At 68.3% G+C, this 40,608-nt stretch carries 39 protein-coding genes, 3 pseudogenes and 1 riboswitch (1 of these 43 running past the window's edge); of the genes and pseudogenes, 36 read left to right on the forward strand and 6 right to left on the reverse strand.

Features of this window, described 5'->3' with window-relative positions; all coding sequences use genetic code 11:
* The 3 genes from ffh to ABZ833_RS35800 all read left to right on the forward strand — a co-directional run.
* A protein-coding gene (gene ffh, locus ABZ833_RS35790) for a signal recognition particle protein (protein WP_361055902.1) crosses the window boundary here: on the forward strand, positions 1 to 1,360 show its 3' portion. The gene continues 197 nt to the left of window position 1, outside the view; the window shows 1,360 of its 1,557 coding nt (coding positions 198-1,557); its start codon lies beyond the left edge, outside the window; it ends in the stop codon at positions 1,358 to 1,360.
* A 106-nt stretch (positions 1,361 to 1,466) separates the two neighbouring features.
* Positions 1,467 to 3,407 (forward strand): ATP-dependent zinc metalloprotease FtsH, encoded by a 1,941-nt coding sequence (gene ftsH, locus ABZ833_RS35795; RefSeq protein ID WP_361055905.1) that lies wholly within the window; start codon positions 1,467 to 1,469, stop codon positions 3,405 to 3,407.
* 118 nt (positions 3,408 to 3,525) lie between these two features.
* Entirely contained in the window at positions 3,526 to 4,071 is a 546-nt protein-coding gene (locus ABZ833_RS35800) for a LysR substrate-binding domain-containing protein (RefSeq protein ID WP_361055908.1), read from the forward strand.
* 10 nt (positions 4,072 to 4,081) lie between these two features.
* Here ABZ833_RS35800 and ABZ833_RS35805 read toward each other — a convergent pair whose 3' ends face one another.
* Positions 4,082 to 4,945 (reverse strand): SAM-dependent methyltransferase, encoded by an 864-nt coding sequence (locus tag ABZ833_RS35805; RefSeq protein WP_361055911.1) that lies wholly within the window; start codon positions 4,943 to 4,945, stop codon positions 4,082 to 4,084.
* 216 nt (positions 4,946 to 5,161) lie between these two features.
* Between ABZ833_RS35805 and proS the strand changes: the two genes are divergently transcribed.
* From proS to ABZ833_RS35895, 18 genes are all read left to right on the forward strand, one after another.
* Positions 5,162 to 6,577 carry a proline--tRNA ligase gene (gene proS / locus ABZ833_RS35810; protein WP_361055914.1) on the forward strand — a complete coding sequence of 472 codons (1,416 nt, stop codon included), beginning with the start codon at positions 5,162 to 5,164 and terminating at the stop codon, positions 6,575 to 6,577.
* Between the two features lie 261 nt (positions 6,578 to 6,838).
* Entirely contained in the window at positions 6,839 to 7,435 is a 597-nt protein-coding gene (locus ABZ833_RS35815) for a hypothetical protein (RefSeq protein WP_344525344.1), read from the forward strand.
* A gap of 211 nt (positions 7,436 to 7,646) precedes the next feature.
* Positions 7,647 to 8,084 carry a 30S ribosomal protein S16 gene (rpsP, locus tag ABZ833_RS35820; RefSeq protein ID WP_344525346.1) on the forward strand — a complete coding sequence of 146 codons (438 nt, stop codon included), beginning with the start codon at positions 7,647 to 7,649 and terminating at the stop codon, positions 8,082 to 8,084.
* Between the two features lie 2 nt (positions 8,085 to 8,086).
* Complete coding sequence (locus tag ABZ833_RS35825; RefSeq protein WP_030361979.1) at positions 8,087 to 8,326, forward strand: RNA-binding protein; 240 nt, start codon at positions 8,087 to 8,089, stop codon at positions 8,324 to 8,326.
* A 124-nt stretch (positions 8,327 to 8,450) separates the two neighbouring features.
* Positions 8,451 to 9,014 (forward strand): ribosome maturation factor RimM, encoded by a 564-nt coding sequence (rimM, locus tag ABZ833_RS35830; protein WP_361055920.1) that lies wholly within the window; start codon positions 8,451 to 8,453, stop codon positions 9,012 to 9,014.
* The gene (trmD, locus tag ABZ833_RS35835) at positions 9,014 to 9,835 is read left to right on the forward strand and encodes a tRNA (guanosine(37)-N1)-methyltransferase TrmD (RefSeq protein ID WP_361055923.1); all 822 of its coding nucleotides are present in this window, start codon (positions 9,014 to 9,016) and stop codon (positions 9,833 to 9,835) included. Before rimM ends, trmD begins: the two co-directional genes overlap by 1 nt.
* A gap of 132 nt (positions 9,836 to 9,967) precedes the next feature.
* A complete protein-coding gene (gene rplS / locus ABZ833_RS35840; protein ID WP_160507458.1) occupies positions 9,968 to 10,318 on the forward strand; it encodes a 50S ribosomal protein L19 in 351 nt (116 codons plus the stop codon).
* A 45-nt stretch (positions 10,319 to 10,363) separates the two neighbouring features.
* The gene (lepB, locus tag ABZ833_RS35845; protein ID WP_249587490.1) at positions 10,364 to 11,083 is read left to right on the forward strand and encodes a signal peptidase I; all 720 of its coding nucleotides are present in this window, start codon (positions 10,364 to 10,366) and stop codon (positions 11,081 to 11,083) included.
* Entirely contained in the window at positions 11,076 to 12,161 is a 1,086-nt protein-coding gene (gene lepB / locus ABZ833_RS35850; protein ID WP_249587489.1) for a signal peptidase I, read from the forward strand. Before lepB (ABZ833_RS35845) ends, lepB (ABZ833_RS35850) begins: the two co-directional genes overlap by 8 nt.
* Positions 12,046 to 13,017 carry a signal peptidase I gene (lepB, locus tag ABZ833_RS35855; protein WP_361055928.1) on the forward strand — a complete coding sequence of 324 codons (972 nt, stop codon included), beginning with the start codon at positions 12,046 to 12,048 and terminating at the stop codon, positions 13,015 to 13,017. The genes lepB (ABZ833_RS35850) and lepB (ABZ833_RS35855) overlap by 116 nt, the downstream gene beginning before the upstream one ends.
* An 80-nt stretch (positions 13,018 to 13,097) precedes the next feature.
* A complete protein-coding gene (gene lepB / locus ABZ833_RS35860) occupies positions 13,098 to 13,865 on the forward strand; it encodes a signal peptidase I (protein WP_361055931.1) in 768 nt (255 codons plus the stop codon).
* Entirely contained in the window at positions 13,855 to 14,352 is a 498-nt protein-coding gene (locus tag ABZ833_RS35865) for an NUDIX hydrolase (RefSeq protein WP_249587486.1), read from the forward strand. Before lepB (ABZ833_RS35860) ends, ABZ833_RS35865 begins: the two co-directional genes overlap by 11 nt.
* 55 nt (positions 14,353 to 14,407) lie before the next feature.
* Entirely contained in the window at positions 14,408 to 14,716 is a 309-nt protein-coding gene (locus ABZ833_RS35870; protein WP_003965949.1) for a DUF2469 domain-containing protein, read from the forward strand.
* 160 nt (positions 14,717 to 14,876) lie between these two features.
* Complete coding sequence (locus ABZ833_RS35875; RefSeq protein ID WP_361055935.1) at positions 14,877 to 15,254, forward strand: YraN family protein; 378 nt, start codon at positions 14,877 to 14,879, stop codon at positions 15,252 to 15,254.
* On the forward strand, positions 15,254 to 16,873 hold the full coding sequence (locus tag ABZ833_RS35880) for a YifB family Mg chelatase-like AAA ATPase (RefSeq protein ID WP_361055938.1): 1,620 nt from the start codon (positions 15,254 to 15,256) through the stop codon (positions 16,871 to 16,873). Before ABZ833_RS35875 ends, ABZ833_RS35880 begins: the two co-directional genes overlap by 1 nt.
* Positions 16,870 to 18,054 (forward strand): DNA-processing protein DprA, encoded by a 1,185-nt coding sequence (gene dprA, locus ABZ833_RS35885; RefSeq protein ID WP_361055941.1) that lies wholly within the window; start codon positions 16,870 to 16,872, stop codon positions 18,052 to 18,054. The genes ABZ833_RS35880 and dprA overlap by 4 nt, the downstream gene beginning before the upstream one ends.
* Before the next feature lie 335 nt (positions 18,055 to 18,389).
* Complete coding sequence (gene whiG / locus ABZ833_RS35890; protein WP_361055944.1) at positions 18,390 to 19,232, forward strand: RNA polymerase sigma factor WhiG; 843 nt, start codon at positions 18,390 to 18,392, stop codon at positions 19,230 to 19,232.
* Positions 19,233 to 19,364: 132 nt separating this feature from the next.
* On the forward strand, positions 19,365 to 19,922 hold the full coding sequence (locus tag ABZ833_RS35895) for a TetR/AcrR family transcriptional regulator (RefSeq protein ID WP_249592809.1): 558 nt from the start codon (positions 19,365 to 19,367) through the stop codon (positions 19,920 to 19,922).
* A 181-nt stretch (positions 19,923 to 20,103) separates the two neighbouring features.
* Here ABZ833_RS35895 and ABZ833_RS35900 read toward each other — a convergent pair.
* Positions 20,104 to 20,751, reverse strand: a pseudogene (locus tag ABZ833_RS35900) (M23 family metallopeptidase); the annotation flags it as partial.
* A gap of 290 nt (positions 20,752 to 21,041) precedes the next feature.
* On the opposite strand from ABZ833_RS35900, the gene rpsB reads away from it, so the two are divergent.
* The 5 genes from rpsB (at position 21,042) to ABZ833_RS35925 (ending at position 25,687) form a co-directional block, all read left to right on the forward strand.
* Entirely contained in the window at positions 21,042 to 21,992 is a 951-nt protein-coding gene (gene rpsB / locus ABZ833_RS35905) for a 30S ribosomal protein S2 (protein WP_361055947.1), read from the forward strand.
* A gap of 94 nt (positions 21,993 to 22,086) precedes the next feature.
* A complete protein-coding gene (tsf, locus tag ABZ833_RS35910; RefSeq protein WP_361055950.1) occupies positions 22,087 to 22,923 on the forward strand; it encodes a translation elongation factor Ts in 837 nt (278 codons plus the stop codon).
* 186 nt (positions 22,924 to 23,109) lie between these two features.
* Positions 23,110 to 23,871: a UMP kinase gene (gene pyrH, locus ABZ833_RS35915; protein ID WP_249587479.1), complete on the forward strand. Its 762-nt coding sequence runs from the start codon at positions 23,110 to 23,112 to the stop codon at positions 23,869 to 23,871.
* Between the two features lie 150 nt (positions 23,872 to 24,021).
* Entirely contained in the window at positions 24,022 to 24,579 is a 558-nt protein-coding gene (gene frr / locus ABZ833_RS35920) for a ribosome recycling factor (RefSeq protein ID WP_127829926.1), read from the forward strand.
* A 34-nt stretch (positions 24,580 to 24,613) separates the two neighbouring features.
* Entirely contained in the window at positions 24,614 to 25,687 is a 1,074-nt protein-coding gene (locus tag ABZ833_RS35925; protein ID WP_361055955.1) for a phosphatidate cytidylyltransferase, read from the forward strand.
* An 84-nt stretch (positions 25,688 to 25,771) separates the two neighbouring features.
* On the opposite strand, the gene ABZ833_RS35930 is transcribed toward ABZ833_RS35925, so the two are convergent.
* The gene (locus ABZ833_RS35930) at positions 25,772 to 26,512 is read right to left on the reverse strand and encodes a hypothetical protein (protein ID WP_361055958.1); all 741 of its coding nucleotides are present in this window, start codon (positions 26,510 to 26,512) and stop codon (positions 25,772 to 25,774) included.
* Positions 26,509 to 27,027, reverse strand: coding sequence for a methanogen output domain 1-containing protein (locus tag ABZ833_RS35935; RefSeq protein ID WP_361055961.1), 519 nt, complete (start codon positions 27,025 to 27,027; stop codon positions 26,509 to 26,511). The genes ABZ833_RS35930 and ABZ833_RS35935 overlap by 4 nt, the downstream gene beginning before the upstream one ends.
* 307 nt (positions 27,028 to 27,334) lie before the next feature.
* On the opposite strand from ABZ833_RS35935, the gene ABZ833_RS35940 reads away from it, so the two are divergent.
* Together ABZ833_RS35940 and ABZ833_RS35945 are read left to right on the forward strand one after the other, a co-directional pair.
* Positions 27,335 to 28,081, forward strand: coding sequence for a methyltransferase domain-containing protein (locus ABZ833_RS35940; protein WP_361055964.1), 747 nt, complete (start codon positions 27,335 to 27,337; stop codon positions 28,079 to 28,081).
* A gap of 125 nt (positions 28,082 to 28,206) precedes the next feature.
* A pseudogene (locus ABZ833_RS35945) lies at positions 28,207 to 28,311 on the forward strand (IS5/IS1182 family transposase); the annotation flags it as partial.
* A gap of 136 nt (positions 28,312 to 28,447) precedes the next feature.
* Here the strand turns inward: ABZ833_RS35945 and ABZ833_RS35950 are convergent.
* Both ABZ833_RS35950 and ABZ833_RS35955 read right to left on the reverse strand, forming a co-directional pair.
* The gene (locus ABZ833_RS35950; RefSeq protein WP_361055967.1) at positions 28,448 to 28,891 is read right to left on the reverse strand and encodes a nuclear transport factor 2 family protein; all 444 of its coding nucleotides are present in this window, start codon (positions 28,889 to 28,891) and stop codon (positions 28,448 to 28,450) included.
* 766 nt (positions 28,892 to 29,657) lie between these two features.
* Positions 29,658 to 30,872: a helix-turn-helix transcriptional regulator gene (locus ABZ833_RS35955; protein ID WP_361055970.1), complete on the reverse strand. Its 1,215-nt coding sequence runs from the start codon at positions 30,870 to 30,872 to the stop codon at positions 29,658 to 29,660.
* A 16-nt stretch (positions 30,873 to 30,888) separates the two neighbouring features.
* On the opposite strand from ABZ833_RS35955, the pseudogene ABZ833_RS35960 reads away from it, so the two are divergent.
* The 8 genes and pseudogenes from ABZ833_RS35960 to ABZ833_RS35995 all read left to right on the forward strand — a co-directional run.
* Positions 30,889 to 31,050 (forward strand): annotated as a pseudogene (locus ABZ833_RS35960) (GntR family transcriptional regulator); the annotation flags it as partial.
* 3 nt (positions 31,051 to 31,053) lie between these two features.
* Positions 31,054 to 31,719 carry a YdcF family protein gene (locus ABZ833_RS35965; RefSeq protein WP_361055973.1) on the forward strand — a complete coding sequence of 222 codons (666 nt, stop codon included), beginning with the start codon at positions 31,054 to 31,056 and terminating at the stop codon, positions 31,717 to 31,719.
* A 257-nt stretch (positions 31,720 to 31,976) separates the two neighbouring features.
* Positions 31,977 to 33,962, forward strand: coding sequence for an AAA family ATPase (locus tag ABZ833_RS35970; protein ID WP_361055976.1), 1,986 nt, complete (start codon positions 31,977 to 31,979; stop codon positions 33,960 to 33,962).
* Between the two features lie 341 nt (positions 33,963 to 34,303).
* Positions 34,304 to 35,410, forward strand: coding sequence for a 23S rRNA (adenine(2503)-C(2))-methyltransferase RlmN (rlmN, locus tag ABZ833_RS35975; RefSeq protein WP_249587471.1), 1,107 nt, complete (start codon positions 34,304 to 34,306; stop codon positions 35,408 to 35,410).
* Positions 35,411 to 35,449: 39 nt separating this feature from the next.
* Positions 35,450 to 35,567, forward strand: a riboswitch (TPP riboswitch).
* Positions 35,568 to 35,640: 73 nt separating this feature from the next.
* Entirely contained in the window at positions 35,641 to 36,741 is a 1,101-nt protein-coding gene (locus ABZ833_RS35980; RefSeq protein ID WP_361055979.1) for a thiamine ABC transporter substrate-binding protein, read from the forward strand.
* A gap of 59 nt (positions 36,742 to 36,800) precedes the next feature.
* The gene (locus ABZ833_RS35985) at positions 36,801 to 38,411 is read left to right on the forward strand and encodes an iron ABC transporter permease (RefSeq protein WP_361055982.1); all 1,611 of its coding nucleotides are present in this window, start codon (positions 36,801 to 36,803) and stop codon (positions 38,409 to 38,411) included.
* Positions 38,411 to 39,496, forward strand: a complete 1,086-nt coding sequence (locus ABZ833_RS35990) for an ABC transporter ATP-binding protein (RefSeq protein ID WP_361055985.1) — start codon at positions 38,411 to 38,413, stop codon at positions 39,494 to 39,496. Before ABZ833_RS35985 ends, ABZ833_RS35990 begins: the two co-directional genes overlap by 1 nt.
* A 99-nt stretch (positions 39,497 to 39,595) precedes the next feature.
* Positions 39,596 to 40,384 (forward strand): maleylpyruvate isomerase family mycothiol-dependent enzyme, encoded by a 789-nt coding sequence (locus ABZ833_RS35995; RefSeq protein ID WP_361056211.1) that lies wholly within the window; start codon positions 39,596 to 39,598, stop codon positions 40,382 to 40,384.
* Positions 40,385 to 40,608: the final 224 nt, after the last annotated feature.

Below are 40,608 nucleotides of genomic sequence, written 5' to 3' on the forward strand. Positions count from 1 at the left end.
GGCCCTGAACCCCGCCCAGCAGGTCATCAAGATCGTCAACGAGGAGCTCGTAGGCATCCTCGGCGGCGAGACCCGACGCCTGCGGTTCGCCAAGAACCCGCCGACCGTCATCATGCTCGCCGGTCTGCAGGGTGCCGGTAAGACGACCCTCGCCGGAAAGCTCGGCCTCTGGCTGAAGGGGCAGGGCCACTCCCCGCTCCTGGTGGCCTGCGACCTGCAGCGGCCCAACGCCGTGAACCAGCTGTCCGTCGTCGCCGAGCGCGCCGGCGTCGGCGTCTACGCCCCGCAGCCGGGCAACGGCGTGGGCGACCCGGTCCAGGTCGCCAAGGACTCGATCGAGTTCGCCAAGACCAAGCAGTACGACGTCGTCATCGTCGACACCGCCGGTCGCCTCGGCATCGACCAGGAGCTGATGCAGCAGGCCGCGGACATCCGCGACGCCGTCAGCCCGGACGAGGTCCTCTTCGTCGTCGACGCCATGATCGGTCAGGACGCCGTCAACACGGCGGAGTCCTTCCGCGACGGCGTCGGCTTCGACGGCGTGGTGCTCTCGAAGCTCGACGGTGACGCCCGTGGTGGTGCCGCGCTCTCCATCGCGCAGGTCACCGGGCGCCAGATCATGTTCGCCTCGAACGGCGAGAAGCTGGACGACTTCGACGCGTTCCACCCGGACCGCATGGCGTCCCGCATCCTCGGCATGGGCGACATGCTCACGCTGATCGAGAAGGCCGAGCAGACCTTCTCCCAGCAAGAGGCCGAGAAGATGGCCGCCAAGCTGCAGAGCAGCAAGGGCGGCAAGGACTTCACGCTCGACGACTTCCTGGCCCAGATGGAGCAGGTCAGGAAGATGGGCAGCATCAGCAAGCTGCTCGGGATGATGCCCGGCATGGGGCAGATCAAGGACCAGATCAACAACCTGGACGAGCGGGACGTCGACCGCACCGCCGCCATCATCAAGTCGATGACGCCCGCCGAGCGCGCGGACGCGGCGATCATCAACGGCTCGCGCCGTGCCCGTATCGCCAAGGGCTCCGGCGTCGAGGTCAGCGCCGTCAAGAACCTGGTCGAGCGCTTCTTCGAGGCCCGCAAGATGATGTCGCGGATGGCCCAGGGCGGCGGAATGCCGGGCATGCCCGGGATGCCGGGCATGGGCGGCGGCGCCGGCAAGCAGAAGAAGAAGCAGAAGCAGGCCAAGGGCAAGCGGAAGTCGGGCAACCCGATGAAGCGCAAGCAGGAGGAGCAGGAGGCCGCCGCCCGCCGCGAGCAGGCCGGTCAGGAAGGCGGCGCCTTCGGCCTTCCCGCCGGACAGCAGGGGCAGAACTTCGAGCTGCCGGACGAGTTCAAGAAGTTCATGGGCTGACGCCTCACCTCTCGTACGCCGCCTGGGGCGCCCCTCTGCCGAGAGGGGCGCCCCAGGCGTTTTCGGAGCAGGTGCCCAGCCCCTGTTTGTGTCGTAACGTCCCCATATGAGCAACCCTGTGCCGCCGCGCCAGGCGCCCGACCAGCCATGGCGGTCCGAGGGCGCGCCCCCGCCCGAGCCCAAGCCGCCGCCCAAGAAGAAGATGCCGGGCGGGTGGGGCGGGCTCATCCTCACCGCGCTCATCGTCTATCTCATCGCCAACCTCGTGCTCTCCTTCTTCAACGACGGCGACGAGCCGACGATCTCGTACACGGAGTTCAGCAAGCAGGTCGACGCCGGCAACGTCACGAAGATCTACTCCAAGGGCGACGCGATCCAGGGCCAGCTCAAGAAGGAGCAGGAGAAGCCGGGGGACGAGAAGGGGAAGTACACCAAGTTCACCACCCAGCGGCCCGCCTTCGCCGACGACAAGCTCTGGGACGACCTCACCAAGCACGACGTCACCGTCACCGCCGAGCCCGTCGTCCAGGAACGCAGCTTCCTCTCCAACCTGCTCATCTCGCTCGCCCCGATGCTGCTCCTGGTCGTTCTGTGGATCTTCATCGCCCGGCGGATGAGCTCGGGCATGGGCGGCGGCGCCGGCGGCATGCTGGGCCGCAAGACACCGCCGAAGCCGGTGGAGCTCGAACCCGGTGACAAGCGCACCACCTTCGAGGACGTGGCGGGCATCGACGAGGTCGAGGGCGAGCTCAGCGATGTCGTCGACTTCCTGAAGAACCCCGCCGCCTACCGCGAGATGGGCGCCAAGATGCCGCGGGGCGTGCTGCTCGCGGGCCTGCCCGGCACCGGCAAGACGCTGCTCGCGCGGGCCGTCGCCGGTGAGGCGGGGGTGCCCTTCTTCTCGGCGTCCGCCTCCGAGTTCATCGAGATGATCGTGGGCGTCGGCGCGTCGCGCGTACGTGAACTCTTCGCCGAGGCAAGGAAAGTCGCGCCGTCCATCATCTTCATCGACGAGATCGACACCATCGGCCGGGCGCGCGGCGGCGGCAGCGGGATGGGCGGGCACGACGAGCGCGAGCAGACGCTGAACCAGATTCTCACCGAGATGGATGGTTTCTCGGGCTCCGAGGGCGTCATCGTCCTCGCGGCCACCAACCGCGCCGACATCCTCGACCCGGCCCTGACCCGCCCCGGACGCTTCGACCGGGTCGTCACCGTCAGCCCGCCCGACCGCGGCGGACGCGAGGCCATCCTCAAGATCCACACCCGTGAGATCCCGATGGCCGATGACGCCGACCTCGCACAAGTCGCTCGTACGACACCGGGGATGACCGGCGCCGAACTCGCCAACCTCGCCAACGAAGCCGCCCTGCTGGCCGTCAAGCGCAAGCAGAAGGAAGTGACGCAGTCCGACCTCTCCGAGGCCCTGGAGAAGGTCCAGCTCGGCGCCGAGCGGCCGCTGGTCATGCCCGACGAGGAGCGGCGGCGCACGGCCTATCACGAGAGCGGGCACGCCCTGCTCGGCATGCTGCAGCCCGGCGCCGACCCGGTCAGGAAGATCACCATCGTGCCCCGGGGCCGCGCCCTCGGCGTCACGCTGTCCACGCCGGACTCCGACAAGTACGCGTACACGGAGGAGTATCTGCGCGGCCGCATCGTCGGGGCCCTTGGCGGCATGGCGGCCGAACACGTCGTCTTCGACGCCATCACCACGGGCGCCGAGAGCGACCTCGAACAGGTCACCAACATCGCCCGCGGCATGGTCGGCCGCTGGGGCATGAGCGAGCGCGTGGGGCGCCTGTCCGCGCTGCCGAGCGACGCCCAGCAGGCCTACGGTCTCTCGGCCGCCCCGGTCACCCTCGACACGATCGACCACGAGATGCGACGGATCGTCGACGAGTGCTACGAGAGCGCCTGCCGGCAGCTGAGGGACCACCGGGACCAGTTGGACGCCCTGGCCGCCGCGCTCCTGGAGAACGAGACGCTGGAGGAGGAGGCGGCCTACCGCGTCGCCGGCATCACACGGCTCACCAAGGACGCCGACTAGACCACTCGACTAGACCACTTCGGCGGCGAAGTGGCCCTGCGGCTCCCCCCGGAGGCGGCCCACGCCTGCACCTGGCCCAGCCCCGCTGGCGCGGGCCGCGCTCGCCGCCGTCGAGGGCGTGCGGCACACCGCGGAGGAGTTCACCGGACTGCTCCGCGGCCAGATCGCGCTCGGTCTGGTGTCCGGCGCGGCCACCCATGAGTTCGACGTGGTCTCCGTCCTGGCCGACTTCCACGACGACCACCCCGACGTCGAGATCGCCCTCACCGAGGACAGCTCGGACCGGATGCTGGCCGCGGTGCGCGCCGGCGAACTCGACATCGCCCTCCTCGGCCTGACCGACGAGGAGCCCCCGCCGGGCATCTCCCTGCGGATGGTGATCGACGAACCCCTGGTGGCCGTCGTGCTCCCGGGCGACGCACTCCTCGCGCCCGAGGGGCGTACGACCGTTCCGCTGGCCGCGCTGCGCGACCGCCCGCTGATCAGCCTGCCGCGCGGCACAGGCGTGCGGCGTGCGGCGTGCTCGACCGTGCCTGCGCGCAGGCCGGCATCCGGCCCCGCATCGCCTTCGAGGCGGCCGCCCCGCAGGTCCTGGCGCACGGACGGGCCCACGAGCCCGGCGGCCAGGGTGCTGCTCGGCCGGCTTCGGACAGCTCTGGGCTGAAGCAGGCCCGCTACCGCGTGCGCGCGATCAAGTACCGGAAGACATTGGGCATCCACACGGTCCCGTCCCGCCGCTTGTGCGGATGCAGGGCCTCGGTCAGCTCCTTGTCGACCTGCACCTGATCCGTCGCGCCCACCGCCGCGTCGAACAGTCCCGTCGAGAGCAGACCGCGGACCGCGCTGTCCGTGTCCGCGTACCCGAAGGGGCACGCGACGCGTCCCGAGCCGTCCGGCTTGAGGCCCGCCCGCTGGGCGACCTCCTCCAGGTCGTCGCGGAGCGCGGGGCGCCAACTTCCCGTACTGCGGAGTGGATCGGCGAGCTTGGTCGCCACCCTCAGTACAGAAGAGGTCGTGCAGCGCTCCGGAGGACCCCATCCGGCGAGGACCACGGGGGTGCCGCTCCCGGTCAGCGGGACGGTGGCCTCCAGGAGGCCCGAGAGGCCTTCGGAGTCACCCGCCGTGCAGCCGATCGGCTGGAACGCGGTCACCATGTTGAAGGCGGGCACGTCCGGCCCCGACACGTCCTCGGGGCCGCCCTCCACGAGCCGGGTGTCGCCGTGCGGCTGTCCGTCCGGGCTCGCCTCGGGCACCAGGCGTGCGCGCGCCAGGGCGAGCCGTTCGGGTGCCGAGGGGTCGACGCCGGTGACCGAAGCGCCCCGTGACGCCGCCATCAGGAGGGCGAGTCCGGAACCGCAGCCCAGACCGAGAAGCCGGGTTCCGCTGCCTACGTCGAGCCGTTCGTACACCGCTTCATAGAGCGGAACCAGCATCCGTTCCTGGATCTCCGCCCAGTCACGCGCGCGTGCGCACCGGTCCACGCCACGGGGGGTCGTGCCCGCGCGCGGGAGGTGCGGCTGCGCGAGTGTAGGTGTCATCGAAAGCGCCCCAATCCGCCGAGAGTTGCTGGAGTGTCGTATTCAAACGTTTCGTCCGCCCCCGTGCAGTGCGCTCGCACTCCCCCCGTATGCCAGAGAACTCCGCATCCGTCGCGGCGTCCAGAGGTTGTGGGGCAATGCTTGCGTGCCACCGTTGTGCGCCCCCTGGAGGAATTCAATTCACGCCCTCCGGAGGCCCGCCGTACCATGCGCGCCATGGCTAAGGCACCCGTTCTCACGCCCCGGGCGGAAGACTTCCCGCGCTGGTACCAAGACCTGATCAACAAGGCGGAGCTGGCCGACAACGGCCCGGTGCGCGGCACCATGGTCATCCGACCGTACGGCTACGGCCTGTGGGAACGCATGCAGCAGGACATGGACGCCCGCATCAAGGAGACGGGTACCCAGAACGCGTACTTCCCTCTCCTCATCCCCCAGTCGTATCTGACCCGGGAGGCCGAGCACGTCGAAGGCTTCGCCCCCGAACTGGCGGTCGTCACGCACGGCGGCGGCAAGGAGCTCGAAGAGCCGGTCGTCATCCGCCCCACCTCCGAGACGATCATCAACGAGTACTTCTCCAAGTGGGTGCAGAGCTACCGCGACCTGCCGCTCCTGATCAACCAGTGGGCGAACGTGGTCCGTTGGGAGCTGCGGCCCCGGCTCTTCCTGCGGACGTCGGAGTTCCTCTGGCAGGAGGGCCACACCGCCCACGCGACGTACGAGGAAGCACGCGATTTCGCGGCCCGCATCCACCGGGACGTCTACGGAGCCTTCATGCGGGACGTCCTCGCGATGGACTTCGTCCTGGGCCGCAAGACCGCCCAGGAGCGCTTCGCGGGCGCCATCAACACCCTCACCCTCGAAGGCATGATGGGCGACGGCAAGGCCCTCCAGCTCGGCACGAGCCATGAGCTCGGCCAGAACTTCGCCAGGGCCTTCCACACCCAGTACCTCTCCAAGGAGGGCAAGCAGGAGCTCGTCTGGCAGACCTCCTGGGGCAGTACGACGCGGATGATCGGCGCCCTGGTGATGATGCACGGGGACGACAGCGGCCTGCGGATCCCGCCGCGCCTCGCACCGATCCAGGCGGTCGTCCTCGCCGTCAAGGGCGACGACGCGGTGCTCGCCAAGGTCCGCGAGATCGGCGAGCGCCTGAAGGCCGCGGGCGTGCGCGTCCAGGTCGACGACCGCACGGACACCCCCTTCGGGCGCCGCGCCGTCGACTGGGAGCTCAAGGGAGTGCCGGTCCGGGTCGAGGTCGGCCCGCGCGACCTCGAGAAAGGCACCGCGATGCTGGCCCGCCGCGTCAGGGGAGGCAAGGAGCCGGTCGCGATCGACTCCCTCGCGGCGCTGCTGCCCACCGTCCTCGAAGAGGACCAGAAGCTACTCCTGGACCAGGCCCGCGAGCGCAGGGAGTCGCGCACCTCGGACGTCACCACCGTCGACCAGGCGGTGGAGGCCACGGCCGCAGGCGGCTGGGCGCGGATCCCCTGGGCCACGCTCGGCCCGGAGGGCGAGGCGAAGCTGGCCGAGCACTCCGTGTCCGTACGGTGTCTGGTCGCGGAGGACGGGGCGGTGCCCGAGGCCGATGAGACCCCCGGTAACGTCGCTGTGGTGGCCCGCGCCTACTGACGGGCGTGCCTCCGGTACCAGCGCGCCCGTTCCCGGCTCGTACGCCTGCCCAGGCACCACAAGCCCCGGTGTGCGGACTTCTTCTACGCGCCGGGGCGTACGCGCTACTACGTACCGGCTTGCCATGACCTGCGAGGCTTCTGGGCAGATCAGCGCACCCGCCCTCGTCCGGACGCATCAATGGCAACTGACGGGTACGTGCAAATTATTTGGGATGCCCCGGAATGGAACCCCTGGGCATCCCGGCTCGTTGTTCACGACGTGAGCACGACACCACCTGTTCTCGCCGCAGAGCTGGCACAGGCGTGGGCCGATATTCAGCGGCACCACCCCGAGCTGCCCGATCTTGCCGCGCCCGAATCCCTGATCGGAGAGTCGTCGTCCGCCTGCGGCGCCGAGCTCTCCTTCGAGCGACTGCTCCATGAGGCAGTCCATGGCATCGCCGCGTCACGCGGCGTACGCGACACCTCACGAGCGGGTCGCTATCACAACCGCAGATTCCTCGCGATCGCCGAGGAGCTGGGCCTTGACCATCCCGAGGAGCCGCATCCCAGCAGCGGCTTCTCGCTGGTCACGCTCAACCCCGAAGCGAGGAAGCGCTACCGCCCGACGATCGAGCGGCTCCAGCGCGCCCTCAAGGCGCACACCGCGGCGACCGCCGCCGACACGGCACGCAGCTTCCGGGGCCCGGCCGCCCGGCACGGCTCCTCCGGGGGCGGCGTCCGCGTCAAGGCGGTCTGCGACTGCGGACGCAACGTCCGCGTGGTCCCGTCGGTGCTCGCCCAGGCGCCCATCGTCTGCGGCGGCTGCGGCAAGCCCTTCCGTATTCCGGAAGTCGTCGGCGCCGTCGCGGGCTGACGGGGCTGAGCTGGAGAGCTGTGCCGGTCGGGGCACCCGGACCCGTTTCGGGCGCCCCGCCGACGTATGGCACAATGGCTAGCTGTACTCGACAGCCGCATAGGAACCCTCTCGCCTCCGGCTGACGCGTCCATCGGGCACCCCGAGTACCGCAACCCCACGTGGCATCTCGTTGTGCCCAACCACGTCAAGACCAGGAGACACCACTCCAGTGGCAGTCAAGATCAAGCTGAAGCGTCTGGGAAAGATCCGCGCGCCTCACTACCGCATCGTCGTCGCCGACTCCCGTACCCGCCGTGATGGTCGGGCCATCGAGGAGATCGGTCTGTACCACCCGGTGCAGAACCCCTCGCGCATCGAGGTCAACTCGGAGCGCGCGCAGTACTGGCTCTCCGTCGGCGCTCAGCCGACCGAGCCGGTCATGGCGATCCTGAAGCTCACCGGTGACTGGCAGGCGCACAAGGGCCTTCCGGCCCCGGCGCCGCTGCTCGTCGCGGAGCCCAAGGACAAGCGCGCCGCGTTCGAGGCCTTCACCAAGGGCCTCGAGGGCGACGAGGTCAAGGGTGAGGCCATCACCCAGAAGGCCAAGAAGGCTGACAAGAAGGCGGACGCGGCCGAGGCTGCGCCCACCGAGTCGACCGAGGCCTGAGCATGCTCGAGGAGGCTCTCGAGCACCTCGTGAAGGGCATTGTCGACAACCCCGACGACGTGCAGGTCGCCTCGCGCAACCTGCGCCGGGGGCGTGTGCTCGAGGTCCGGGTCCACCCGGATGACCTCGGCAAGGTGATCGGCCGCAACGGCCGTACCGCACGCGCTCTGCGGACCGTCGTGGGCGCGATCGGCGGCCGTGGTGTCCGCGTCGACCTCGTCGACGTGGACCAGGTTCACTGAACCACAGGTAGCACCGGCACGGGCCGGGGAGGGCTTCTGGGCCTTCCCCGGCCCGTAGTCGTTTCCAGGCGTCTGCCGTCGTCAACGGTGACCCTTCCGTAGGCACACGACAGGAGAGAAAGCAGTGCAGCTGGTAGTCGCGCGGATCGGCCGCGCCCATGGCATCAAGGGTGAGGTCACCGTCGAGGTGCGCACCGACGAGCCGGAGCTGCGGCTCGGGCCCGGCGCCGTCCTCGCCACCGACCCCGCCTCCACGGGGCCGCTGACCATCGAGACCGGCCGGGTGCACAGCGGCCGCCTGCTGCTGCGCTTCGAGGGCGTGCGCGACCGCACGGGCGCCGAAGCGCTGCGCAACACGCTGCTGATCGCGGAGGTCGATCCGGAGGAGCTCCCGGAGGACGAGGACGAGTACTACGACCATCAGCTGATGGACCTCGACATCGTCACCAAGGACGGCATCGAGGTCGGCCGGATCACCGAGATCTCGCACCTGCCCTCGCAGGACCTGTTCATCGTGGAGCGGCCCGACGGCAGCGAGGTGATGATCCCCTTCGTGGAGGCGATCGTCACCGAGATCGACCTGGAGGAGCAGCGGGCGATCATCGACCCGCCGCCCGGCCTGATCGACGACCGCGCGGAGATCGTTTCCGCAAGGGACGACGAGGATCCTTCGGGAGACGAAGCCTGATGCGGCTCGACGTCGTCACGATCTTCCCCGAGTACCTGGAACCCCTGAACGTCTCCCTCGTCGGCAAGGCACGCGCGCGTGGACAGCTCGACGTGAACGTGCACGACCTCAGGGAGTGGACGTACGACCGGCACAACACGGTCGACGACACCCCGTACGGCGGCGGCCCCGGCATGGTCATGAAGACCGATCCCTGGGGCGCGGCCCTCGACGACGTGCTCGCCGAGGGGTACGAGGCCGGGGCCCACGGGCCCGTCCTGGTCGTCCCCACGCCCAGCGGGCGCCCCTTCACCCAGGAGCTCGCCGTCGAGCTCTCCGAGCGGCCCTGGCTGGTCTTCACGCCCGCGCGCTACGAAGGCATCGACCGCCGCGTCATCGACGAGTACGCGACCCGGATGCCCGTCTACGAAGTGTCGATCGGCGACTACGTCCTCGCGGGCGGCGAGGCGGCCGTCCTGGTCATCACCGAGGCCGTGGCCCGGCTCCTGCCCGGCGTCCTCGGCAACGCCGAGTCCCACCGCGACGACTCCTTCGCCCCCGGCGCCATGGCGAACCTCCTCGAAGGGCCCGTCTACACGAAGCCTCCCGAATGGCGTGGCCACGGCATTCCGGACGTGCTGGTCAGCGGCCACCACGGCAAGATCGCGCGCTGGCGCAGGGACGAGGCGCTGCGGCGCACGGTCCGCAACAGGCCTGATCTGATCGAGCGTTGCGACCCCGCCGCCTTCGACAAGAAGGACCGCGAGATGCTCTCGATCCTGGGGTGGCGGCCGGGTCCCGACGGCCGATTTGGGCGAGACCCCGAGGCCGTGGAACAATAGGTCGCTGCTGTACGTCCAGCGTGCGCCCCTGCCACAGGGGGACAGACGCCCGCCCGATGTGAACAGCTATCGAATCCTCATCACGAACTTACCGCTGATGACCTGTGGCATCAGTGAAGAAAGCAGACGATCATGGCTAACCTGCTCGACTCCGTCGACAGCGCTTCGCTGCGCACCGACATCCCGGCCTTCCGCCCGGGTGACACCGTCAACGTCCACGTGCGCGTCATCGAGGGCAACCGCTCCCGTGTGCAGCAGTTCAAGGGCGTAGTCATCCGCCGCCAGGGTGCCGGCGTGCGCGAGACCTTCACGGTCCGCAAGGTCTCCTTCTCCGTCGGCGTGGAGCGCACCTTCCCGGTGCACACCCCGATCGTCGAGAAGATCGAGCTCGTCAGCCGCGGCGCCGTGCGTCGCGCGAAGCTGTACTACCTCCGTGAGCTGCGCGGCAAGGCCGCGAAGATCAAGGAGAAGCGCGACAACTGAGCTCGCGCACGGGTCCACAACGGAGCCGGATAGCATCTGGCCCCGATGGACACCGAAGCACAGCACACGGAGCGCGACCGCTCCTCCCCACCCACCGATTCCCCGAGCGCCGAGAGCGACGGGGAGTCCGCAGGGGCGGAGGACCGGTCGCGCTCCTCTTTTATGTCGTTCGTCTCCTGGGTGCCCGGCGGCCGGATCACCCTGACGCTGCTGATCTGCATGGTGTCCTTGCTGCTCGTGAGCACCTTCGTGATGCAGCCGTTCCAGATCCCCAGCGGCTCCATGGAGCCCGCGTTCCGGGTCGGAGACCGGGTACTCGTCAACAAGTTGGCGTACCGTTTCGGTTCCGAGCCGCAGCGAGGTGACGCGGTCGTCTTCGACGGCAGCGGTTACTTCGGGGATGCCGACTACATCAAGCGGGTCGCAGGGGTGGGGGGAGACCGCGTGGTCTGCTGCGACGAGCGGGGGAGGATCAAGGTGAACGGCGAGCCGGTCGACGAGCCGTACCTGTACCCGGGGGATGCCCCCTCCAAGGTGCCCTTCGACGTCGTCGTACCGGAAGGCAGCCTGTTCCTCCTCGGCGACCACCGCAGCGACTCCCGTGACTCACGCGACCACTTGGGCCAGCCCGGCGGCGGCATGATCCCCGTCGACTCCGTGATCGGCAGGGCCGACTGGATCGCCTGGCCCGTCGGGCACTGGACGTCCCTGGACCGCCCCGACAGCTACGCGCGCGTGCCGGCACCAGGCGGCGCGCATGGGTAACCGCGGGCGGACGCGAGCCGCCAGCCACCGGTCCGACACCAGGCTGCCCACCGGTTCCCGGCCCACCACCGGTCCCGTACTGCCCGGAAGGGCCGAGCGGCGCAAGCTCGCGCGGAAGGTCAAGCGGCGCAGGCGCCGCTCGGCGATCAAGGAGATACCGCTGCTCATAGGCGTCGCGCTCCTCATAGCCCTGGTCCTGAAGACCTTCCTGGTGCAGGCCTTCGTGATCCCCTCGGGCTCGATGGAGCAGACGATCAAGATCGGCGACCGTGTCCTCGTCGACAAGCTCACCCCGTGGTTCGGTGCCAAGCCCGAGCGCGGCGACGTCGTCGTCTTCGAGGACCCCGGCAACTGGCTCGAGGACGAACAGACCAAGAAGAAGGACGACCCCGTAGGCGTCAAGCAGGTCAAGGAAGGCCTGTCCTTCATCGGGCTGCTGCCCTCCGACAACGAACGCGACCTGATCAAGCGCGTGGTCGGCGTCGGCGGCGACACCGTGAAGTGCTGTGACAAGAACAAGAAGCTCATGGTCAACGGAGTCCCGCTCACCGAGCCGTACATCAATCCGGGTGATGAGCCCTCGTCCTTCGAGTTCGAGGTGAAGGTCCCCGAAGGGCGCCTCTTCGTCATGGGAGACCACCGCTCCGACTCGGCCGACTCCCGCTTCCACCGCACCGAGAAGTTCAGCGGCACCGTCAGCGAGGACAGCGTCGTGGGGCGCGCGCTCGTCATCGCCTGGCCCTTCGACCACTGGCGCAAGCTTGAGGAGCCCGAAACGTACGCGTCGGTGCCCGACGCGGGTGCGGGGTCGGCCACTGCCCTCGGGCCGTCGCATAGGGTGGCACCCGGCGATCGATACGGATTGACCGGACTCCCGACCCCTGCGGAACTCCCGCTCGTTATGGGAGTGGTGGGCCTGCATCGCATCAGGAGCGGGCAGCGGCACGGACTGAGGAGTGGATGTGGGGGATGTGGCGGTCGGCGCACGGTCCGGACACGGTGGGCCCGAAGAGCAGCCAGGGCGATCGGACGAGCCGGAGGGCGGGGCCGCGGCGGACGGCGTGAACCCCGGGAGTGACACCGCGGGCGCCGGTCCCGCAACCGATGACCGAGACGGGAAGCAGGCCAAGGGGGCGAAGAAGCCCCGCTCCTTCTGGAAGGAGCTGCCGCTCCTCGTCGGCATCGCGCTGATCCTGGCACTGGTGATCAAGACCTTCCTGGTGCAGGCGTTCTCGATTCCCTCGGACTCGATGCAGAACACGCTCCAGAAGGGCGACCGCGTCCTGGTCGACAAACTGACCCCGTGGTTCGGCTCGGAGCCGGAGCGCGGCGAGGTCGTCGTCTTCAGGGACCCCGGCCACTGGCTGGACGGTGAGCCGACGCCCGACCCGAACGCGATTCAGCGGGTCCTCGGCTGGGTCGGCCTGATGCCGTCCGCCGACGAGAAGGACCTCATCAAGCGCGTCATCGCGGTCGGCGGCGACACGGTGGAGTGCAAGGGCACCGGTCCGGTGAAGGTCAACGGCAAGGCACTGAACGAGCCGTACGTCTTCGAGGGCAACACCCCGTGCAGCGTCGACGACCAGGGCGGCCAGTTCAAGGTCACCGTCCCCGCGGGCAAGATCTGGGTCATGGGTGACCACCGGCAGAACTCGCTGGACTCCCGGTACCACCAGAACCAGCCCGGCGGCGGCGCCGTCCCCGTGGACAACGTCGTGGGCCGCGCCATCGTGATCGCCTGGCCGCCCACCCGCTGGGCGACGCTGCCCAAGCCGGACACCTTCGACCAGCAGGGCATCAACGCCGCGATGAGCGCGGCACCGGCGGCCCTCGGGCTCGCGGGTGCGGTTCCGGTCGTGCTCTGGCGCAGGCGTCGGCTCACGGTCGCCGCTGCGCAGGGCACGAGGGTTTCTGGCGGAGGTACCGCCGGGTAGGGTGCCGTCCCAGATCACCGATCTTCCGCGCTCCTGTTCGTAGGGGCGCGGGGTCGTCTCCGATATGGGGGAGCACTGGGATGAGCAGGACACAACGTACGGACGAGGGCCATGGACGGCTCGGCAGCGTGCTGTCGGGCCTTGCCGTGGCCCTCGGCTGTGTGCTCTTCCTGGGAGGCTTCGTCTGGGGCGCCATCCTGTACCAGCCGTACACCGTGCCCACCGGCTCGATGACGCCGACGATCGGCGCGGGCGACCGGGTCCTGGCCGAGCGGATGGACGGCAGTGAGGTGCGCCGGGGCGATGTCATCGTCTTCCGGCAGGCGAGCTGGGGCGATCTGCCGATGGTCAAGCGCGTGGTCGGCGTCGGCGGGGACCGGATCTCCTGCTGCACGGACGGCAAGCTGATGGTCAACGGCAAGCAGGTCGCAGAACCGTATCTTCCCGAGGGCAAGGGCGCCGCGGCCACCGGAATCCCGGCCACCACGGTCCCCAAGGGCAACCTCTTCCTGCTCGGTGACGAGCGCAGCGGCTCCCTGGACTCCAGCGTCCACCTGGGCGACTCCAACCACGGCTCCGTGCCGCGCAGTGCGGTGGAGGGGCGGGTCGACGCGGTGGCCTGGCCGCTGGACAAGTTCGGGACGCTGGAGCGCCCCGAGGGCTTCGCGGACATGCCGGGCGGCATCTCCGATCCGGGACCCGTGCGGCTCGTGGTGTGGGCGGTGGTGGCCGGTGCGGTCCTCGTCCTGGGCGGTGCCGCCTACGGTCCGGTGGCCAAGCGCCTTGGCCGCAGGCGGGGGCGTCCGCGGAGCCGTGACCGGTCGGGGGCGACCGCCCGTGTCGGCTGAGGCACAGCCGCTGCGCAGGGTCGCGCGGGTCGTGCTGCTCGACCCGCAGGACCGGATTCTGCTGCTCCACGGCCATGAGCCGGAGGACACGGCGGACGACTGGTGGTTCACACCGGGCGGCGGTCTGGAGGGCGACGAGACGCATGAACAGGCCGCACTGCGTGAACTGATGGAAGAGACGGGCATCACCGAGGTCGAGCTCGGCCCCGCCCTGTGGCAGCGGATCTGCTCCTTCCCCTTCGCCGGACGGCGCTGGGACCAGGACGAGCGGTACTTCCTGGCGCGTACGTCACAGACGTCCACGCAGGCCACAGGGCTGACGGAGCTGGAACAGCGGAGTGTCGCCGGAGCGCGTTGGTGGACGTGCCAGGAACTGACCGAGGCACATGAGACGGTGTATCCGACCAGGCTCGCCGAGCTGCTTCGCAGGCTGCTCGACGAGGGTCCTCCGAGCCGGCCCGAGACCCTCGACACGGAAATCGTGTAGAGGCTCCAGGGGCTGACGCACAATAGGGGGACGCACGGCTGAAGGGGAACATGCCATGAGCGCCGAGGACCTCGAGAAGTACGAGACCGAGATGGAGCTGAAGCTCTACCGGGAGTACCGCGATGTCGTCGGTCTGTTCAAATACGTGATCGAGACCGAACGGCGCTTTTACCTCACGAATGACTACGAGATGCAGGTGCACTCGGTCCAGGGTGAGGTTTTCTTCGAGGTGTCCATGGCGGACGCCTGGGTGTGGGACATGTACAGGCCCGCACGGTTCGTGAAGCAGGTACGCGTCCTGACGTTCAAGGACGTGAATATCGAGGAGCTCAACAAGAGCGATCTCGAGCTGCCGGGAGGCTGAGTTCACCGGGTTCACCGGGTTCGCCTGGTGCGCCGAGTTTGTTTGGTGCACCGGCTTCACCGGGTCGGGTGGGCGAGTTATCCACAACGCGTGAGTCGTCCACCAAGATCCACAACGCTCGGGGCTGAGTCCCAGTGTGGATGTCGGAGGTGGTGCCGACATGAACGCACGGGGAGCACTCGGGCGGTACGGCGAAGATCTGGCAGCGCGGCGGCTCGGAGAAGCCGGAATGACGGTTCTGGAGCGCAACTGGCGCGGTGGCAGAACCGGTGAGATCGACATCGTGGCCATGGACGGCGAAGCGCTGGTCGTCTGCGAGGTCAAGACGCGCAGAGCAGGCCTGGTCGGCTCGGGGATCTATCAGCATCCGATGGCGGCCGTGGGCCGGACCAAGGCGGAGCGGCTGAGTCGCCTCGCCGAGCGCTGGATCGAGGAACGCGGCGGCCCACCGCCGGGCGGGGTGCGGATCGACCTCGTCGGCGTGCTGATCCCACGCCGCGGAGCCCCTGTCGTGGAGCACGCGCGGGGGGTGGCCTGATGGGATTCGCGCGTACGTGTTCCGTGGCGCTGGTGGGCGTCGAGGGCGTGGTCGTCGAGGTGCAGGCAGATCTGGAGCCCGGCGTCGCGGCGTTCACGCTGGTCGGGCTCCCGGACAAGAGCCTGACGGAGAGCAAGGACCGGGTCAGGGCCGCGGTGGTCAACTCGGGCGGGGAATGGCCCCAGAAGAAACTCACCGTCGGCCTCAGCCCGGCTTCGGTGCCCAAGGGCGGCAGCGGCTTCGACCTCGCGGTGGCCTGCGCGGTCCTCGGTGCGGCGGAGCGGATCGATCCGCGGACCCTCGCCGACATCGTGATGATCGGTGAGCTGGGGCTCGACGGGCGGGTGCGGCCGGTCAGGGGAGTGCTGCCCGCGGTCCTCGCGGCGGCGGACGCGGGCTATGAGCAGGTCGTCGTCCCGGAGTGCACGGCGGCCGAGGCCGCGCTGGTGCCGGGGATCTCGGTCCTCGGGGTGCGCAGCCTGGGCCAGCTGATCGCCGTGCTGACCGATGAGCCGGTGCCGGAGGAGGAGCCGGACGAACCAGGCCGTCCCGACTCGATGCTCGCGGGGCTCTGCGTGCCCGGCACCGGTGTGGGCACGGGGCTCAGCGGCGGTCTGGACGACGCCCTCGCCCTGGACCTCGCCGATGTCGTCGGACAGGCGTCGGCCCGCACCGCCGTGGAGGTGGCGGCGACGGGCGGGCACCACCTCTTTCTGCAGGGCCCGCCGGGCGCCGGGAAGACGATGCTCGCGGAGCGGCTGCCGGCGATCCTGCCCCGGCTGAGTCGGGAGGAGTCCCTGGAGGTGACGGCCGTCCACTCCGTGGCGGGCATGCTGCCGCCGGGCAAGCCCCTGGTGGACACCGCGCCGTACTGCGCGCCGCACCACTCCGCGACGATGCAGTCGCTCGTGGGAGGCGGCAAGGGAATCGCGCGGCCGGGGGCGGTCTCGCTGGCTCACCGTGGGGTGCTCTTTCTCGACGAGGCGCCGGAATTCAGCAGCCAGACCCTGGACTCCTTGCGCCAGCCCCTGGAATCGGGACATGTGGTGATCGCCCGCAGTGCGGGAGTGGTGCGGCTGCCCGCGAAGTTCCTGATGGTGCTCGCGGCCAACCCCTGTCCCTGCGGTCGGCACACCCTGCTGGGCGACGGCTGCGAGTGCCCGGCGTCCACCGTCCGCCGCTATCAGGCCCGGCTCTCGGGCCCGCTGCTCGACAGGGTCGACCTCAAGGTCGAGGTGGAGCCCGTCACACGATCCGAGCTGGCCGGGTACGGCACGCGGGGTGACTCCACGCAGACCGTCGCCGACCGGGTGCGCGCCGCCCGGGAGAGAGCGGCGGCCAGGCTGGCCGGCACCGGCTGGCGGACGAACAGTGAAGTGCCGGGGCACGCCCTGCGCACTCGGTGGCCCGCCGAGCCGGGCGCCCTGGACGCCGCCGAACTGGACCTGGAGCGTGGCTTCCTGACCGCCCGGGGGCTCGACCGCGTCCTGCGGGTTGCCTGGACCGTCGCGGACCTCGCGGGACGCGACCGGCCTGCCGCGCAGGACGTGGCCCTGGCGCTGCAGTTGCGTACGGGGGTGTCGCGGGGCGTGCCGATGGCGATCGGGGCGTTGACATGACCTCGGCTTCGGGAGCGGCCTCGGCCTCGGGCCCCGCCCCGGAGGAGGAGCGGCTGGCGAGGGTCGCCCTGACCCGGATTCTCGAACCGGGGGACGAGGTGGGCGGGCGGTGGTTGCGGGAGACCGGGGCTGTCGAAGTGGTGCGGCGGCTGGCCGAGGGGGAGGAGCGCCTCGGCGGGGTGACGCCGGTGCGGTGGGAAGGGCTGCGGGCGCGGGCAGGGAAGGCGCGGCCCGAGCGGGACCTGGCGGTGGCGCGGGACGCGGGGGTGCGGTTCGTGTGCCCGGGGGAGGCGGAGTGGCCCGTCCAGCTGGACGACCTGGGGGACGCGCGGCCGGTGGGGCTGTGGGTGCGGGGGCGGCCCAGCCTGCGGATATGGGCGCTGCGGTCGGTGGCCGTGGTCGGCGCGCGGGCCTGCACGGAGTACGGGGCGCACATGGCGGCAGGCCTCGGCGCGGGGCTCGCCGAGCGGGGCTGGGTAGTCGTGTCGGGTGGTGCCTACGGGGTGGACGGGGCCGCGCACCGGGGAGCTCTGGGGGCCGGTGGGGCCACGGTCGCGGTGCTCGCGTGCGGGGTCGACCGGGCCTATCCGCGAGGACACGCCGAGTTGATCAAGAGAATCGCGGAACAGGGCCTTGTGGTGGGGGAGTTGCCGCCCGGCGACCACCCCACGCCCAGCAGATTCATCCTCCGGAACCGCGTGATCGCCGCCCTCACCCGGGGCAGCGTCGTCGTCGAGGCGGCGTATCGCAGCGGAGCGCTCGCCACGGCGCGCAGTGCGCAGGAGCTCGGCCGGTTCACGATGGGGGTGCCGGGCCCCGCCACCAGCGGCCTTTCGGCGGGGGTGCATGAACTGCTGCGGGGTGACGGCGTTCTGGTCACCGACGCGGCGGAAGTCGTCGAGCTGGTCGGCGACATGGGCGAGCTGGCCCCGGAGCGGCGCGGTCCCGTCGTGCCGCGCGATCTGCTCGCCCCGGACGCGGCGCGTGTCCTGGCGGCGCTGCCCGCCCGGGGGAGCGCGTCGGTTCAGGAGGTCGCACTCGGTGCGGGCACGGTGGCGGACGAAGCGATCGGTCGGCTGTACGAGTTGCGCTCACTGGGGTTCGTCGAACGACACGGCGACGGCTGGCAGTTGACACGCCAGGCGATTGTGTCGGTCTTCCCGAAGGGAGGGGGTTCGTGACCGAGCGTGTTCGGCCGTCTGGATGAACCCCCGACGGCCTTGGAAAGACGCGCAGTTGGCCCTCCGGAGTCGTCACGGAAGGCGACGAGGGGAACTCGGTGGGGCGCCCAGCGGAACGTATCTGCGTACGCGGGATCCCCTACTGTTCGCACACTGCGACACTCCAGTCACGCTACGCTCACAAGGATTCCGACGCGGACAGGCAACCACAGGCAAGCAGACGGCAGACGGACAACCTCATTCACTTCACGCAATCCCACCACCTCGCGGGCGCGGGCGAATCCATCGGCTCGCACGACCTCACCAGTTCACGGCAGAACGGCTCAAGGCAACGAATGCCCCAGCACACCTCAGGGTCCGATCGGGCGGCAGCTCCCCCCGCCGCCCGTAGCGGCGAGCGGGAGCGGCCCCCCGCGCCCTCGTCGCTGGACGAGCTGTGGCGGTCGTACAAGGAGACGGGGGACGGGCGGCTGCGCGAGCAGTTGATCCTGCACTACTCGCCGCTGGTGAAGTACGTCGCGGGACGGGTCAGTGTGGGGCTGCCGCCCAATGTCGAGCAGGCGGACTTCGTCTCGTCCGGGGTGTTCGGGCTGATCGACGCGATCGAGAAGTTCGACATCGAACGGTCCATCAAGTTCGAGACGTACGCGATCACCCGCATCCGTGGCGCGATGATCGACGAACTCCGCGCGCTCGACTGGATTCCCCGGTCCGTGCGGCAGAAGGCGCGCAACGTCGAGCGGGCCTACGCCACGCTCGAGGCGCAGCTGCGGCGCACGCCGTCGGAGAGCGAGGTCGCCCATGAGATGGGGATCGCGCTGGAGGAACTGCACGCTGTTTTCAGCCAGTTGTCGCTGGCGAACGTCGTGGCTCTGGAGGAGCTCCTGCACGCCGGCGGCGAGGGCGGCAACCGGCTGAGCCTGATGGACACGCTCGAGGACACCGCGGCCGACAACCCCGTGGAGGTCGCCGAGGACCGCGAGCTGCGGCGGCTGCTCGCGCGCGCGATCAATACGTTGCCGGAGCGGGAGAAGACGGTCGTCACGCTCTACTACTACGAAGGTCTCACGCTCGCCGAGATCGGCAATGTGCTCGGGGTGACGGAGAGCCGGGTGAGCCAGATCCACACGAAATCAGTGCTCCAGCTGCGGGCGAAGCTGGCGAGTTTCGGCCGCTGAGCGCGCTGAATCGTCCCTGCCCCCGGCCTGTGCCGTGCGGTGAGGGTGTGGAGTTCTTCGAGGTGGATCGACTCCCGTCCTCGCGGTCACGTCCGTAGAGTGGAGGGCGTGCCAAGGATTCGAGCGGCCTCTGTGGCCGAGCACCGGTCGATGCAGCGGGGCGCCCTCCTGGACGCCGCGCGGTCCCTGCTGTCCGAGGGCGGTACGGAGGCGTTGACCTTCCCCGCTCTCGCTGAGCGCACGGGGCTCGCGCGGTCATCCGTGTATGAGTACTTCCGGTCGCGTGCCGCGGTCGTGGAGGAGCTCTGCGAGGTTGACTTCCCCGTCTGGGCCGCGGAGGTCTCGGCGGCGATGGAGGGTGCGGACTCCGCCGAGGGCAAGGTCGAGGCGTACGTCAGGCGGCAGCTCGATCTGGTGGGGGACCGGCGGCACCGCGCCGTCGTGGCGATCTCCGCCGCCGAGCTGGACGCGGGGGCGCGCGAGAAGATCCGTGCCGCGCACGGTGGGCTCGTCGCCATGATCGGCGAGGCGCTGCGCGACCTGGGGCATGCCGAGCCCCGGCTCGCGGCGATGCTCCTGCAGGGTGTCGTGGACGCGGCTGTGCGGCGGATCGAGCTGGGCGCCGCCGAGGACCCGTCCGCCATCACCGAAGCGGCCGTCGCCATGGCGCTGCGGGGTGTGCGGGGCTGAGGCCTCGCTCGCTGACCTCCGGCATCGGATCGCTGACCCCCGGCATCGGTACGTCGGCCTCCGGCATCGGATCGCTGACCCCCGGCATCGGTACGTCAACCTCCGGCATCGGATCGCTGACCCCCGGCATCGGTACGTCGGCCTCCGGCATCGGATCGCCGACCTCCGGCACCTCGGCTTCCGGCATCGGCACGCCCCTCACCGGCAGCAGGCGGGACGCCCCTCGCCGCAGGAGCCACGGGGGCATCAGTGACAGCGGGTCCAGATACGCGTCGGCCCTCAGCAGGCCCCAGTGCAGGCAGCTGCCCGGGCAGTGGGCCGTGGGGAGTTCCAGCACCCCCAGTGCCTCGCCCGCCGTCACCTCGGCGCCCTTCTTGACCGTGGCCCGCACCGGCTCGTACGTCGTGCGCAGCGGTGGCTCTCCCGTGTCCGCCAGCTCCACCGCGATCACTCCCCGGCCGGCCACCCGGCCCGCGAAGGAGACCCTGCCCGGAGCCGCAGCCCGGACCACGGCGCCCGGCGGCGCCGTGAGGTCCACGCCCCGGTGCCCCCGGCCGTACTCCGTCGCCGGGGGTTCCCAGCCCCGTACGACAGGGGGCCTCACCCCTACGGGCCACGCACCGCCCACCTTCGGCACGGACTCCCCGCCGGGCGATCCGCCCACCTTCGGCACGGACTCCCCGCCGGGCGCACCGTCCACCTTCGGCACGGGCTCTCCGCCGGGCGCACCGCCCGCCCTCAGCTCCGGTCCACCCGCAGCGCCCGCGGGCAGCATCACCGCAGTGATCAGCACCACGGTCAACAGCACCAGGCCCAGCTCTCGTCGCATGTGAGACATGCCAGAACCGTCCCGCGCAGGGCCCGTCCGCGGGGATCATGGCGTGGATCTGTGGATGACCAGCTGGTTGTGGACAGCGGCGTCACCCGCTGCCTCGCGGGTCCCGTACACTTCTTGTGGCGATCCGGGTCACCGGGTCGACTTCGCACGCCCCGACACCAGGCCCTGAAAAGCCAGGTGCCAGCGCCTCTCGGTCCTTTGTGGCACGGCGCATCGCGGGCGTCAGGCGCGACCGCCGTCCGGCGGACGCGGCACAACCGAGAACACCTAGGAGTACGGCCATGGCCGTCGTCACGATGCGGGAGCTGCTGGAAAGCGGCGTCCACTTCGGTCACCAGACCCGTCGTTGGAACCCGAAGATGAAGCGCTTCATCTTCACGGAGCGCAACGGCATCTACATCATCGACCTGCTCCAGTCGCTGTCGTACATCGACCGCGCCTACGAGTTCGTCAAGGAGACCGTCGCCCACGGCGGCACGGTCATGTTCGTCGGCACGAAGAAGCAGGCGCAGGAGGCCATCGCCGAGCAGGCGACCCGCGTCGGCATGCCCTACGTGAACCAGCGCTGGCTGGGCGGCATGCTCACCAACTTCTCGACCGTCTACAAGCGCCTGCAGCGCCTGAAGGAGCTCGAGCAGATCGACTTCGAGGATGTGGCCGCGTCCGGCCTCACCAAGAAGGAGCTGCTCGTCCTCTCCCGCGAGAAGGCCAAGCTGGAGAAGACCCTCGGCGGTATCCGCGAGATGTCCAAGGTGCCCAGCGCCGTCTGGATCGTGGACACCAAGAAGGAGCACATCGCGGTCGGTGAGGCCCGGAAGCTCAACATTCCGGTCGTCGCCATCCTCGACACGAACTGCGACCCCGACGAGGTCGACTACAAGATCCCGGGCAACGACGACGCGATCCGCTCCGTCACCCTGCTCACCCGCGTGATCGCCGACGCCGTCGCCGAGGGACTCATCTCCCGTTCCGGCGTGGCCACGGGCGACCAGAAGCCGGGCGAGAAGGCCGCCGGCGAGCCGCTCGCCGAGTGGGAGCGCGACCTGCTCGAGGGCGAGAAGAAGGCCGACGAGCCCAAGGCCGACGAGGCCAAGGCCGACGAGCCGAAGGCCGAAGAGGCCGAGGTTCAGAAGTCCGCCGAGACGGAGAAGGCTGCCGACGCCGAGCAGGCCGAGGCCCCCGCCGAGGTTGCTGCCGCCGAGGCCCCCGCCACGGAGACCGAGCAGGCCTGACCTTCACAGGTTCGGTAGTTGACGGCGGGGGCCCATCAGGCCCCCGCCGTTCACCCGTAGATCTTTCAGACCTCCGAAAGAGAATTTCAGGATCATGGCGAACTACACCGCCGCTGACGTCAAGAAGCTCCGCGAGCTCACGGGCGCCGGCATGATGGACTGCAAGAAGGCGCTCGACGAGGCCGACGGCAGTGTCGACAAGGCCGTCGAGGCTCTGCGCATCAAGGGCCAGAAGGGCGTCGCCAAGCGCGAGGGCCGCTCCGCCGAGAACGGCGCCGTGGTCTCCCTCATCGCTGACGACAACACCTCCGGCGTGATCGTCGAGCTGAAGTGCGAGACGGACTTCGTCGCCAAGGGCGAGAAGTTCCAGGCTGTCGCGAACTCGCTCGCCGAGCACATCGCCAAGACGTCCCCGGCCGACCTCGAGGCGCTCCTCGCGTCCGAGATCGAGGCCGGCAAGACCGTCCAGGCGTACGTCGACGAGGCCAACGCCAACCTCGGCGAGAAGATCGTCCTGGACCGCTTCGCGCAGTTCTCGGGCGCCTTCGTGACCGCGTACATGCACCGCACCATGCCCGACCTGCCCCCGCAGATCGGTGTCCTGGTCGAGCTGGACAAGGCCGACGCCGACCTGGCCAAGGGCATCGCCCAGCACATCGCCGCCTTCGCGCCGAAGTACCTCTCCCGCGAGGACGTCCCGGCCGAGGTCGTCGAGTCCGAGCGCCGCGTCGCCGAGGAGACCACCCGCGCCGAGGGCAAGCCCGAGGCCGCGCTGCCCAAGATCGTCGAGGGTCGCGTCAACGGCTTCTTCAAGGAGGCCACCCTCCTCGGTCAGCCGTACGCGCTCGACAACAAGAAGTCCGTCCAGAAGGTCCTGGACGAGGCCGGTGTCACCCTGAAGCGCTTCTCGCGCATCAAGGTCGGCATCTGAGTCCGTACCGCGATCGACGGTAGACCCCGCTAGGGTCGACAGCGGTCGCCCGCGTACCCCACGCAGTACGCGACGTACGACCGCAGATCTGACGAGGAGGCCATTGCCGAGCATGGGATGCGAACAACACCCCACCGGCAGTGGCCTTCTTCGTATGTGCGCCGAGCAAAAAGAAGCGAGAACTCCATGACCACCAAGGCCGACACAAACAGTGGTGACGACAAAGTCGCCGGTCGTTTCCTGCTGAAGCTCTCCGGTGAGGCATTCGCCGGCGGGGGCGGCCTTGGCGTCGACCCCGACGTGGTGCACGCGATCGCCAAGGAGATCGCCGCGGTCGTCCGCGACGGTGCCCAGATCGCGGCCGTCATCGGCGGCGGCAACTTCTTCCGCGGCGCGGAGCTGCAGCAGCGCGGCATGGACCGTGCGCGCTCCGACTACATGGGCATGCTCGGCACGGTCATGAACTGCCTCGCCCTCCAGGACTTCCTGGAGAAGGAGGGCATCGAGTGCCGCGTGCAGACCGCCATCACGATGGGCCAGGTCGCGGAGCCGTACATCCCGCTGCGCGCCGTGCGGCACCTGGAGAAGGGCCGTGTGGTCATCTTCGGCGCCGGTATGGGCATGCCCTACTTCTCCACGGACACGACCGCCGCGCAGCGCGCCCTGGAGATCGACGCCGAGGCCCTGCTCATGGGCAAGAACGGCGTCGACGGGGTCTATGACTCCGACCCCAAGACCAACCCGGACGCGGTGAAGTACGACGCGCTCGGCTACGGCGAGGTCATCACCCGCGACCTGAAGGTCGCCGACATGACCGCGATCACCCTGTGCCGCGACAACAAGTTGCCCATCCTGGTCTTCGAGTTGCTGTCCACCGGCAATATCGCCCGTGCCGTCAAGGGTGAGAAGATCGGCACACTCGTGGGCGACGAGGGCACCCGCGCCTGATCTCGGCGACGCCCCCGAGGGATGGACAAAGCCCTGCCGGTCGGACACGGTGCAGGGAAAGAGACGCGACGCAGCCGACGCCCCATGGACTCCCCCTACTTCACCGTGTGGGGGCGCCCCCAGCCCACTCACAACACGCAGGAGCAAGTGGTGATCGAAGAGACCCTCCTCGAGGCCGAGGAGAAGATGGAGAAGGCCGTCGTGGTCGCCAAGGAGGACTTCGCCGCGATTCGCACAGGCCGTGCGCACCCGGCGATGTTCAACAAGATCGTGGCTGACTACTACGGCGCCCTTACGCCGATCAATCAGCTCGCCTCGTTCTCGGTGCCCGAGCCGCGGATGGCCGTGGTGACCCCGTTCGACAAGAGCGCGCTGCGCAACATCGAGCAGGCGATCCGCGACTCCGACCTCGGCGTCAACCCCAGCAACGATGGAAACATCATCCGGGTGACGTTCCCCGAGCTGACGCAGGACCGCCGCAAGGAGTACATCAAGGTCGCCAAGACCAAGGCCGAGGACTCCAAGATCTCGATCCGCTCCATCCGTCGCAAGGCCAAGGAAGCGATCGACAAGGCGATCAAGGACGGCGACATCGGCGAGGACGAGGGCCGTCGCGCGGAGAAGGAGCTCGACGACACCACCGCGAAGTACGTCGCCCAGGTGGACGAGCTGCTCAAGCACAAGGAAGCCGAGCTGCTCGAGGTCTGAGGGCTCGTGGTCTGAGGACTGAGGAATCCGATCCGTGAACGACTCTTCCTGGGGGGCGCCTCCCAGCACCGGGTACTGGGGGCCGCCCGACCAGGGCCCTGCTCAAGGGGCTGCCCCGGCAGGTCCCGCGTACGATGCGCATGACGCCCTGTATCCAGCAGAGACGCAGCCCATGCCCATCGTGCCTGACATGCCTGAAGTACCCCAGGAGCCCATGCCCAGCGCATCACAGCCCGCCCCCGAGGCGCCTCGTACGCCTCAGGCGCCCCAGGCGCCTCAAGCGCCGCAGAAGAAGAGCGCGGGCCGTGATCTCGGGGCGGCCATAGGAGTCGGCGTGGGGCTCGGCGCGGTGATCGTCGCGTCGCTCTTCATCGTGAAGGCCGTCTTCATCGGCGTCATAGCGGTCGCCGTCGTGGTCGGTCTCTGGGAGCTCACCTCGCGGCTCGAGGAGCGCAAGGGCATCAAGGCTCCGCTGGTCCCGCTCGCGGTGGGCGGCGCCGCGATGGTCGTCGCCGGATACGTCCGCGGGCCCGAGGGCGCCTGGGTCGCCATGGCGCTCACCGCGCTCGCGGTGCTCGTCTGGCGGATGACCGAGCCGCCCGAGGGCTATCTGAAGGACGTCACGGCGGGCGTCTTCGCGGCGTTCTACGTCCCGTTCCTCGCGACGTTCGTGGCGATGATGCTCACCGCGGACGACGGCGCGATGCGGGTGCTCACGTTCCTGCTCCTCACCGTGGTCAGCGACACCGGTGCGTACGCGATCGGCTGGCGCTTCGGCAAGCACAAGCTGGCGCCGCGCATCAGCCCCGGCAAGACCCGTGAGGGCCTGGTCGGAGCGGTGACGTTCGCGATGGCGGGCGGCGCGCTGTGCATGGAGTTCCTGATCGACGGCGGCACGTGGTGGCAAGGGCTGCTCATCGGCCTCGCCGTCGCCGCGAGCGCGACGCTCGGTGACCTCGGTGAGTCGATGATCAAGCGTGACCTCGGCATCAAGGACATGGGCACGCTGCTCCCCGGTCACGGGGGCATCATGGACCGCCTCGACTCGCTGCTGCCGACCGCGCCGGTGGTGTGGCTGCTGCTCGTCATCTTCGTGGGGTCCGGCTGACCTGCTTCTGTCCGTACGTGAGGGGCTCGCTGTCCACTGGACGGCGGGCCCTTTCCGTATGCCCCGGTGGTCGGGTCGGGTCGCCTAGAGGTTCCTGAGTGCCCCGCTGATCAGGGCCGTCACTGACTCCAGATGGTCGGGCGGCGGCGCGCTGTCCGTGGTGAGGACGAGGGTGGCGTACGGAGGAATCGGGACCCGGAGGCGGCGGCGGGCGGGGGCAGGTGCCGGAAGGGTGAGGTGCAGTGCGGCTTCCCTGCAGCCGAGCGCCGGGGGCGCGTGTTTGGCGACCGACTGGACGAGGGCTGTGGCCGAGGCGGCCGTGGCGACCGCCTGGACGAGCGCGTGCAGGTGGTCGAGCCTGGCGTGGGCGGCGGCCAGGGACGCGGTGAGCCGTATGCGGTCCTCGGTGGCGCGGAAGCGCAGCGTGCGCTCGCGTTCGAGGGCGTTGACGCGCTCCTTGAGGGTGAGGAAGCGGTCGCCGGGGTCGATGCGGACGGCGCGCAGATGCACGGTCAGGGTGGGCATCCACTGGGCCCTGGCGCCGAAGCAGCGGCAGCGCAGCCGGGCGCCGTCGAAGCCGTGCAGGGTCAGGCCGGCCGGTGTCGGATGGCCGGTGCGCAGCCACTGCCGGATGATCCTGGCGACGTCCTCGGCGGATTCGGAGACGAGCTCGCTCAGGGGGATCGCGTCCCCGACGCCCGGAAGCGTCCGGGCCGCCGCGGGATTCGCGGCCAGGACACGGCTGTCGGCGGCGACGAGCAGGACCGGCTCCGTGAGCAGACCGGTGATCTTGCGGAAGAGCAGTAGCGGGTCATCACAGGTCACAGGGCATCGCCGTAGTACTCACGCCCTGTGTTCAGTTCCGCGTCGGAAGGCGGCCGGAGGTGCACCACGACCCGACAGCCCACGTCCCAGCGGGCGATGGTCTTCTCCAGCTCCACGCGGGCGTAGCCGAGGTTGTCCGCGGCGATGGTCCCGAAGACGTTCGACGTCATCATGCACATCGAGGGGCGGCCCACGACCTTCTCGCCGAACGGGCAGACACGGTTGCCGAGAACGATGCGCCGGTCGTCCTCCTCGATGACGTAGAAGTCTCCGCCGAGGCGTCTCTTGAGGTCCACCATGACCTGTGAGACCTGCGCGCGGTCGAGACGGTCGACGGAGAGCGCCTTCGTGTACTGGCTGTTGATGTCGTCGCCGATGGTCTGGCTGACGAGGCTGACATAGCCCGCCGCCTCCTCCAGGCCGACCACGTCCTCGAGTACGCGTGCCAGTTCACGGATCAGGCTGCGCATGAACAGATCGCGGTCGAGGGCGATGGGAGCTTCGGACGGTTCCACTGAGGGGCCCCCTCGCTGCGGAGTCACTCGACACGCAACTCTCGCCTTGTGTTACCGAATGATGGCGCACAGTGACAAGTGCTGTCGACCGACTTCGCCAGGCCCGCCGGGTACCGGCAGGGACGGGAAAAGCGAGAAACGGGAAAAGCGATGGACGCGGTGATCACAGCCGCCCTACTCTCGACCGGTCCCAGCCTTCCCATGTCCTAAGAGGTGCATTTGATGACGGTCCAGGTACTCGCGGCCAACTCCCGTCGGCCGCTCTGCCCAGCCGTTCTCACTTCCATGGACCGAAGGAATCCCCCTAGTGGATCTGCCACGTAGCTTCACCATCCGCGAGAGCAGTCATCGCGTCTGCAACCCGTTCACCAGCGAGAAGCTGGCCATCCTGGGTCAGGCCATCAGCCCGTCGCCGGGCGCCCGCATGCTCGACCTCGCCTGCGGCAAGGGCGAGATGCTGAGCACCTGGGCCCGCGACCACGGCGTGACCGGCACGGGGGTGGACATCAGCACCGTCTTCCTCGATGCCGCCCGCGCGCGGGCCGCCGAGCTGTCCGTTGCCGACCGGGTCGGCTTCGTGCACGCGGACGCCTCGGGCCATGTCGCCGACGATCCCGTCGACATCGCCGCCTGCGTCGGTGCCACCTGGATCGGCTCCGGCGTGGCAGGGACGGTGGAACTCCTGCGACGCAGTCTCGTTCCCGGCGGCATGATGCTGATCGGCGAGCCGTACTGGCGCCGCGAGCCTGAGGACCAAGCCACCGTCGAGGGCTGCCACTTGGCCCGCAAGGACGACCTGCTCCCGCTGCCTGAACTGGTCGAACAGTTCGGGGACCTGGGCTGCGATGTCGTCGAGATGGTCCTCGCCGACCAGGACAGCTGGGACCGGTACGTAGCGGCACAGTGGCTCAACACCCGCCGCTGGCTGGACGCCAACCCGGACGACGAGCTGGCCGCCGAACTGCGCGCGGAACTCGCCGCGGGGCCCGTCCAGCACGCCAGGTACCAGCGCGAATATCTCGGGTGGGGCGTGTTCGCCCTGATGAACCGCTGACACACCACTCCGAGTGAGCCCCGGCGTCATCTGCCGGGGCTCGCTTGCGTGGGCGCCATGGTCGGATTAGGTCATGTGTTCGAATATCCGTGCACCACCGATGGAAGGTGGCGGACGATCACGGCCTTGGGCGCTCGCGCGGCGGCCTGACCACCAAGCTCCATCTGGCCGTCGAGCAAGGCCAGAAGCCCATGTCTATCGTGATCGTCGCCGGACAGCGCGGCGACTCTCATCCGCTGCACCATCCCGCACCGGGCTGTGGCCACGAGATGCGACAAACTCGCGGGCCGCTACGAGGCCACCGTCCTCATCGCAGCCATCGACGAGTGGCTGTGACCAGCAGCTCGCGATTGCCCCGGTGGCCTTTCATTGATTCCCCACCTCAAATGCCTGGGCGACGGAAAGGCTGTCCTCATAGATATGGTGCCGGGTGACAAGGCCGTCTTCGACGGTGAGATGCAAGGCGAACCGCGCGTGATACGCACGGCCCGTGGGCCGGGCGGTCTGACGGATCTCGCCGAGCACGACCGCGTCGTTCCCGTCGATGAGGATGCGCTCGACCTCAGTCGCCACGTACTCCGGCACGTGGTACTCGGCAAGCTCGCGATAGTGGGCGGCCGCGTCGGCCCGGGTGAACCGGTGACGGATCCACGGAGTGGCAGTACGGCCGTGCTCGGCCTCCGGCCAGTCGAGTTTCCAATCGCCCTGCTCGGCGTACAGCTCGGCGATGCGCTCGGGGTCGCCCTCGCCGATTCTGCGCAGCAACTCCTCAACCACAGTGCGCGTGTTCGTAGCTGCGGCAATGGACATGGCTGACCTCTCCGTCCTGGTCCGCGTCCTCCGACGCGGAGAGATCGCTAATCCTGTCCGTGCAGGCACACCGAGTCGATTACCTCTGAAGTAAGGCAAGCCCACCACCAAGATCCACTTCCGATACACGTCCTAGCGGGGTGTGCGCCGGACGTACCCGGCTCGTATCGCGCAGCTCTCGTGCAGTCGTACCGTGATGCCGCCAGCCGAGATAGAGACCTTCGCGAGGTTCTGACTTTCTGGCCTTGGGTGATCGGCTGATCGCAGTGCCCGCAGAACCATGTACCTGCGCTCATCGTCGCGCCTCCCTCAGTGTCCGCCGCAGAGCGCTGCCTTCGATGCAGCGGGCGGCTTCGTCGGCGCACTGCTCGCAGCTCTGTATGTGGGCGAGGAGCTCCAGGTACGCGGGCCGGGAGGCGCAGAGTCGGCAGGAGCGGGGGAACCAGACGAAGTCGGTTTTCCCTCTGCGCTCGCCGAGCTCTACGGCCGTCGCCGTGCAGAGAGCGACGGCGCACCAGACGCAGGCACGGCCGCACGTCTGCGCCACGGACAACGTGGCAGGGTCTGGCACTTCGACCGGTCGCGTGCGAAGTGTGCTCGTTCTGCTTCCCGCGCCGGATGCTGGGCCCGTACTCTCGCCCATGTCGACTCCATCTCAGTCGTCCATGCCTCGGGACCGTTCGCGCGGTCGCCGGGGCGCTGTACGACTCATGGAATCGGCTCGCTACACAGCGTGACAGGGATGTGGCGTCCTACTTTTGCGACGCTATTCGGCGATCCCCAGGAACTCGGCCAATGACCGAAGCCCTGCAGGGTGGTTGGGCATCGACCACAGGTCACGCACGATGGCTACGGCCAACGTGTGGTGCTGCATCCAGGTCGGAGCCACACGCCGCAGCGACTCAAGAGACTTCACAGCCTCTCCTGCGCTCCCAAGGTCCGTATGGGCTCGGGCCACGTCCAGCAACAGCCACGTCCGCCAGGACGGCGGGGTGTCCTTGCTCAGCCGCATTCCCTTGGCCAGCTTCAGGGCCTCTTCAGGGTGCCCGTACTGAACGGCCAGGCGGACGCGCTCGATACGCACCGATGACGGGCTGAACACGCTGACCATGCGGCTGTCGCTGCCCTGCGGCAGCTTGGCCACGCGGGCGGCTTCCTTCTCGGCGTGCGCCATCAACGCAGCTGCCCGCTCATAGTCGTTGCTGCGCGCGGCCGACGTGGCGGCGGACATGGTGAGCGCACCCCAGACCTTCAGCCCGTCAGCGGTCCCCGTGTGCCCGCTGTCCTTGGTGTCGTCGGCGGCGTGCAGGGCGATGCTCAGGGCGTCCCCGAGGCGCCCTTGCCGCTGGTAGGTCCACGCAACGGAGTTGACGATCATAGGGCGTAGCAGGGGGTCGGAAGATCGCCCCGCGGCGTCTATGGCGCGCTCCAAACTGATGAGCGCGAGGTCCGTCTTCCCCATGCGCACGGCGACGTGCCCGGCGAGCTGGAGGACCTTGCCCAGCGCTGCGAAACCGACTCCCCGATCATCGTCGTTGCTCGACACCGTGGCCGTCTGCGCGTCCGAGATCATGTCCGGCAGCACCTGCATCACCGTGTCGAACTCAGCGGAGTGGTACTGCGTCCAGCCATCCGCGATCCGCTCACGGAGGGCGGCCAGCGAGAAGCCGGGCTCTGGTGGCTTCGGCTCCGGTCCCCAGAGCGCCGGCATGATGGCGCGGCGCACCGCGACGAAGCGCGGCCCGTCGTTCTCTCCCGTCGAGGCGACGGCAGGAGGGTCCCCCAGAAGCGTCGTCAGCTCCACGCCGAGGCCGTTCGCCAAGGCGTGAAGCGTGGGCAAGCGTGCCGAGTGCTTGCGGCGCTGCTCAAGCTGACGGATTACATCAACGGACACGTCCGAGCGCTCGGCCAATTCCTCTTGCGTCAGGCTGGCTAGACGGCGCAAGCGGCGAAGAGTCCGCCCCAGATCTTCGTTTGCCACGCTGCCACCGTACGCGGTTCAACTCCCGGCCACGGAATGGATCGTCGAGCTGCATGGCATGGCTTGCACCGCAGATGACACGGTGGTGGAGTTCGCCATTGGCGTTCATGCGGCCACGCCCTTCGCGTGGTCCAACGACTTCAAGGCGCCCGACTCGGCGCAGGGAAGAAGGCGATAAGGCGTGATCTCCGCCCAGGCGTGGGCCGATGCGCAGGAACTGTGGGACTTCCAGCAGATGGGCCACGAACCCCGGCGATGCTCGGTGGCGATCGGGCTCGGCAGTCACGATCTCGGCGTCGCTGACGTCACGGCTGACCTGTATCACCGAGGCCTGGCTCCGCTGATCGTCTTCACCGGGGCCACCAGCCGTACGACGCGAGAGGCGATGCCCAAAGGCGAGGCCGAGCACTATCGCGAGCGGGCCTTGGAGCTCGGAGTACCGGCAGACGCGGTCCTCGTCGAGCCGCACGCTCGCAACACGGGCGAGAACATCACGCTGTCACGGGCCTTGCTGGAAGAGCGCGGGGTGCCCGTGGAATCTGCGCTACTGGTTAGTAAGCCGTACGAAGAGCGCCGTTCCCACGCCACGGCGTGCAAGGTCTGGCCGGACGTGACGTGGGTGAGTGCGTCGACGGCCATGACGCTCGCGGAGTACGTCGACTCGATCCAGGATGCGCGACTCGTCATCGACATGCTTGTCGGGGCGCAACAGCGGCTCATGATCTATCCCGAGCACGGGTTTGTGATCGAGCAGCAGGTTCCCCAGGGCGTGGAGGCTGCGTACCAACGCTTGCGAGGGGCGGGCTTCACAAGCCGCCTCCTGCAGGATGTGTCGAGCAAGAGTTGACCGGTAACGGGGCTCCTCTCGCCTGGCCCAGGGGTAGTCGCTGGCGCTCTGCGACCCGACCAGATCGTCTGGGTCCCGTTCGCTGCCCTTCCTTGAAGCTCTCAGAGAGGGTTCGCTAAGCGGTCCGGTGTCAGTCCCTCAGTAGGCCAATCACACGTGGCAGCCATCACATTCGCGCTAGCATTGAAGAGTCGAGTCAGCTGACTTCCTGCGAATTCACCGTTGCTGTGCCTTTCGCTCCTTCTGAGGGATGCTCCATGGCCATTAGATCGTTCGACATCCAATCGATTCGTGGCCTGGCGCGAGCGCAGGCTGACGAACTACCAAACTTGGTCGCGATTGCGGGACCAAATGGAGCTGGAAAGTCCACTCTACTGGAAGGCATCAGAACCCATAGGGCAAGTCTGCTCGAACCCGGCTCGGATTTGCTCTATGTGGGACCTCACAGGACTTGGCGAAGCAGTCAGCTTTCTGAGTTTCACGTTATTGGGTTCCCCTTCGAGTTTCAGGATATTTTGAAGTCGGAATCTATCCCGAACTACCAATATGGCGCACCGAACGGTCTTCATTTTCTGCCAGGGCTAGGGCGCAATGCTAGCTCGGCAGATGACTCCAACGCTCTAGCAAAGACTGCCATTGTCCGGCTGAATAATCAGCAACGTGAATTGGTGCACTCTCAATTCGAGGCGCAGGGTGGGCAAGTTTCTAAGGGTACGGTTCCAGACCTGCTGCTGCCGCTAAAGCAACTGGTGTCTATCCTCCTCCCGCACCTAACGCTTTCCCGCATCGACACCTCGAATGTTCAAAACATTAGAGTAGTCTTCAAGCGCTCAGATCTGGAGCAAGGGCCCGAGTTTGATATTGATGACTTGTCGTCTGGGGAGAAGGCGGCAATCTCGCTCTTCCTCCCATTTGTGGAGCGCGAGGCCAAAGTTCTGACCGGCTGCACCTATCCGGACGACCCGAATATTGTCCCAATTACTTTGGTTTTGGATGAGCCTGAAATTCATCTTCATCCACTATTGCAACTAAACGTACTTGAGTACATGCGAACTATTGCGCGTGAAGCGCGTGCGCAGTTCATTTTCGCTACGCAGTCTCCCGTTTTTCTTGACGCTCTCCAGGATGACGAACTTTACGTACTTTCTCCACCTGGTTATGTAGGAGATAATCAGTTGTCCAGGCTCAGTTCTACTGCGGAGCGCCTTGAGGTAGCGCGAGGTCTTACTGGCAGTACACACATGCTGACCCGCGGAAAGCCGATCGTCTTTGTTGAGGGGGAGTCCAGCGTAACCGGAAATAAATCCGCGGTGACAGACGAAAGGTTGATGAAGCTTCTTATCCCGGAGGTTGAGCACTGGGCGGTCGCTCCAGCGAGAAGTCGAAAGGAGGTGGTTAGTGCCACCAAATCTCTCCGCGGAGCTTCGCTGCACCTTCCCGGAATGCCGGTTTTTGGCCTCGTGGACTCAGATACTTCAGCATCAGGTATCCCTGATTTTGTTGTCGCCTGGCCCGTCGCGATGATTGAGAATTTACTTCTAGATGCAGAGCAGTTGTGGGAGCTCTTGAAGGATCACGGCCCAACAGTCGGGCTTTCCTCGCTGGCCGACGTGAGAGCATCTCTTGATGCTATTGCCTCATGTCGAGTGGAGGAGGAGGTGCGGCTTCGAATTCGTGCCGCCATGCCAGGGGCATGGATTACGACAGACAAAGTGGATCCAGATCAGGCAATCGAAGATATCGAAGATCAAGTCGCTAGCTTGAAAGCTAAGATCGCAGAGCAGAATCTACCGGATTTGACGGATTCGATTAGGGTTAGAGTAGGGGAAATCCTTAGTTCTGGAAAGGCGTTAGAGCTTTTTCACGGTAAGTCCATCCTAAAAGAATTCTATAAAAAGAATTCTTTGTCGAAGGTGTTCAGCTTCGACGGGTTCCGCGTCGCATCCGCGCAATGCTCTGCGAAGGGGGAGCGTCTCAAGCTGTTGACTGCACCCGCCATCAATCAAATCCGCTTGTATATTCCCTCTACTGGTGTAGAGGTCGCGACACGAGGAGCCCCCTCTGTCGAGCGAGATAAGTTGATCGGCGAGTTGCGGAAGCATCGCTCTGCGTGGGAAAGTGGAAATCCTACTCCTGAAGGTCGCGAACACTTGCGCCAGTCACTCGCACACTATGCAAAGACGCAGGAGCCAAAGATTGCCGCTGAGATATTTAGTCTCGCCAATGAAGTAGGAACTCCATAGCGAGTGCACGCATGTGAAGTATGGGTTCCTGTCTCGAAGGTCGAGTCACTGCGGACGAGCTCTGAGAGTGGCCTCGCCAAATCGGGACAGGAAACGCCCTGTTGTCAGCGGGCGTTCGGCGTGGCACCCAAGAGTGGTGACAGGCGTCTCACCTCCAGGGGCCGACCGCTGCGCTTTCTCCGTGACCCACTTCGCCTCTGGCACAGGTCAGCCTGCGAAGGGCCGGGCCGTCCCTGGGCCGTCCAAGGGGGGCCCACACCCACCAGCGGTGACCAACAACGACCACCACCCATAGGCCGTGACCTGGCCGGGCCCCCGGCGTCTGCGACACTGGATGGACCATGCCTGTACCCGGAGAACTCACCTTCGTCGCGCCCCGCGGAGCCAAGAAGCCGCCGCGGCATCTCGCCGACCTCACGCCCGCCGAGCGCAAGGAAGCCGTCGCCGCTGTCGGCGAGAAACCGTTTCGCGCCAAGCAGCTCTCGCAGCACTACTTCGCGCGGTACGCGCACGACCCGGAGCAGTGGACCGACATTCCCGCCGGTTCGCGGGGCAAGCTGCAGGAGGCGCTGCTTCCTGAGCTGATGTCCGTGGTGCGGCACATCAGCTGTGACGACGACACCACGCGCAAGACGCTGTGGCGCCTCTTCGACGGGACGCTCGTCGAGTCCGTGCTCATGCGCTATCCGGACCGCGTGACGATGTGCATCTCGTCGCAGGCCGGATGCGGGATGAACTGTCCGTTCTGTGCCACGGGGCAGGCCGGTCTTGACCGGAATCTGTCGACCGCCGAGATCGTGCACCAGATCGTCGACGGCATGCGTGCGTTGCGGGACGGGGAGATTCCGGGCGGGCCCGCCCGGCTCTCCAACATCGTTTTCATGGGGATGGGCGAGCCGCTCGCCAACTACAACCGCGTGACCGGAGCCATCCGCCGGCTGACGGACCCCGAGCCCGACGGGGTCGGACTCTCGCAGCGTGGGATCACCGTTTCGACCGTCGGCCTGGTGCCCGCCATCCACCGGTTCGCCGACGAGGGCTTCAAGTGCCGCCTCGCCATCTCGCTGCACGCGCCCGACGACGAGCTCCGCGACACCCTCGTACCCGTCAATACGCGGTGGAACGTGCGGGAAGTGCTGGATGCAGGCTGGGAGTACGCGGCCAAGTCCGGGCGCCGGCTGTCCATCGAGTACGCGCTGATCCGCGACATCAACGACCACGCGTGGCGCGGTGACCGGCTCGGGCGGCTGCTCAAGAACAAGCCCGTGCACGTGAACCTGATCCCGCTGAACCCGACGCCGGGTTCGAAGTGGACGGCATCCCGGCCGGAGGACGAGAAGGCCTTTGTGGATGCCATCGCCGCTCATGGGGTGCCTGTCACGGTTCGTGACACCCGTGGCCAGGAGATCGACGGGGCGTGCGGTCAGCTCGCCGCGTCCGAGCGTTAGGCTGGCCGAAACACAACTTCATAGCCGGAACACATCTTCATATTCCGACAGGGGAGCGCCACAGCGCTGAGAGTGCGGCAGCCAAGGACAGGTTGGCCGCAGACCCTCTGAACCTTGCCCGGGTCATTCCGGGTAGGAAGTTCGGTCATCACTCAAGCTGTTGCGCCCTGCCCGCGGACCGGTCCGGTCCGCGGGCAGGGCCGCGTCTCTTCCTGGTCACTCCAGGAGGAATGAATTCAGTGAGCACCACCAAGAAGAAGGTCACGGTCACCGCGGTCGCCGTCGGTCTCGGGCTTGTCGCGCTCTCCGCCTGCGGCAGCGAGTCGGCGGGCAGCGGCGGCAAGGACGACTCCAAGAGCGTCACGCTCGTCAGCCATGACTCCTTCAACGTCTCCAAGGACGTACTGAAGGAGTTCGAGAAGCGGTCCGGCTACAAGGTCAATGTTCTCAAGGACGGGGATGCCGGCGCCGCCGTGAACAAGGCGATCCTCTCCAAGGACAACCCGCAGGGCGACGTCTTCTTCGGCGTCGACAACACCCTGCTCTCCCGCGCGCTCGACAACGGACTCTTCCAGTCCTACGAGGCCAAGGGCTTGGACCAGGTCAACTCGCAGTTCCGCGTTGATCAGGGCAAGCATCGGGTGACGCCCGTCGACAGCGGTGACATCTGCGTCAACTACGACAAGAAGTACTTCGCCGACAAGAAGCTGGCGCCGCCGAAGTCCTTCGAGGATCTGACCAAGCCCGCCTACAGGGATCTCCTTGTCACCGAGAACGTCGCCACCTCGTCGCCCGGTCTCGGGTTCCTGCTCGGTACCGCAGCCCAGTACGGCGACGGCGGCTGGCAGGGCTACTGGAAGAAGCTCAAGGCCAACGGCGTCAAGGTCGTCGACGGCTGGGAGCAGGCCTACAACGAGGAGTTCTCCGGGTCTGCCGGGGGGAAGAAGGCCAAGGGTGACCGGCCCCTCGTCGTCTCGTACGCCTCGTCGCCGCCCGTCGAGGTGCTCTACGCCAAGCCGCAGCCCAAGGAGGCGCCGACCGGCGTCGCGACCGGCACCTGCTTCCGGCAGGTCGAGTACGCGGGTCTGCTCAGCAACGCCAAGAACGAGAAGGGCGGCAAGGCGCTCCTCGACTTCCTGATCAGCACCAAGTTCCAGGACGACATGCCGCTGAACATGTTCGTGAACCCGGTGCGCGAGGACGCCGAGCTGCCCGAGCTGTTCGTCAAGCACGGCGTGACGATCGACAAGCCGGAGACCATGGCTCCGAAGAAGATCGCCGACAACCGCGAGCAGTGGGTCAAGTCGTGGACCTCGCTCGTACTGAAGTAGGCAAGTCCCGTAAGGGGCGTAAGGGGCTCTCGCGTGGGAGCGCGGCTCGGCTCGGCCTGATGGCCGTGCCCGTCGCGTTCTTCGCCGTCTTCTTCGCCTATCCGGTCGCCGCGATCGTCGCGCGCGGCCTGAAGGTGGGCGGGGAGTGGCAGTTCGGGCGGATCGCCGATGTCCTCGCGCAGTCCGACGTCCGGCACGTGCTGTGGTTCACCACCTGGCAGGCGCTCGCGTCGACCGCGCTCACGCTGCTGATCGCGCTCCCCGGCGCGTACGTCTTCGCGCGCTTCGAGTTCAGGGGCAAGCAGATTCTGCGGGCGGTCGTCACGGTGCCGTTCGTGCTGCCGACGGTCGTCGTCGGGACCGCGTTCCTCGCGCTGCTCGGCCGCGGCGGTCTGCTCGACGAGATGTGGGGCGTGCGGCTCGACACGACCGTGTGGGCGATTCTGCTCGCGCACGTCTTCTTCAACTACGCCGTCGTCGTACGGACCGTCGGCGGGCTCTGGTCGCAGCTCGACCCGCGTCAGGAGGAGGCCGCGCGGATGCTCGGCGCCTCGCGGTGGACCGCCTGGCGGACGGTGACGCTGCCCGCGCTCGGTCCCGCGGTCGCCGCCGCCTCGCTCATGGTCTTCCTCTTCACCTTCACCTCCTTCGGCGTCGTGCAGATCCTCGGCGGACCCGCGTACTCGACGCTCGAAGTCGAGATCTACCGGCAGACCGCCCAGCTCCTCGACCTGTCGACGGCCGCCGTCCTGACGATCGTGCAGTTCGCGGCGGTCGGCATGATCCTCGCCGTGCACGCGTGGACCGTGCGCAGGCGGGAGACCGCACTGAAGCTGGTCGACGCCTCCGCGGTCGCGCGGCGCCCGCGCGGCGCCGGGCAATGGACGCTGCTCGCCGGAGTCATGGTCACGATCGCCGTGCTGATACTGCTGCCGCTCGGGGTGCTGATCGAGCGGTCCCTGAGCGGTCCCGGCGGCTACGGCTTCACGTACTACCAGGAGCTGACCTCGGCCGACGGGGGCGCCTTCCTCGTACCGCCGATCGAAGCGGTCTGGAATTCGCTTCAGTACGCGCTCGCCGCCACCGCCATCGCCCTGGTGATCGGCGGGCTCGCCGCCGCGGCGCTCACCCGGAAGGCCGGCCGCCTGGTGCGCGGCTTCGACGCGCTGTTGATGCTGCCGCTCGGGGTGTCCGCGGTGACGGTCGGCTTCGGGTTCCTGATCACGCTGGACAAGCCTCCGCTCGACCTGCGGTCCACGTGGATCCTGGTGCCGCTCGCGCAGGCGCTGGTGGGCGTGCCCTTCGTCGTACGCACCATGCTTCCCGTCCTGCGTGCGGTGGACGGACGCCTGCGTGAGGCGGCGGCCGTGCTCGGGGCCTCGCCGCTGCGGGCCTGGCGTGAGGTCGATCTGCCGATGGTGCGGCGGGCGCTGCTCATCGCCGCCGGGTTCGCCTTCGCCGTGTCCCTGGGGGAGTTCGGCGCGACCGTGTTCATCGCGCGGCCGGACAACCCGACGCTCCCGGTCGCGGTGGCGCGGCTGCTCGGGCGGGCGGGAGAGCTCAACTACGGGCAGGCGATGGCACTTTCGACGATCTTGATGGTGGTGTGCGCGGTGTCGCTGCTGCTGCTCGAACGGCTCCGTACCGATCGCACGACTGGGGAGTTCTGATGGGTGTGGGTGTGGGTGTGGGCAGCGGTGGTGTGGGTGCCGGTGGTGCGGGTGCTGGTGGTGCGGGGTTGCTGACCTTGGTTGATGCGACCGTGCGGTTCGGGGCGCGTGCCGTGCTCGACCGTGTCGGGCTCGCGGTCGACGAGCACGAGATCGTGTGCGTGCTCGGGCCCAGCGGCAGCGGCAAGTCGACGCTGCTGCGTGCGGTCGCCGGGCTCCAGGAGCTCGACGCCGGGCAGGTCCTGCTGGGCGGCAGGGACCAGCGTGGTGTGCCCGCGCACAAGCGCGGGGTCGGCCTGATGTTCCAGGACCACCAGCTGTTCCCGCAGCGTGACGTGGCGGGCAATGTCGCCTTCGGGCTGCGGATGCACGGGGCGTCGCGCGGCGAACAGGCCGACCGGGTAGCCGAGTTGCTCGACCTGGTGGGGCTGCCGGGTGCGCAGCGGCGGGCCGTGGCCTCGCTCTCCGGCGGAGAGCAGCAGAGGGTCGCCCTGGCGCGTGCGCTCGCGCCGAGGCCGCGCCTGCTCATGCTCGACGAGCCGCTCGGTCAGCTCGACCGGTCGCTCCGGGAGCGGCTTGTCGTCGAACTCCGTGAGCTGTTCGACGAGTTGGGCACGACCGTGCTCGCGGTCACGCACGACCAGGGCGAGGCCTTCGCCCTCGCGGACCGGGTCGTGGTGATGCGGGAGGGGCGGATCGCCCAGTCCGGTACGCCTCTTGAGGTCTGGCAGCATCCGGCGGACGAGTTCGTGGCGCGTTTCCTCGGCTTCGACAACGTCGTCGACGCGACGGTGGCCGGTGAGGTGGCGGACACCGTCTGGGGCAAGGTTCCGGTGCCGGAGGACGCGGCGGACGGGCGGTGCAGGCTCCTTGTGCGGCCTGCCGGGGTGCGGCTCGTGCCCGCCGATGAGGGGCTGCCGTGCGCGGTGACGGCGCGTACCTTCCGGGGCACCCATGTCGCCGTTCATCTGGAACCCCGGGTGGGGCCGCGCCTTGAGGCGGCCTGTGCGTTGCGGGATGCGCCTGGGGTGGGGGAGACGGTGGGGGTCGCGTTTGATGCGGGGGATGTTGTGGTGCTGGGCTGAGGTGGGTCGTGGCGTTCGTGTCTGTGGGGGTGGGCTGCGGCTTTAATGCGGTGTGGGTGGGCCGGGGATCTGCCTAGGGTTCGGGCCATGACGACACCCATGACGACGATGGAGTACGACCGCCACCGCGCCGAAGTCGCGGTCCAGCTGGGCCTCTTGAGGGGCACGTTGGCCGGGGCGGATCTTTCGGCCACTGTGCCGACGTGTCCGGAGTGGACGCTGGGGCATCTCGCCCGCCATGTCGGCGGTGCCGTGCGGTGGGCGGAGCGGTTGGTCGCCACCCGGGCCACGGGGGACATCCCGGAGGAGGAGGTCCCGGGCATTCGCGGCCCCGAGGGCGACGACCCCGCCGCTCTCGACGCCTGGCTGGCCGAGAGCGCCGAGCTGGTCACGAAGACGCTGTCCGGCGCGCGCGCCGACACTGCGGTGTGGACCTGGGCCGAGTCGCAGAGCGCCGGGTTCTGGGCGCGGCGGATGACGCACGAGGTGGCGATTCACCGGGCGGACGCGGCGATTGCCGCGGGTGTCGCGTACGAGGTCGCGCCGGATGTCGCCGCCGATGCGATCGATGAGTGGCTGGAGATCGTGCGGTACGTGCAGCGGACTGATCCGGGGGACAGTGCGGCTGAGTTGCGTGGTGTGGGGCGGAGTATCCATCTGCATGCGACTGATGCGCCGGGGCTTGATGCGGAGTGGGTCATCGAGTTCGGGGAGGAGGGGTTTGTGTGGCGGCGGGGGCATGAGAAGGCGAGCGTTGCTTTGAGGGGGCCGCTTACTGAGGTGTTGCTGGCCTTCTATCGGCGGCGGTCGCTCGACAGCGGGGGTGTTGAGGTGTTGGGGGAGCGGGGGTTGTTGGAGTTCTGGCTGGAGCGGGCTTCGTTCGGGTAATGCCTTTTCCCCAACCCCGCCCCTTCCCGAAAACCCTCTCGGCGCGGGGGCCTTGGTTGCCGTCGTCACCGGCTTCGCCGAGTTCGTCCTCAAGCGCCGGACGGGCTGAAGAACCGCTCTTGCGCCGCGGCCTTGGTTGCCGTCGTCACCGGCTTCGCCGAGTTCGTCCTCAAGCGCCGGACGGGCTGAAGAACCGCTCTTGCGCCGCGGCCTTGGTTGCCGTC

This window comes from Streptomyces sp. NPDC047525 (assembly GCF_040643025.1).
Lineage (GTDB): Bacteria > Actinomycetota > Actinomycetes > Streptomycetales > Streptomycetaceae > Streptomyces > Streptomyces durmitorensis.

Coding starts and splice junctions, on each gene's coding strand:
- ABZ833_RS35970 (WP_361055976.1), top strand. CDS start 31,977: ATGGCCATTAGATCGTTCGACATCCAATCGATTCGTGGCCTGGCGCGA.
- dprA (WP_361055941.1), top strand. CDS start 16,870: ATGACCTCGGCTTCGGGAGCGGCCTCGGCCTCGGGCCCCGCCCCGGAG.
- rlmN (WP_249587471.1), top strand. CDS start 34,304: ATGCCTGTACCCGGAGAACTCACCTTCGTCGCGCCCCGCGGAGCCAAG.
- ABZ833_RS35990 (WP_361055985.1), top strand. CDS start 38,411: ATGGGTGTGGGTGTGGGTGTGGGCAGCGGTGGTGTGGGTGCCGGTGGT.
- pyrH (WP_249587479.1), top strand. CDS start 23,110: ATGACCACCAAGGCCGACACAAACAGTGGTGACGACAAAGTCGCCGGT.
- lepB (WP_249587489.1), top strand. CDS start 11,076: ATGGGTAACCGCGGGCGGACGCGAGCCGCCAGCCACCGGTCCGACACC.
- ABZ833_RS35825 (WP_030361979.1), top strand. CDS start 8,087: ATGCTCGAGGAGGCTCTCGAGCACCTCGTGAAGGGCATTGTCGACAAC.
- lepB (WP_249587490.1), top strand. CDS start 10,364: ATGGACACCGAAGCACAGCACACGGAGCGCGACCGCTCCTCCCCACCC.
- ABZ833_RS35805 (WP_361055911.1), bottom strand. CDS start 4,945: ATGACACCTACACTCGCGCAGCCGCACCTCCCGCGCGCGGGCACGACC.
- ABZ833_RS35980 (WP_361055979.1), top strand. CDS start 35,641: ATGAATTCAGTGAGCACCACCAAGAAGAAGGTCACGGTCACCGCGGTC.
- rplS (WP_160507458.1), top strand. CDS start 9,968: ATGGCTAACCTGCTCGACTCCGTCGACAGCGCTTCGCTGCGCACCGAC.
- ABZ833_RS35875 (WP_361055935.1), top strand. CDS start 14,877: ATGAACGCACGGGGAGCACTCGGGCGGTACGGCGAAGATCTGGCAGCG.
- tsf (WP_361055950.1), top strand. CDS start 22,087: ATGGCGAACTACACCGCCGCTGACGTCAAGAAGCTCCGCGAGCTCACG.
- lepB (WP_361055931.1), top strand. CDS start 13,098: ATGAGCAGGACACAACGTACGGACGAGGGCCATGGACGGCTCGGCAGC.
- whiG (WP_361055944.1), top strand. CDS start 18,390: ATGCCCCAGCACACCTCAGGGTCCGATCGGGCGGCAGCTCCCCCCGCC.
- ABZ833_RS35995 (WP_361056211.1), top strand. CDS start 39,596: ATGACGACGATGGAGTACGACCGCCACCGCGCCGAAGTCGCGGTCCAG.
- trmD (WP_361055923.1), top strand. CDS start 9,014: ATGCGGCTCGACGTCGTCACGATCTTCCCCGAGTACCTGGAACCCCTG.
- ABZ833_RS35880 (WP_361055938.1), top strand. CDS start 15,254: ATGGGATTCGCGCGTACGTGTTCCGTGGCGCTGGTGGGCGTCGAGGGC.
- ABZ833_RS35950 (WP_361055967.1), bottom strand. CDS start 28,891: ATGTCCATTGCCGCAGCTACGAACACGCGCACTGTGGTTGAGGAGTTG.
- ABZ833_RS35985 (WP_361055982.1), top strand. CDS start 36,801: ATGGCCGTGCCCGTCGCGTTCTTCGCCGTCTTCTTCGCCTATCCGGTC.
- ABZ833_RS35870 (WP_003965949.1), top strand. CDS start 14,408: ATGAGCGCCGAGGACCTCGAGAAGTACGAGACCGAGATGGAGCTGAAG.
- rpsB (WP_361055947.1), top strand. CDS start 21,042: ATGGCCGTCGTCACGATGCGGGAGCTGCTGGAAAGCGGCGTCCACTTC.
- proS (WP_361055914.1), top strand. CDS start 5,162: ATGGCTAAGGCACCCGTTCTCACGCCCCGGGCGGAAGACTTCCCGCGC.
- ftsH (WP_361055905.1), top strand. CDS start 1,467: ATGAGCAACCCTGTGCCGCCGCGCCAGGCGCCCGACCAGCCATGGCGG.